Raw genomic sequence first — 56,581 nt, 5'->3', positions numbered from 1 at the left:
AATCCACCTTTCCAAGCAATACCTACGTTGTAATTAATTTCCTCTAGTTTATAGCCTTCAATATTTAATTGAACTGGAATATCATGTGTTGGACTCTCTTCTAACTGCATTAAAATTTTACGAATTAACTCCATGTCTCTTTTCATATTTCCAACCTAGTAATATTTATTGAATAGGAAATCCTGGAATTGCTGCATCAATTTTTTCCATTATTTCAATAGTTTCTTGGAGAGAAACAACAATCTTCTGGTAATGCAAAATATCTTCATCGCTGAGGGTACGTCCTTTGCGATCTTTGAGCCACTTTTGGCAGACTTGATAACCGCCGACGTGGAAGTTCCAGACGTTTTCGGGTACTCCTGTAAATTTGTCTCCTTTTTTATTAATTACTACTTCTCCCTGGCTAAACTTTGGATGTCCAGCATCAACTAGGCGATCGCCTCTACCTTCAACAAATTGGGTAATTAGGTTGTCTAATTTGGGAGATTTCATTAAGTGCAGTGCTACTAATTCTTCTCCGTATGTTGCTAACTGGCGGAAAAGGCGATCGCAACTTGTAAGAGGAACGCGCGGAAAGTCTATTTTGAGAAATTCAGCATAGCGGGTGCGATAGGTAGGTGAGTGAAATATGGCGTAGATGTAATAAAAAATTGCTTCTGGGGTAGGAATATAACCAAGCTTGTCTTTAATCGCATTGAGGAAATCTTCAGAGAAATTGGGGCGGCGTTGTTCTGCTGTTGTAGATTGGTGAAGATTATCTGTGTCAGGATAAAGATAGAGAGGAAATATAAATGCTCCTCCTCTTCTAAATAGATTAAGATCGCTCAAGCTATCCCCTACAAACATCACATCCCAAATAGGAGAACCTGATGCGGCTCCTGTTCTGCTAATAAGTAAACTTAAATTATTACGTTCGTGTATAAAATTCTTTGCAATTGGTAAACGGTGGTCTCCTCTCTCAATCATAAGAGGTTCGTAGAAGATGTAACGATAATCGAATGGGCGGTAATAGTAGCTGTAAACTCGACTTTTAATGTCGCTTCCTAATCTATTCTTTATTTTTGAGAAAGACCAACTCTCATTATCTTTTACTCCTTCTTGGTATGCTTCATCCAGTGTGCCATTAACTACTATTGACATACGTTGAGTTAAACTCTCTACTGTAAAGTCTGTTAGTAAATAATCTTTTCTAGTTGCAATACCCCATCCATTAGTAGACATTGCTTCTGTTATTTTTAAACCATCTTGGTATTCAGCCAGTAGATCATTATTTTGTGGAACAAACAGATAGAACGGCGACTGCGGCTGCAAAGTAGTCCACTGAGTTGTATTTATGTCGTTTTCTTTGAGCCAGTTATATTTGCACTCTTGGACACCCCAAAGGTTTGCATGATGAACAGTTGCATTTTCTTTTTTTCCATTAGGATGCTTAACAAATATGTTGATTGATACTCCTTGTTGAATATCGAAGACATTTTCATCCTTTGAACCATCAGGACAACGCTCTTTCTTTTTGCTATTACCGTGCAAATCCAGAACATAAATATCATCAAAAGTTTCCATCAAACTTTGACGCATCCCACGAAACGTAGGATTATCTAAATAACCGTGATTAGTGACAAACGCCAAGATACCGTAGCCTGTTTGTTCAATCCTCCACTGAGAAAAGCGGATAAATTTTACATAGTCGTCATTCAGCCATTTAGGATTCTTCTCACCAAGCGGTTTACCATCTACTTCAAAGTAACTACTCGTTTCTTGACTTGTAATTGTATCTTTGCCCTTGAGAAGATTACTAATCCAAGTTCCGTTATTAGCAGAGTGACCAGAATAAGGCGGATTTCCTAGCAAAACCATTACTGGCGCTTCTTGCTTGATTATATTGGCTGCATCTGCCTCATCTCTAATCCAATTGTCAAAACCATCAGCAGGGGGAATTTGAAAAGCCTCTTGCAAAGCGTTGGTCAAATAAACTCGTAATCTTTCATCCGTATCAAATTTGTAGCCTAATTCAGCTAGTTGCAAGCCCAATTTCATGTGAGCTACAGCGTAGGGAGCCATCAGCAATTCAAACCCAGACAATCGAGGTAGTAAGTGCTGAGACACATAATCTGACCAAGTTAATTGTTGGCTAGGCTTAAACGATTTATGAATATGGTCAATTACACTGTGTAAGAAAGTACCAGTGCCAATTGCTACATCGGTTATGAGAACCTTGTGAGTTTCCTTTGTATTTTTACCATCTTTAGTTTTTACCTGAACTTTAGTAGCATCAACAAGTCCATCTTCTAGCCCAAAATCAGCTTTAAGAATACTGTCAACCGATCGCACAATGTACGAAACTATCGGCTCTGGAGTGTAGTAAACTCCCCGAAGTTCTCGCATCTCTGGTTTGTATGCTTTTAAGAAGTCCTCATAGAAGCGAATTACAATATCTTCCTGATTCATCTTCTGCCGAAAGTCTGACAAAATCGCATCCATCTTAGTCTTGCGGAGAATAATAAATATATCTGCGATCGCCTCTATCAACTCCTTGCCCAATTCTTGGGACTTTTGCTCTGATATCTCGCGAAACAGCTTGCGAAGGAATGGATTAGTCTCTGGTAGCTGCTTCCAAGCATCCTGACGATTGAAATCAGTTTCTTTTGCTTTGCCTTCTCTTTCATCTTTTACATGATTAAATACTCTAGCGGTAAATAGTCCATAAGCGATTGTTTGAGCATAAATATCGGCAAAACTATAATCTTTCTCGTTATGTGGAGTCGCTTGTAAATTTGGTAATAAATCTCGCTGAAAATTCTTTAGCAGCTTATGCAGATATCCATCTTTCTTTTCAGCGTCATAAACAGTAGGAATAGCTTTCTCAATCTTCCGTGCCACCTCAGCAAGACTTCTCGCCAATTCTTTAGCAGTCTTAATCGGATCGTAGAAAACACCCTCCACCAAAGGAACCGAACACAAGGCTCTTGTCGCAATGGGTAGCACTCCTTGCTCCAAGCGCCTCAACCGCGCCAATAGTTCTGGCTCATTCCAATCAAATGTTTGGATTTGGCGCGATCGCAAACCTCCTTCATTTGGCAATACCAACGGTACTCGCCCAGCACCTTCTTTGGCTGGTAGCAGCAAATACATTACAGGCTGATCTTCCGAAACTCTGCTCGTGTAATGCTTATAAATTTCTGGTTGCGGCTCCCCAGCAGTCAAAAAACTTCTAATTTCCCCGTCTGTGGCATCATTTAGTTCAGAATAAAAGCCAACTGCGATCGGGCAAGTGTCCCTAGCTTCCGCTTCATCCTCACCAGGATGCAGATAATAGAACCTAGAACCGCCAGGATCTTTTTGTTGAACGGGATATTTTAAAATTTTGCGTAATTCTTCAACGCGCTCCTCATTTGTGCCAGTCATCAAAGCACGCGAAAGCTGCTTGGTGAAAGTCATAAACCACCAATTCCCTATATTTTTTGAGTTAAAAATTATTGTCAGTAGGCTATATACCTACCTTTTGCTTAGAGCTAATCAGCTAAATACTTAGCCAACAAATCTTTCTTACCCATCTGCTCTAGTAGCTGCTCGATCTTCTGTATAGCCAAAGGAGAAGGCTTCGATCTGCCTCGCTCCCAGCGGTTCATGGTAGAACACGTAACGCCCAGTTGACTAGCAAATTGTTCTTGTGTCAGCCCAGTCTCCAAACGAATTTCACGAATAAGTGCGCCAATTCGCGGCTGGCTTATTAATAAAAGCTTGTTGACTAACATCTGACATGAACTCCAGAGCTTGCTGTGTGATGCAGCATATGATGTGCTATGTGCTATATCGTATGCACTCTTTTCTCGAAAAAGCGCGGGGCAAATACCTAAATTGCAACCCTATTTGATACTTGTAAAAATATAAAATCTTTTGAGAATCAATTGTTTTAATAATACCTATGGCAGATGACGTTTCCCTTGTACTGCAAAGACATCAGCGTTTTCACTGACTTATTTGAAAGCAAGCGAATGACGTGAAACTACTAACAAGTAAATCCACGCAGACATCCATTATTTAGGACACGCGATCGCTGTTTTATTTGTTACGCGTACCACTCTACGTATTCACCAAATAGCCAAAATTAGCTATACGAGTTTCTAATTCTAAATAGAAATAGCAAACCACACGCGCGATCGCTCAACCAGGAAAATCTACTAATGATTCTGCGCCAGCAGACTTCGACTGTATAGATGCAAATTCTACTTGCTCCACAACTTCCGCCAAATATACAGGCAACGGAACAAACTCAAACAAGCGATCGCTACCTAAAGCGAGTACCAAATTCCTAATTGCCTCAGCTAATTCCTTATAAATTGCGATCCAAGCGCTAGTTAACCGCAAATCGAGCTTTTTACCCAAAATCTTCAGATATTTCTTAATTTCTGCTGTATTACTGCACCCAGAACGTCGCAACACCCAACTTTTTGCATCTTTGAGCCGAATCCTCTGTTTATCGCTGTAACGGGCGCGACGTTGAGGAGTACGAACGCGATCGCTTTGAGGCACAGATAACAAAACTTGAGCATTTAAATTGTCAGAAACTCGATCTGGGGCGATCGCCAAACCGCTATTCGCGCTAAAATCCATACATAAGCTCCGTATACATTAGCTTCGTGTACATTAAGTTGAGCTTTGCCGGAAGAAGTGAAGTTGGTTGCTTGTTCTTCCGGCTTTAACTATAATAAAATTATAACACAGCATGACGTTTACCTACAATGTCAAATCCTAATCCGAAATATAAATTAAAACAGATATACGATAAACCAGTAGCAGAATACCCAGTAGCGGTAAAGCTGCCAGTAGATTTGGATGCCTACGTGCGATCGCTACCTAACAAATCAGAGTGGCTCAGAGAAGCAGTAGCCGAAAAATACCAAAGAGAAGTTGGTAAGAACTAAACAAAACTTAAAAATTAATCCATAAGCAAAGGCGCAACCCAATGCGCCTTATTCTCTTGCGTGGTAGTGCGTCAAAAAGATGTGGGATTAGTAGAGTAGAGAAGCCTATGTCATTGGAAACTCATCTATGCAATGTCCTCTGTGCGGTCACCCCAAAGACCATAAACACGGCAAGATGCCCAACGGTCATCAACGTTATCTCTGCCCAGCTTGTCATCAAACGTTCTCAGAGAGCTTTGACAGCTTGTACTATCGCCGTTATGTCAGCCCAGAGCAAATCAAATTCGCGCCCGTGCTGCAAGCCCATAGCGAAGGCAGTAGCTTGCGCGGGATTAGCCGCATCACCGAACTTGCTTACAACACAGTTGTGAGTAATGTTCGAGCCGCCAGAGCGAAAGCACAACTTGTTCATAATGCAGAAGTACAAGCCGTGCAAACTGAAGAAGTGAGTAGGGATAAGATGTGGTGGCAACAATTGGGAAGAATAATTCTCCCCAATTTTGCCTTGTCATTTGTTTCAAAAAACAGAAACAGTGTTGTGACCAAGAACTAGAAGTGGGGGATCGTTGGATTGGGTTGAGCCTCGCTAATTCCAGTGGCTTAATTCTTGCCGCACGAGTGGGCGCAACGTTTCGGGAAGAAGCTTCTTCCCGAAAGCTTGCTTGCAAACACACTGATGCTTTGATTGAGCAATTAGTAAACAACACTGAAGGAAAAACTGACTGTAAGCAGTTCAACAGTGACGACTGGGGTGGCTATGAGCGTGTCCTCCCTCCCGAAATCAAACATCACATCGGTAAAGATAAAACCCAGCAATGTTCGTGCGTACCAACGGCATTTGGATGAGTTGGATGGGCAGATTACTTGCATTCGCTTTGCCCCAAATGCCCCTGCACAAAATTCTGTTGAAGATGTTTGGCTACACGCAAAGAGGTTCTTCCGAGAGTTCTATCATCTGTGTAAATCTTTGCTGTCAAGCGATTATTTGAGCTAGTAACTCATCAGCAAATTTTTAATTTCCCAAAAATATTCATGTATGGTTTATTTTCATAGATGATTCAGGATTGCTATAGTTGCAAGCATCCGGAAATGCCTTTAAAGTGGCATCTATCTTTACCACCTGAGTAGGAGTTGGTTGAATCTGACAAACTATTGTCAACACTTGCTGCATAAGTTGTATTATCTCACTATAATGACTTGCTGCGGCAAGCGTTTATTTATTGGTCGCAATTCCTGAGCGAAATCATAATTGATTTGTCGGACATGATATTAAGTATAAAAGCGGACGATTATAGTTAGAGTAGAGGTAGAGACTTAGTTAAGTATAGAAACGGTCAGAGATAGTTAGCGAAACTTAGGTTGATAAGCTAAGGCAGTTGCAAGTAAAGATACAGCGGCAATAGAAGTAAAACTGAAGGCGAAGAAGGTTTCAAATACCGACATAGTTTTTGCTCTCTTTAGTTTAGGTAATCCGCAAGCCTAAGTAGGCTTGCGGGGTAGATGAATCAGGAGGAGAAATCTTTTCTAACTGTGTTGATTCTAATCATTTACCTATGAAGAGATCGCCAGTGAAATTACTGTTTTTATCTATGAAGTTAATGGGGATATCAGCATTTTCTTGGTCGTTGAATTTGTACTACGCAGCAAGATTTTAGCTAGAAGTGCTTGTAAGTTCGGCGTTGCGGGTTAAATAGCCATCTTCCATATCGACAATGCGATCGGCAATATCTAAAATCCGGTTGTCGTGAGTTACTAGCAAAATCGTCGATCCTTGCTCTTTGGCGAGGCGTTGCATGATTTCTACAACATCGCGTCCCGATTTTTTGTCTAAAGCTGCTGTCGGTTCGTCAGCTAAAACTAATTTGGGATGGTTTACCAAAGCACGCGCGATCGCAATGCGTTGTTTTTGTCCGCCAGAAAGGTTATCAGGGTAGTAGTTGATGCGCTCTTTTAAGCCTACTGCTTCCAACATAGCTGCCGATTTTGCTTCGGCTTCTTTCTTCGATACCCCATCTTTGAGTTCGATAGACATTTGCACGTTTTGTCTGGCGGTGAGAAACCCCAGTAAATTGTGTGCTTGGAAAATATAACCAATTTGACGGCGCATTTGAATGAGTTTTTGTTCGCTAGCGCCGTTTAACTCTTGACCTAGCAGCCTCATACTTCCTTCTTGCACAGAACGCAAACAACCAATCAAACTGAGCAAAGTTGTCTTACCCGAACCTGATGGTCCGGTCATGATTACGATTTCCCCAGCATCAATATTCAAGTTGATGTCAAATAAAACCTGTTTGCGGAGATTTCCTTTGCCATAGTAATGATTGATATTTTCAATCGCAATTACTGGTTCTACTTGAGACATTGGCAACTCCTGAGATTAGAAAATGTCAGCAGGATCGGCAGAACGGAGTTTGCGTACGGCGATCGCTCCTGAAATGAAGCACATCAGTATAGTTAATATTATGACTGTTATTGCTCTTCTTGCCGTCATAGCGATCGGTAATAATGTCGCGTTCCTTGCCATCGTGTACTGAACCATCGCAAAGCCAAATCCAGGCATAAAGCCCAAAATTGCTAAAATCAAAGCTTCTTGAAAAACTACCAATAGCAAATAGGTTTGAGTATAACCCATTGCTTTTAAAGTTGCATATTCTGGCATATGGTCGGAAACTTCACTGTAAAGAATTTGGTAAACAATCACAGTTCCGACAATAAAACCCATGATTGTACCGAGCGTAAAGATAAAGCCAATTGCCGTACTACTTGCCCAATAATCTTTCTCAAAATCGACAAATTCTTGTTTTGTTAATACTTTAATATCTTTAGGCAAAAAGTTTTGAATTTGAGCTTTAGCTACTTCTACATCCGTACCAGGTTTTAAATTAATTACACCAATATCAATCAAGCCAAACTTTCTCTTGTCAGCAAATATGCGTAAAAAGTTTTGATCGCTAGTAATTATATTTCCATCTGCTCCAAAAGATGCGCCTAACTCGAATATTCCTCCTACTTTAACTTTCCTGCCATCTACTTCTGTATTGACAAATTTACCTTGCTCAATGTCAGCAGCAATTGGTCCAAACTCTGCTCTTGAACCTTTATCAAAAATTACAACATCAGGTAATTTAATTACGTCTAACTTCTCTGCAACTCCTGGCAATGCAAACAATTTATCTTCTGGATTAATACCAATAACTTGAATATTGCGAAGCTTGCGAGTTTGGGGGTTTTTCCACCCAGTAAAGTCTAAATATATAGGATGGACAGATGATACAGATTTTACTGCTAATGCTTGGTACAAGCGTCTTTGCGAAAACGATTGCATTGACAATAAAGCATCTGACTGGGGATTGATTAATACAATATCTCCCTCTAAACTTTTATGCAAAAGCACATTGGCATCAAACAAGGCTTCGCGAAAACCAAGTTGCATAAACATGAGAATATCAGCAAAAGCAATTCCAGCTAGCGCAATTACTAGGCGCGTTCTTTCCCTAGTTAGTTGCAGCCATGCTAGAGGGATTTTTTTAAACATTATTTTTGCTTGAGTTAAATAGTAATTGCCACAATGACTTTGGCATAAGTTAAGCCAGAAACCTTGCGGCTAGCTTGAGAATTTAGTCTAATTTTGACTTCCACAACTCTAGCATCTACATCAGCGGCGGGGTCGCTATCAATAACATTTTGTTTGCCGATTTGTCTGCCAACTTCGACTACAGTTCCCCTCAGTTCGCCTGCAAAAGCATTGTTATCGCTAGTAATAGTTGCTCTTTGTCCGAGACGAATTTTACTAATATCTTCTTCTAATACTTCGGCAATTACTAACATTTGGTCAGTTTTACCTAGTTCCGCAATACCATTAGTGCTAACAGTTTCGCCTGATTGGGTATGAACTTTCATAACTTCACCCGACTCTGGCGCTGTGACGTAAGTTAAAGCTAAATCGGCTTGCGCTTGCTTGACTCCTGCGATCGCATTATTTACTTCTGCTTGCGCTACTTGGACATCTTGGGGGCGAATTTCGGCAATTTTATTCAAAGTAGCCTTAGCTTCATTAATTTGCTGCCCTAAAGTTGCTACTGTGCGATCTTTGATTGCTCTTGCTTCAATTAGCTGCTGTTGTAGGGTTGATACTCTTTCTGTGCGCGTAGCTTCGCTTTCGTTGAGTTGTTCTGTTGTCGTTACCGCACTTAGTCGCCTGCGTTCCAATTCTTGGGCTGAAATCGCCCCACTTTTATATAAGTCTTGGTAGCGCTGCAAGTCGATTAAAGCGTTGCGCTGTTCGGCTTCAGTCCGCGCAACTGTGGCTTTTAAAGTATCAGTTTGTCCTTGCAACTCGGCTTGAATGCGGGCAATAGTAGCATCAGCTGCCTTAACTTCGCCACTTAGTTGTGCTTGCAAACGAGCGATCGCTGCTTTTTGGGCTTCGATTTCCCCAGTTTGCGCTCCAGCTTTGACTTTAGCTAAATTGGCGCGGGCAATTTCTACTTGTTGTTTGGCTTGTTCTAAAGCCGCCGCCGAGCGATCGCGATTATCGAGAATGGCGAGGATTTGTCCAGCTTGAACTAATTGCCCTTCCCTGACCATCATCTTATCAACTCGCGCCCCCATACCCTGAGTTGAACTAGGGGCAGAAATATTAATTACTTCTCCTTGCGGTTCTAGTCTTCCCAAGGCTGTCACAGCATCAGCAACGGGTGTAGGGCTAGTAACAGGTTCGGGTGTAGTAGTTGGCGATTGTTGCAATCGGTTGAAAGCAAAAGCTCCTAATGCGATCGCTGCGGCGATAGCTAAACCTATTTTCCAGCGATTTTTCGGTTTTAACTCTGATTCTACTTTTCGGATTGGCTGCTCGATCGTTTTTGACATGGCGATCGCTTCTTTCTCAATTAAAAACTTTACACCCTAAACTTCAAAGTACAACCTATGCTAAGTATCTGCAAGCGAAATAACTTATTACCGATAAATAGTGCATATTTATTCGCAGCAAGAGCATCTTGAAGGGTTTTAAATTAAAGATAGGACAAGCGATCGCTAACTAAGCAACTCTGGCACTCCCCAAATTTTAATTGCTCTATCAATGCTGTAACTAGCAACAAATTCCCGATGGGCGCTGTATGCCCCTGCAATACTTGTAGCTGGCTATTGGTCGCCAAATCCCAAATAATTATCTTGTATGGTTGGCTCCTTTCCTCAAAAATTCGCAACCGTAAGCCTCAATATGGCGGATCGAATCTAGACGCTTCATGCAAGGTAAAGAAAAACAGACTCTTTAATCGCATCTTGTCCTTGGATCTGTTCTTCAGCAAGTAGGCGATTTGCCTCTAAAACTAGCCCAATAGCTTCCTCTAGATTTATTCTAGCTTCTTCAATAGAATTTCCTTGCGTGTTAACTCCAGGCAATTCTTCGACAAAGCCAATATAGCCTTCTGGAACTTTCTGAAACACCTTTGTTAATGCAATTTGCACGAGTTTACCTTGTAAATCTTTAAAGCAATTGTATCAAAGATACTATTGGTACAATTTTATGCTTGTTCGGCTCTTTTTTCGCCGCTTTGGGGCGTGGATGCGATCGCACATCTTGGAAAGAAGCAAGAGGAATGACAACAGCGCAGGTGGAATTCGCCACCAGAGAACTAAAAATTGAGCTATTTAAAACCGCTACTTGGGGAGGAAAATTAGCGTCCTACCTCCTCACCCACAAGTCAAAACTAGATCAAGGCTCGCACGCATTCCGGTTTCTTGCTTCGTTGCTTGTCGCTACCTTACTAGAGGCGGCAAGCTTTGTACGCAATAACGTACTAGAATTGGGTAAAACAGAAGCAAAAAACTAATGGACGTACTTTCAGCCACAAAAGCAAGGGCAAACCTGTTTCGCCTGATTGACGAAACTGCTGATGCTCATAAGCAAGTTTTAATTACTGGGCAGCGAAACAATGCTGTATTAGTCTCTCAGGAAGATTGGAATGCTATTCAAGAAACACTGTATTTAATCTCTATCCCAGGAATGGCAGAGTCAATTATTGAGGGTGGTCAAACGACCGTAGAAGAATGTATTAATTTGGAGGAATTGAAACTTGGCTTGGCAGATAATACTGACGAAGCAAGCAGCTAAAGATGCCCAAAACTTAGTTAAAGCTGGACTTTGGACTAATGCCGAAAGATTGCTAGAAGTATTAGCAATAAATCCATTTCAAAACCCACCGCCCTACGAGAAATTAGTTGGTAATCTAGCTGGGTACTATTCGCGCCGCATTAATATTCAGCATCGTCTGGTTTATCAAGTTTTGAAAGATATTAATACGGTTAAAGTAGTCAGAATGTGGAGCCACTATGAACTATAGCTTGGTTGATGACTCAAAAATCCCATCAATTTTTCAAGTGACCCAAGTTGGAAATTAACTATCGCTCGTTGAACTTATCTGCCAAAAAAAGCTTTTAGGATTGATAGATAGCTTATCTACTACCACCCATCGCTAACATTCTGGCAAGTCAAACAACACCGTAGTCATATAATGTTCCGCCCACTCGTTACCGAATGCTTTTTCCAAAACTCGGCGGGTTTTGTCGTTTTGCTGCTGTTTGGTGCAGTAGTAACGTTGCGCCTCAATAATTTCTGTTTTTTCTTCTGCTGACACGGGTGAAGATGCGATCGCTTGTTTGCAGTGTATTTCCAAAAATGCTTCTACCCTGTGCAAAAATATTGCTTCTTCTGTAGGCGAACTTGGACGCACGAAGATACAAAATTCAGAAAAAATATCTCCCCAAGGTGGTAATTCTCGCACCGCACTAAAATCGTGCTGTTGTAAAGCTTGTAGTTGACTGCTGTATGCGCTAGTAGTAACCCGTTCGGCATTTAGCGGCGATAAATCGGCGATCGCAGCGCTAATTTGTCCTTTTCCGCCCACTAAGTCGCAGCCAAACATCGGTAAGGCATATTCGGGGCGGGGAAACATGACGCAGTGCAAAATGTCTAGCATTGTGCCTACTTTTGCCAGTTCCAGGTGCATTTTGCGAAACTGGGGTGTTTGGTAGCAGCGATTTTCAATAGTGAGTTTCTCACCTTCTAATCTGCCTTCTACATAGCCTAATTCTGCTGGCATGGGGTAAGGGGATAATTCCAGATATTTGTGCCAACTCCCCTCAATTGCGTCAGCTAGCTGGCAAATTAGGGGGTGTTGTTGCGATCGCAGTGATGGGGTAGAAGTTGGCGACATGAGTTGATTAAACCAAGTAGAAATATCTACAAGTTTAGAAGTTTGAGCAGTTACTTTTATTAATACGCACTCAAAATCTACGCTACCAGGATTTTATCTGTCGCGTAATGATATATTTTTCCGTTTCTGCCTAGATTGAGGCAAACGCGAAGTAAAGATATTCAACATTGATTGCCAATTAACTTCGATTATCTGTAACATAAAATACAGAAATCACAAGATGTTTGTGTAGTAGCGATCGCGCTAGTAAAGGAGCGGCAAGAATGCAAGTAAAGTATTACCAACCAAACTTTTGTATCTTACCTGTAGGGCAAAGGTTAGATTGGTCGCATCAGCCTAATAATTTAGAGTTTGAGGCAAATACTTGGGTACAATTGCACAAATTACCCAACGATTACAGTCACGATGAAGCATTGCTACTATGCGAACTTACAGCCGATGAATGGGTAGCTTGGATTCCAGGGTATGGAGAAACAGTTTTAAACGTGCGTGACTTCTTTGCTTAGGTTGCTTGCCAAAAATCGGTAACGCTGTAGCCTAGCTGTTCTAGCATTTGCCGCAGTAAAGGCAAGCTTAAACCAATTACATTTGTATGGCAGCCAGCAATTTTCTCTACAAATAGGCTGCCATAGCCTTCCAAAGCGAAACTACCAGCACATTTAAGCGGTTCGCCAGTAGCTACGTAAGTAGCGATCGCTTTGTCAGTTATCGGGGCAAAAAATACTTGGGTAACTTGACAGCGAATTACAGAAAGATTTTGACTTAAATCGATTAAAGCATGACCTGTATAGAGTTCGCCGACATTACCGCGCATTTTACGCCAACGAGCGATCGCTTGAGCAGAATCCTTAGGTTTGCCGTGAATCTCGCCATCTACCAGCAAAACAGAGTCGCAACCCATAATTAAACCAGAATCAAACTGCTGGGCGACGACTTGGGCTTTAGATTCAGCTAGAGTTTGGACAAGTTGCGCTGGATCGTTATTTTGCACTTGCGACTCATCAAAATCGCTGACTTTCACTACTGGATCGATACCAGCATTTTGCAACAAACGACGACGGGCAGGGGAAGCAGAGGCAAGAACAAAAGTAGGAACATTCATCTTAGCTATTAGCGGAGGTGCTATTAGCTATATAGCTTAATCTTTCACAAGCTCCGATCGCGCGGCTCATTTACCAAAACTGTTGAGATTATAGTCTTATATTTAGTTAAAATTCATGTCGTAGAAAGCAACCTACATTTTCATCTGCGTTTATCTGCGTGCATCTGCGTTCCATTACTCATTGTAGATTCTGCTCAGAAGTCCAATAATTCTCATACAGATTGGTAATTACTAATGAATGCGATCGCCACCCAAATAAAACCCCTGATCGGTACAGCAGAAATATGCGAGTGGGAAAACCTAGACGAACGCTGGCAAAAACAGATAAAAGCAGCAACTTCTGCGGAAACTGTTCCTAGCTGCATCGTCTATCCTCATACTCCCGCCGAACTAGCAGAGGTAATAACTTGCGCGTACCGCAACAAATGGCAAATGTTAGTCTGCGGTAATGGCAGCAAATTAAGCTGGGGGGGAATAGTTGCCAACGCCCAAATCGTAATTAGTACCCAACGGATGCAGCAATTAATCGAACACGCTGTAGGCGATTTGACTGTAACTGTAGAAGCAGGGATGCAATTCGCTTATTTGCAAGCACAATTAGCCAAATCCGGTCAATTTATGGCTTTAGATCCTGATTTCCCTCAATCTGCAACAATGGGAGGAATAGTTGCAACAGCTTCGACTGGTTCTTTGCGGCAAAGATATGGTAGCGTCCGCGATCAACTATTAGGAATTAATTTTGTCCGCGCCGATGGACAAGTTGCTTCGGCTGGGGGAAGAGTAGTGAAAAATGTTGCAGGTTATGACTTGATGAAACTGTTTACGGGGTCTTACGGCACTCTAGGCGCAATTTCCTCAGTCACCTTTAGAGTGTATCCCTTACCAGAAACATCAGCTACTACGGCGCTTACAGGTACAGCAGAAGAAGTCGCCAAAGCTTGCACCACCCTACGCGCTTCGGCTTTAACTCCTACCAATAGCGACATATTATCAACAGGCTTAGTAGCAAGTTTGGGTATAGGTAAGGGATTGGGGTTAATTACTCGCTTTAGAAGCCTCAAAGAAAGCGTACTAGAGCAATCAACCAGGCTATTAGAAGTCGGACAGCAGTTAGGTTTACAAGGCAAAATCTACTCAGGAGATGAGGAAGCAGAACTAGGGCAGAAATTACAAATGCAAATGCAATCTTCGTCGCCCCCAATTACTTGTAAAATCGGCGTATTACCAGCCCAAGCTGTAGCAACACTTTTAGAGCTAGATAGGATTGCTTCGCACAAAGTAATAGCTTGGATACATAACGGTAGCGGCTTAGGATCGTTGCAATTGGGAGCAGATGCAACCATAGAAATAATTGAGCAAATGCGATCGCTTTGTCAATCCTACAAAGGTTTCCTGACAGTTTTAACAGCACCACAAGCAATCAAGCAGAAGATAGATATATGGGGCTACAGCGGCAATGCTATAGACTTGATGCAACGCATTAAACAACAATTTGACTCAGAAAACCTATTAAGTCCTAACCGTTTTTTGTAGTTTTGAGTTAAAGATTGCCAAGAGGACTAATTTATTCTCTCTTGCTCTCCTGCTGCAAATAGCTAGCATAGTTGAAGATAAATCTTTTTAAATCATGCAAACTTCAGAAAGTTCTATAACAAATTCTGCGCTTACAGAAGAAGCAGCGTTAAATAACTTAAAAGGCTTTGACGAACATCACCCCCCCGATCCTAAGCTAATTGATGCTTGCGTTCATTGTGGATTTTGTCTTTCTACTTGTCCTAGCTATCGAGTATTGGGAAAAGAAATGGATTCACCTAGAGGGCGAATCTATTTAATGGATGCTATTAATGAAGGTCAAGCACCGCTCAACACTGCTACAGCACAACATTTTGATAGCTGCTTGGGATGTCTTGCTTGCGTAACTACTTGTCCCTCTGGCGTTCAGTATGACAAGCTAATTGCTGCTACTCGCCCGCAAGTCGAACGTAATTACCCGCGTACTTTACCAGATAAGCTATATCGACAACTAATTTTCTCTCTGTTCCCCTATCCCAATCGAGTGCGGGTGTTACTGACTGGGTTATTTGCATATCAAAAATTAGGCTTGCAGAAAATAGTTCGTTCTACGGGGTTACTCAAGTTAGTTTCACCTCGTTTAGCAGCAATGGAATCAGTATTGCCGCAAATATCCCTCAGTTCCTTTAGAGATGACATCCCCGCGACAATTCCCGCAGTAGGTGAAAAGCGTTATCGAGTAGGGATGATTTTGGGTTGCGTGCAACGATTATTTTTCTCTGATGTGAATACAGCAACAGTGCGCGTACTGACAGCAAATGGCTGCGAAGTAGTCGTTCCCAAAGTTCAAGGTTGTTGCGCTGCTTTGCCTCACCACCAAGGGCAAGAAGAACAAGCCAAAACCCTAGCTAAACAGATGATTGATGCTTTTTCCGGTACAGATGTAGATGCTGTAATTATCAACGCTGCTGGCTGCGGTCATACTTTAAAAGAATACGGACATCTGTTGCAAGACGACCCTGAATATAAGGAAAAAGCCCAAGAATTTGCGGCAAAAGTTAAAGACGTGCAAGAGTTTTTGGCTACTGCTGGGTTAACCGCCAAACTATCACCGTTGAGCGATCGCCCGTTAACTTTAGTCTATCAAGATGCTTGTCACCTATTACACGGGCAAAAAATTAGCGTCCAACCGCGCCAAGTATTGCGCCAAATTCCAGGAGTGCAGTTAAAAGAACCAATTGATGCCGCTTTATGTTGTGGCAGTGCTGGCGTATATAATATGCTGCAACCAGAAGTAGCTGATGAATTAGGTGCGGCAAAAGTTGATAATTTGCTTAATACTGGGGCAGATTTGATTGCTTCAGCAAATCCAGGTTGTAGTTTGCAAATCGGCAAGCATTTGAATTTACAAAATAAGAAAGTTCCTATCAAGCATCCCATTGAGTTGTTAGATTATTCAATTCGCGGTATCAAAATCGAGCAATAAGGTGATAAATATGCTGATTCAAGAGAAGAAACGCAACTGGAAGCCGATTATCAAGCAATTTGAGGCTGTGGTGGGCAAAAACGGTGTCGTGCATCACGGCGAAGAGTTGTTGACTTATGAATGCGACGGTTTGAGTAGCTATCGCCAACGCCCAGGAGTAGTAGTATTACCGCGAACTACAGAGCAAGTAGCAGCAGTAGTGAAGATATGCGATCGCAATTCTATCCCGTTTATTGCGCGTGGTGCGGGTACTGGTTTATCTGGGGGCGCATTACCATCAGAAGATTGCGTTTTGATTGTCACAGCCTTAATGCGGCAAATTCTCAGCATAGACTTAGAAAATCAGCAAGTTGTCGTTCAGCCAGGAGTAATTAACAACTGGGTAACGCAAACAGTTAGCGGTGCTGGTTTTTATTATGCTCCCGATCCTTCTAGCCAAATTATTTGCTCCATCGGTGGTAATGTAGCCGAAAACTCTGGCGGCGTACATTGCCTCAAGTATGGCGTTACTACTAACCACGTATTAGGATTAAAACTCGTGCTTCCTAATGGCGAGATTGTAGAGGTAGGCGGACAAATCCCTGAAATGCCTGGATACGATCTTACAGGCATATTTGTAGGTTCAGAAGGGACGCTAGGGATTGCCACAGAAGTTACCTTAAAAATCCTCAAAACTGCCGAATCCATCTGCGTTCTGCTTGCCGATTTTACCAATGTTGAGGCAGCAGGAGCAGCAGTTTCCGACATTATCAGCGCAGGAATTATCCCCGCCGGGATGGAAATGATGGACAACCTCAGCATCAATGCTGTAGAGGATGTAGTTGCCACAGGTTGTTATCCCAGAGATGCCGAAGCTATTTTATTGGTAGAAGTAGACGGATTAGAAGTAGAAGTAGCTGCATATAAGAAGCGAATTGCTGCTATTTGCAAACAGAATGGTGCTAGAAATATTACTACAGCTAACGACCCAGAAACGCGCCTGACTCTCTGGAAAGGACGTAAAGCAGCTTTCGCCGCCGCAGGTAGAATGAGTCCTGATTACTACGTCCAAGATGGAGTAATTCCGCGCACTCAATTACCTTATGTGTTGCAGGAAATTGAGAACCTCAGTCAGAAATACGGTTATCAAGTTGCCAACGTCTTCCATGCAGGCGACGGCAATCTTCACCCACTAATTTTATACGATAATTCCGTACCAGGAGCATTAGAGCAAGTAGAACACTTAGGCGGAGAAATCCTTAAACTGTGCGTAAAAGTGGGTGGTAGCATTTCAGGCGAACACGGTATTGGTGCAGACAAAAAGTGTTTTATGCCAGATATGTTTACCGACACCGATTTAGAAACTATGCAGTTGGTACGCGCAGCTTTTAACCCCAAAGGATTAGCCAATCCCGATAAAATCTTCCCCACACCCCGCACTTGTGGAGAAGCAGCAAGGGCTATAAGTAACAAGCAGTTTGAAAGTGTAGAACGGTTTTAACTAGCTGAGGAGTTTTAAATATAGATTATTTAACCCGCCAAACTGCGGGTTTTGTCTATGTATGTAAGTCAGCCCCTATAGCCGACGTAGTTTGTCAGAGGTGTAAATGCGGTTATCAAACAAAGCTGTGGTTGTAGTCGGAGGCAGTTCAGGAATTGGGTTGGCTGTTGCAAAGCAAGCGCATTCTGAAGGAGCAAACGTCGTCATTTTGGGACGTTCGTCAACCAAACTGGAGCAAGCGAAAAGTTTAATTGGAGAGAACGTCAAGGCGATCGCTACAGATGTAATGGATGAGTTAGCAATTAAGCAAGCATTTGTTGAGATTGGAACTTTTGACCATTTATTTATCTCCGCTCAAGACGCTTCTACTGCTCCACTGTTAGAAATTACAATGGAGCAGCTTCGTCCAACATTGGACAGCAAAATCTGGGGAGCGTTCCATGTCGTAAAACATAGCGTTTCTCAAATTCGCCCTAATGGTTCGATTGTTTTTATTTCAGGGTTAGCGGGTCGTCGTGGTTATTCTGGTTTGGCTGTTGCTGGAGCCGCTAATGCGGGAATTGAAGCTGTTGCTCGGAACTTAGCAGTAGAGTTAGCTCCAATCAGAGTAAATACAGTTTGTGCAGGTGTGATTGATACTGATATGCTCGATCGGGTGTTTGGCGATCGGCGTGGAGAGGTTGTTAAAGCAATTGCTGACAAGCTACCTGTAAAGCGAATTGGGAAACCAGAAGAAATTGCTGATGCGGTTTTATTTCTTATGGGTAACGGTTTTATGACAGGAGCAACCCTACTCGTAGACGGTGGAGATGCGTTAGTTTAATCTGCACAAGTAAACGGCTTATAACAATTACATATTCATAGGGTGTATCGATTTTGCCGACTGCCGAACAAGCTATCAGATGTGTAATCCTTTGCCAATCCTTGACTAACACGTTTACTCCTATTTTCGTTGTCCGCCTTGATGAACGAACAGGCAACGTGTTCCTCCTAGCTGGCGATAACATAGAAATAGAAATTTACCGCAACGGTTTCTGGAGGTTCTTGCGATGAAGTCTGATTTTAATGTTATGACCAAGGCAGAACTAAGGGCTTATGTCATTGCTCACCCTAGCGATCGCACTGCGTTTCATGCCTTTGTTGACCGTTTCACGGCTGAAGCACCTCCAGAGACTTTTGATATTCCAAAATCGAATGCTGAGGTTGAAGAAGTCGAAATGCTAATCCGACAGAAACTAGAGCAACTTAAAACAAGTTAGACTTTTTAGAGTTGTTGTGTTTGTGGCAGTTTAACAATATTAAATATAGCGGACGGACTAAGCTGCTAATGTTGCAGTTGAGGCTTCCTAGCATTGGTAAGGTGCATTGTAAGTCAACACACTACATAACTCTGTGTCAACGAGCAGAAATTAGCGTTTTTTATTACCAAATCTTTGCCATTTTCAGCGCAAACATTGGCATCTCAGGTTCGCAACTGACAGATTCGGGACGGTCTAAAATCTCTGGTTCTCGATCGCGACGATAGACATAAACTTGACAATTCTTCCTATCGATTAACAACCCCAACCGCACCCCATTAGCAATATACTCCTCCATCTTTTCCTTCAGACTCGCCAACGTATCGCTGCTAGAACGCAATTCCACTACAAAATCGGGAGCGATCGGTGCAAAGGATGCTTGTTGTTCTGGCGACAAAGCACTCCAGCGATCGCCCAATATCCATGCTGCATCTGGGGAGCGAGTTGCACCATTGGGTAAGGTAAAGCCCGAACTAGAATCAAATGCCTCTCCAGTCCCGTCCGCTTCAGACCAAATAAAAAGCTGTCCAGAAATTCTGCTATTGCGATTTCCAGTATCAGCAAATGCTGGAGGCATAACGATAATTTCTCCATTGGCATTACGCTCAATCCGCAAGTCTGGATTCGTACGACAAAAATCATAGAACTGCCGATCGCTCAACTTCGACATTGTGGTGAGCGCAGAAAGATCGATTGGCAATGGCATCTGTTCGGATTTGACCAACAGGTTAGTCATTGGCGACCTAACTCCATCCTGAAAAGTCTTTCCTTATTATAGTCAATAGCTTGTAGAGCAAGTTTTGGCAAGCAGCGCGATCGCGCTTTAGCAGGCGATCGGCTGCCAAAAATCGCTAAATTACAAAGTTTACCAACTTTCCAGGCACAACGATCGCTTTTTTAATCTCTTTACCTTCTATATGACGTTGAGCAACTTCTGATTCGCGGGCATACTTTTCCAGAGCTTGCTTGTCTGCTTGGGCGGGAACTTGGATTGTGCCTCTGGTTTTACCCATAATCTGAATTACCAAGGTGATTTCATCAGCAACTAAAGCATCAGGTTCGTATTTGAGCCAAGTTTGTTGATGCACTGAGTCAGAATTACCGTCTAAATGCCACAATTCCTCGGCAATATGCGGCGCAAAAGGTGCAAGTAGTTGAATTAGCGCCCTAATTCCTTCTGCATAAACAGGCGAAGCTTTACACTTAGCATCAGCAAGCGCATTACTTAGTTTCATCAATTCGGAAACGGCTGTATTGAATTGATATTCGCCTTCCAAGTCTTCAGTAATTTCCTTAATCGCAGTATGAATTGCCCGACGTAGTTCTTTTTCCGGCTGGCTGAGATTATTTGTTTGGGTAAATGATGCGCCTTTAGTACCAAACTCAGTTACTAAACGCCAAACGCGGTTGAGAAAGCGAAATTGCCCTTCAACGTCTGCTTGTTCCCATTCCAAGTCTTTTTCTGGCGGCGCTTTAAAGAGAATAAACATCCGCGCTGTATCTACACCGTAGTTCTCAATTACATCTTCAGGTGCTACGCCGTTGTATTTCGACTTAGACATTTTCTCAAAGAAAACTTCTAACGCCTCACCTGTTTCTGGATCTTTTGGTTCTGCCGCATTTACCTGCGCTGGAGAGATATATTTACCAGTAACAGGGTTTTTGTAAGTAGCTCCTTGAACCATTCCTTGAGTTAGCAGGCGTTGGAAAGGTTCGTCAAAATTGAGCAGATGGCGATCGCGCAATACTTTAGTAAAAAACCGCGAATACAATAAATGTAAGATCGCGTGTTCTATTCCACCTACATATTGGTCTACAGCCATCCAGTCATTAGTCTGACTAGAATCAAAAACCTCTGTTTCATTCCTCGCATCAGGAAAGCGCAAGAAATACCACGAAGAATCGATAAAAGTATCCATCGTATCGGTTTCGCGTCTAGCTGGCGTGCCACAACTAGGACATGGTACGTTTACCCAACTATCTAACTGTGCCAACGGAGAACCACCGCGCCCAGTAAATGCTACATCTTCAGGCAATTTAACAGGTAAATCTTTTTCTGGTACAGCTACGCTGCCGCAACTAGGACAGTGAATAATTGGAATTGGTGCGCCCCAGTAACGCTGTCTGGAAATCAACCAATCTCTAAGTCGGTATTGGATGCGGGCTTTACCATAGCCTTGTTGTTCGGCATATTGGACGATCGCTTGTTTTGCCTGCAATGAATCCATACCATTAAATGAATCAGAATTAATCAAAATTCCTGGTTCTGTATATGCCGCCTGTAGAGACGTTGCATGCAACGTCTCTACATCGTTGGGCGATACAATTACAACCTGAATTGGTAGATTTTTTTGTTTAGCAAACTGAAAATCACGCGTATCGTGGGCAGGAACGCCCATCACTGCCCCCGTACCGTATTCATACAATACATAGTCAGCAATCCAAATTGGTATTTCTTCCCCAGTAAACGGGTTAATTGCCTTACCACCTGTAGGAATCCCGCGCTTGGGTTTATCTTCCGCCGTACGTTCCAACTCGCTTTGGTTGGCAACTTCTTGAATAAATGCTTCTACTGCTTCTTTTTGCTCTGGTGTAGTAACGCTAGGAGTTAATGGGTGTTCTGGCGCTAAAACTACATAGGTAACGCCGTACACAGTATCGGGGCGAGTTGTAAACACGCCAATTTTCTCATCTAGCCCCACAATTGGAAACTCTAAGTAAGCACCGACAGATTTACCGATCCAATTTGCTTGCATCAGCTTAACGCGATCGGGCCATCCCGTCAGCTTATCTAAATCGCTTAATAGTTGTTCGGCATAGTCAGTAATTTTCAAAAACCACTGCCGCAATAGTTTACGCTCCACTATAGCGCCACTACGCCACGATCGCCCTTCGCTATCTACTTGCTCGTTAGCTAGTACAGTTTGGTCTATTGGGTCCCAATTTACCGCAGCTTCTTTTTGATAGGCAAGTCCAGCTTGAAAAAATTGCAAAAATAGCCACTGCGTCCACTTATAATAATCGGGCGAACAAGTAGCAATTTCTTTTTCCCAGTCTATTGATAAACCCAAGCGCTGTAATTGACTCCGCATTTGGGCAATATTTTGATAAGTCCACTTAGCAGGCGCTATTCCTCGCTCAATTGCCGCATTTTCGGCAGGTAAGCCAAACGCATCCCACCCCATCGGGTGCAATACCCGATAGCCTTGCATCCGCTTGAGTCTAGCAATTACATCAGTAATTACATAGTTGCGGACGTGACCCATGTGCAGGCTGCCCGATGGATAGGGGAACATAGATAGAGCGTAGAATTTCGGCTTACTCTTGTCTTCTGAAGTACGGTCTAAGCCTTGTTCTGCCCAACTTTTTTGCCACTTTTCCTCGATTGCTGCGGGGGTATAACGGGACTCCACAAAAAACTCCTAATCCATTTAGCAATAACACTTGTGCGATCGCTATTGTGACACACTCTGTTGATGGCTTGAATTTGTGCGATCGCATAGGTCTTTAGATTCTGCTATAACGTTTTTCATGTCTTTTTACTGTTTGTAGTTATCTTGGTTGATGAATATACTTAATTTTCGAGGTTTTATTAGAGATGTTGTTTACGCACCAGTTTTGATTCCTAATTTAACAACTTACGATTTCAATAACTTTAATATCAATCAGTCAAAACCATTCGGCATAATTAGCTTAGATTCCCTGCAAAACAATCTTGCTTTTTCTCAATGGAAATCTCCCAAACGCACAAGAACATATCCTTTTGCTAGAATTTATAATACTTATCATTTGAACTCTAAAAAAGTTACAATCATTCCCATAATCAAAGATGAAGGGGCGGACGGCGATAACGATAGGCTAAATTTTATTACAATGTCTTGGATGAATTTACTAAATGTATATATTATCCTTGCTTGGTACGAACGCGCCGATAGAGTAACAGACAGCAATATAAACAAAATTAAAAATCAAAAGTTTAGCAACGAGTATATCAACCAAAAATTATTAGAAATTAGTCACTATCAGCTAACGGCTTTACATTGGAACACTACTCATTTTGAGAAAGATTTTGAGACAGTATATTTAAACGCTGTTAACAGCTACAAAAATATATCGTCTACCCAGAATGTAAAACTACATCCATATTCAAAACATATTGAGGTACTTAATAGTTTTAAAAGAGATGGTAAGTTTAGCATTCAAAGTTTTAAGGAATCAACTTTAGATAGATCGCTAGCTGCTGCACGTAGAGAGTCAACCACTAAACATAAGCTAGAATATTTATCTGATGGCTACAAAGGAGTATTCTCCATATCTAATTACTTAGGAGGAATGTATCATTTAACATCTGACGAAGTTTATCAACAAGGCACAATATTTATTATTCAAGAATCAAAGAACTCTAGTTCAAGGCAAATGCCTTCCGAAGATGATATTAAAGATGGATTATTTAAATTAATACTTTTTAGTAACTTAGAATATTTATATTTGGACGATAATCCAGTAGAGTTTACTACCCGCTTAAAACTTACCGGAAAAGTAAATGGTTCTCTTCATTTTCCTAATGAAACTACTGCAATAGAAGAATTTTGTCATATTAATAGCTTTAAAAAGAATCAAATAAAAATAGTCCAGTCTTTAAATTTAGAGACAAAGCAAAATTCTAAGCTAAACGTTCTCATAACTTCTAATGTCTAAACATATTAAAAGTCCTTTGAGATATCCAGGAGGAAAATCAAAGGTTATAAATTATTTATTGCCATATATTCCTACAAATATATCTGAGTTTAGAGAGCCATTTGTAGGTGGAGGTTCAGTTTTCCTTGCTGTTAAAAGTGTTTTCCAGAATAGAATAAATAAATATTGGATTAACGATCTAAACAGTGACTTATACTGCTTTTGGAAATATGTTAGAGACGATCTAGATAGTTTAGTAAGTCATGTAACTATTCTCAAAGAAAGTTACCAAAATGGCAAAAAGCTATATAACTATCTAAATCAGAGCGATCGCATATTTTCTGAATTTGATAGAGCAGTTCGCTTTTTTATTATGAATCGGATTACTTTTTCAGGAATTATGGATTCAGGAGGTTATTCTCAGCAAGCTTTTGAAAAAAGATTTACTGAATCATCTATTGAGAGATTAAAAAATTTATCTGCTTATTTAGATACAGTTTGTATTACTTGTAGCGATTACGATAAACTCTTGCACCAAGATGGAGAAGATGTGTTTTTATTTCTCGATCCGCCTTATTACCAACCAACAAAATCCAAGCTGTACGGGGTGAAAGGAAATTTACATACAAGTTTTGACCATGAGAGATTTGCTGCTAATGTAAGGAAATGCCAGCACAGATGGTTACTTACTTATGATGATTGCCAGGAAGTTAGAAAGTTATTTGATTTTGCGGAAATAGCAGAGTTGGAAGTTCAATATGGCATGAATAATTACAAACAAAAAACTGCAGCAAAAGGTAAAGAATTATTAATTTCTAACTACTCTCTGAAACAATTAAACCAGCAAGTAAAACAACTAAGTATAGATTTAGTAAGTAGGTCTGAAGCAGAAAATATTTTTGTTGAGGATTCTTTGTGTTAAAAGTCTTTGTTTATGGCACGCTGAAACCAGGAGAGATCAATTATCAACGTTACTGCGACCAGGTAGCAGAGGTGCAAGAAGCGATCGCCTATGGTAAGTTATTTGCGCTACCTTTTGGCTATCCGGCAGCAATTTTCCCAGAAAATTACTTGGTACGCGGTTATGTACTTTCATTTTTAGATTCTACAGTTTTAACCGCGCTTGATGAATTGGAAGATTATCATCCCGATAGATTAGCTAGCCAAAATGATTACCAGCGGCATCGAGTTGAAGTTTATCACTCAAATCTCGAACCGCTGGCAAAGGTTTGGACTTATTCAATGAGCCGACAAAAAATTGCGGCTTATGGTGGCGTGTTTATTAAAAATGGTTGGTGGGACTTTAAATTAGACTATATTTTTTAGTTATTCTGCTGGTGTAGCTTTGCTGGCTGTGCTGGTGCGCTTTTGTGAGCGGGTGCAAGCACAGTGTCAGGAATCTCAACTACAGGCGTATTCAAAGCAACGTACAATGGTTCGCTAGCTGCTGAATTGTTGACATTTGCCATTTGCCAGACTTGACGACCTGGAACTACACTTGATAGTGCTGCTACAACCATAGCGGCGATCGCTGCACCTCCCCACGCTACTGAGCGGTGTCTGCGACGCTTGTCTATCTTGCCAAACACCTGCCCAATTGTTTGCTCTACTGGTTGGGCTGACGGTACGGGTAGCGACTGAAAATTGCTGCGTAAATTCAATAGCCTAGAATATAGCCGCTGAGTCTCAACATCTTTGTCGAGCCATTCTTCTACTTGTCGCCTTTCAGTGGCAGTAACTTCACCGTCTAGGTAGGCACTTAGTAACTCGAAGCGATCGCGCTTCTGTGTGTTCATAATACTTATTAATTGATGGGTATGACCAGGGTTCGGCGCTGACAAGTTATTTGGCAGTTGAGTGTTTTCGTGTTTGCGATCCTCAAATTCAAAAGTCATTTTAACACTACTGCCAAGAGATACAAGGGGTACAATTACGGACAATTTGTGCCAAATTACTAACCATCTAAGTAGTTTTGTAGTTGAGATTGCAGTCTAGCTCTAGCTCTGGCGATGCGCGATTTTACAGTTCCTAGAGAGACTTTAGTAATTTCGGCAATGTCCTCGTAAGGCATCCCTTCAATTTCTCTTAGGACTATAGTAGTGCGAAACACTTCTGGCAAATCGGCGATCGCCTCTTGTAATTGTTCATAAAATTCACGGGTCGTCAACTCCTCCTCTGGAGAGGGATTGTCACCAGCAATTTCCCAATCCATTTCACCATCTTCCATCGAACGCGGCGCGTCTAATGATAAGGGACTAGCAACGCGCTTGCGCTTGCGTAATTCATCGTAAAACAAGTTTGTCGCAATTCGACTCAGCCACCCGCGGAACTTGACAGGTTCTTGCAGGCGCTTGATGTTGCGATAAACGCGAATCCACACTTCTTGCGCTAAATCCGAACGATCTTGCCAATCAGGTGCTAGGTGATACAAAACTCGATCGACATGAGATTGATAGCGTCGCAACAATTCGGCAAAGGCGGTGCGGTCTGGACGCAGCCCTGCTTGACAACGCAAAATTAAATCGTAATTAGACAATTTATCTACTTGCACTGGCGCTTGAGGAACCTTTGCCTCAGCAGTTGACCAGGATATAGGAATTACTTGACTCATACACGCCAATGACTTGAAAACGTCCCTGGTTAATAGACATCGCTATCGGGGGGAAGTTCCCGCGCTTGGCGGTAATTTGCCATTTAGTATGTTTGACTAGATTCCGTGTGATGGCGACTTATATTGCTGCCAATCAGGGCGACTTGCTAGCCATTTTCCTATTAGGGACGAATGTTCGGCTATATGAGTTATAGCGGTGGTATTCGTACTGTTTGGCAGTTTAGCTCCCAAAAACAGGTTTAGGCACAACGTAATGATGAAGGCTAATAATAGTTTTTCAAGCATCGTTCCTCCTCCCACACCTACAAATTGTTTTTGTAGTGTCGCAGATCGGGATTTAAAGTTTGAGCCGATCGCTCTTTAGATCGCCAACTGCAACAATTCTCCTCTTTCATTTAGTTTGCCCACTTTTTGCTAAATATGCAGGCGATCGCTAATAAAGCTTTGTTAAGAAGTCGGAGGCGCGATATTTGAACTTAAACTTATATTTCAACCTGCATCTAGGAGTTTCTGCCTACGTCTGATTCTTGCTCGAAATTAGGCGCGTAAACTTGCAGCAATGTACTGACTTGTTTTAACACCTCATTACCAGTATTTTTGCCCAAAGCTTGCCGTTCTGGAAAAAAGTCAGGACGATCTAAGTTTCGAGAAATTGCTTCGTTGACTTGTTGGGCAATTAAGTCTTGCAGTTCTTCTCTGGCGCGTTGCCGTTGGTAATTACCACCTTCCTCGGTGGTAGCATACAAAGGTGGCAGGCGATTGAGAGCATAAGCGGCAATATCGCCTACATCTAAGTGCTGTTCGCTAGTAACTTCTATTTCTGCGACTCTAGCTAAAGCTTCTGTAAGTACCAACTCTTCCATGACGTTGATAAACTGTTTGCGCTGTACTGCCACCACTTCACCAGTTAACAGCGAACCCATTAATTTATCTAACGCCATATATTCAGCGACAGAAAGCTCCGAGGCAGCATCACAGATAGAGCCTACCTCGGCTTCCATTGCTGGTGTAAGATAGCCTGTTTGAAGGGCTTGTTCAACTATTTTTTCAATACCCATAACGCCTCTAACTCTACTGCACTTTGTTGGTGACAGGATTACTCACTAATTTTGCCCTACTCTTATCGGAAAATTGCAAAATCTCCCTAATTAAATTTTCGCTCGCGCCAAGGTACGGGATCTACTGCTTCGCCTTGAACGTACAATCCCCAATGTAAATGCGGTCCTGTAACTGCTCCTGTTCCTCCTACTGCGCCTATAACTTGACCTGCTTTCACAAAATCGCCTTCTTTGACATTGATGCGGCTGAGGTGCAGGTAGGTAGTAATTACGCCTTGTCCGTGATCGATACCGATAATATTGCCGTGAACTCGAAACCCTTGCGATACTCTACCTACTAGAGCGATGCGTCCGTCAGCAGGAGCCATAACTGGCGAACCAACTGCGCCTGCATAATCTACGCCGCGATGGTAGTAGTCTTGGGCAAATTTGCCATTGTAGTAGCGGCGCACGCCATAAATTGTCGTGATTCTCCCTTTATTGGGTTTGAGGAAAGTACCGTTCCAGTATTTTTGCGGTGTTTTTAAGTTCTTGAGGGCGGCGACACGGCTAAGTTCGAGTTGCGTTGCTTTAAGTCCCGATTTACCTGGTGGTAAAGTAATGCGTTGGACGGGAAATTTGCGATCGCCTACATATACAGCTATTTTGCTAGCTTCATCACCAGACTTGACCTGCAAAACTCTGTTTCCTGGTTTTTCTAGCGGCGTTGTGGGTAAAAGGGCGCGAAACTTGTTAGGGGCGATCGCAAATGTAGGATAAGTCTTTTGATTGACTGTGATTGACGGAGCGCGATTGTTTGCAGGATTATCTGGAGTGACTACGACTGATAAAGTATCCCCTAGTTTGGGCTTAGAGGGTATAACTTGGACTTCTAAGGCTTTGACTGACGCAGCAAAGCCTATAGGTAGGGCGATCGCTATTACCATTACTAGACTATTCTTAATTTTGGTTGCGCCAGTTTGTTTATCGATAAACATTGATTGCAGTACCTTTTGACTTGGCAAATGCTAAAGCAAGCGGAATTAACCATCAGCTTGAAACAAGCAAATTTTATTATTGAACAAGACTAGCTTAATTGGTTGCGATTTTGAGCAGTAGGGTCTTCCGGTTCCAAAAAAACTTTTGTATTCTAGATTAGGTAACAAAAAAAACTATAAACATTTGTCCTACGGGATTATACGTAGATATGCAGCAGTTTTCGACCTTTAGCACAGTATTAATTTTACTCGCAGGAATGCTGACAATTGTTGGAACTGGTTGCAGTAGCAATAATCCCGCAGATAGTCAAAGTAATATCGATAACACGCCATTAGTAGCCCTGAAAAATCATCCAACTACACCAAAAGCAAGCGTACAGCCGCAAAAAATAGAGCCAAATCAATTTGATGTAGCGTTAGACAAAGCTTATGGCGCTTTAACTATCAGCCAATCGGCACAATCGCCGGAAGACTGGAATTTGGTAATAAGTCAGTGGAACGAAGCGATCGCTTTAATGAAATCTATCCCTGCTAATAGCCCCGATAAAGCACTGGCGCAAAAGAAGCTAATTCAATACCAGCAAAACCTCAAATATGCCAAACAACAGGCAAACCGCCCCTTGCAAACGCGTCCAGAAATAGCTGCAATTCCTCAAATTCCGCCTACAACTCCCAGCGTTGCGGTTGCAGTACCGCCCAATCAAAAGGTATTTCAAGCGTTAATCAAAAGTCGTACTGGGGGAACGCCCGTAGTTGATGTAAATTTTAACGGTGTAAGGCAATTTGACATGATTGTAGACACAGGCGCTAGCGGGACTGTAATTACGCAGCAAATGGCATCTGCATTAGGAGTAGTACCAGTAGGCAAAGCGAAGGCAAACACAGCTAGCGATCGCAATGTAGAATTTGAGATTGGCTACATCGATTCAATTGAAGTAGGCGGCGCAGTAATCAAGCACGTACCTGTTGCGATCGCTCCTTCAGCAGATTTAGATATAGGACTACTAGGACAAGATTTTTTCAGCAATTACGATGTCACAATCAAGCGCGACATAGTTGAGTTTCGATCCCCCTAGTCCCCCTTGTCCCGCTTCTAATGCGCTAATTATGAATTACGAATTATTAAAGTTTCTATTTCAAAAACTCTACCAACTGCTCTAGCTTTGCCCATGCTGCACCCGATTGGAGAATATCTTTGGCGATGCTGATGCCTTGGGTGTAATCTCCTGGATTTGTAAGCGTACCTACTTGCAGGGCTAAGGCAGCGTTTAAGGCTACTACGTCTTGCTGTGCGGCTGTTCCTTTACCTTGGAGTACCGCTTGGAGGATTTGGGCGTTTTCGGCGATGTCGCCGCCGCGTAAAGCCTCTGTGGGGGCAGTAGTTAAACCCAATTGTTGGGGATCGATTGTCGTTACTTCTACCTTGCCGTTTGTTAGTACCGCAATATCTGTAAGATCGGCAAGTCCTGCTTCGTCTAGCTTTTCTCTACCGTGAAGGGCGATCGCATTTTGCGTCCCTAATTGCTGTAAGGCTTGAGCCATAGTTTCTAGCAATGTTGAGCTAGGAACGCCGATTACTTGCCCTGTCGGGCGTAAGGGATTTACTAATGGTCCTAGCAAGTTAAATACTGTACGTACTTTCAAGGTGCGCCGCAAGGGTGCAACAACTTTAAGGGCGGGATGCCACCCAGGGGCAAATAGAAATGTAATACCTACTTCTTGCAACGAGGCTTTAACTTGCTCCGAATTAGCATTTAAGTTAACTCCTAGTGCTTCTAATACATCAGCCGAACCTACACGACTAGAAGCAGATCGGTTGCCATGTTTAGCTACTTTTATGCCCGCAGCAGCAGCTACAAAAGCAACTGCTGTAGAAATATTAAATGTTGCAGCGCCATCGCCACCTGTGCCACAAGTATCTATCAAAGGAGTTGAGGCTAAAGATATAGGAGCCGAAGCTAGAGATAGAGATTGTAAGACTTGCGCCATACCTGCTAGTTCTGCACTGGTTACGCCTTTAGCTTGGATTGCGACTAATATTGCTCCTGATAAAGCTGGGTTTATTTGCTCGTTTAGCCATGCTTGCATCAGTTGGACTGCTTGTTGGCTAGATAGCGATCGCCCATCTAATAATTGTTGCAGTAAATCGCTAGCCCAATGCGGCGATATCTCGGTGATAGTTTGTTCTACAGGTACGGAGGGATTAATCATGAGTTTTATTTGGCATGGCGATCGCGCTATCAAATTATACTTTTGCAGGGAAGGTTTTTAACTACTCAACTTGCTTAATTAAATATTGATGCGCTCTGCTTGATAGTCGATCCGAGAACGACCAACGGGCATCAAAACTTTTTTACCGAAAATCCAGGAGCCTAAGTCAACGACAAAATACCGAAAATTACCTTCTTCATCTACTAAAGCATCACTGATTTTGCCAATTTTCTCATCTCCTTTATTTAGATAGACACTCATGCCCTTAATGTCTCTTCCAGCAAAGTTGTCACGTAGTTTGGAGCGAATTCTTCAAGTTTTACAAGAGCCATCAGATTTTTCTCTTAATTCTTTTGGCAATTCATTTTTACCTAGCTCTAACTTAAAGAGACTAATTAATCTCATTTATTCTACTAAAGAAAGAGTTAAGTTGTATTAAATATAACGCTCCAACTTTAGGCTTTCTTTATTGTTTTCGTACTAAAGAGAGAGTTAGTGTTGTATTGAACATGAAAGTTTTTGCTGTTCTATAAAAAAGTTTTTTTAACTCTTCATAGCCCAGGCGTACTATCCTTATAGGGACGGGGAGTTACAATTTTCCACTTAAATTTCTTACTCCTCGTCCCACGACTTCATCTGCTGAATTCAGCAGAACTAATTGTCAGCCGAGAGGCGACTACATCCCTGGAATACCACCGCCCAAACGACCAATCAAATCTTGCAGGTTAATGCCAAACTTCTGTAGTAACTGCTGATGCTGTGGGTTGTCTGTATCCACCTGCTGGGGTAGCTGCTGTTCAGCTTGGTCAGCTTGACCTCGATCGCCTGACTGAAGCTTTGACTTAAGCATATTCACGATCTGCTGCTTGTCGATCTGCATTATTTTTCTCCTGAATTATTGCCTTTGTTTGATGATAAAAAAAGAAAGTGGAGATTTTGTGGAGAAATTATTAGATAATATAAAAAAGCTTAATAACCTTCCTGAAATTAGAATTTTGAACCAATAGATACAGCTAGCAGTAACATAATAATTATTTTAAACATAGAGTTTTAAAATAATTAAATGCAACAAGTAACTGCCTATGAAAATTCTATTAGTAGAAGACGATCGGGGTACGGCTGAAATGTTGAAAAATACTCTCGTTGAGCAACATTACTTAGTCGATTTGGCGATAGATGGTCAGGCTGGGCTGGAAATGGCAAAGGCGTTTACTTACGATCTAATTTTGATGGATGTCATGTTGCCCAAGCTGAATCGACTGAATGTATGCAGGCAGCTACGCGATCGCCAAGACCGCACTCCGGTTCTGTTTTTGACAGCCTTGGACAGCAATACTATCAAAATCATGGGGTTAGAAGCTGGATCTAACGATTTTATTGTCGAGCCTTTCGATCCCCGTGAGTTATTAGCTCGGATTCGGGCTTCGATCCGTCGAGGTAGTTCGGCTCCTTCCTCCGTAGTTGAGGTGGGAAAGATCGGGATTGACTCTAGTAGCTGTAGGGTAACTTGCGAGGGGCAATTTTTACACTTGACTGCTAAGGAATATGCTCTACTAGATTTGTTTTTACGTAACGCTCATCAGATATTTAGCCAACAAGCCCTGCTCGATCGTCTCTGGTCATTTGCAGAAATCCCTTCAGAAAATACTGTCAGAACGCATATTAAAGCCTTACGACGAAAACTCAAACAAGCTGGGGCAGACGGATTGATTGAGACGGTTTACGGGTTGGGGTATCGGCTCAAATTGGCGGAAGATGAAGTCAAGAGTAACTTGGAAAAACCCTGCGTTACTATTGGAGCTAAAAACCATTATCCTCAGAGCTACCGAACCACCCTATAACGTTCTAAATCCCAGTAGAGATGTAAAGTTATGCAAGCTAAACTTCAAGAGCAACTTGCCCCTGCTGATGGAGAGATGATTTTAGAACGTTTACCTGAGCGAATTCGTACTACCCTGATTGCGCGTGCTGCGGAAATCGAATATCCAATCGAAGCAGTTGTTGAGATGGCGATCGCTAGTTTTCTGGATACAGAGGCATTGGGTTTTGCAGATTGTCAGCCAGGGCGCGGACAGTAAAGGGGACACAGAGCAAGTAGATAAAAGTGCGATCGCACTTTTATGCAAGTACAATAATTACACAATCAATGCGATCGCATTCCTACTCAAGTAGGTCAGTTTTACATAAAATGTTAATGTTCTAATATGAAGCATATACCTTCAATAATTGTTGGCTTTTCACTCTTGTTTTTGACTCCAAATGCCTATGCTTGCAGTTGCGCGAGTAGCGATCGCTCATTCGTTCAGTTAGCTAAGCGATCGCAATTAGCAATTAGGGGAAAAGTTATTGAGTACCATTGGTCTAAAGATGACAAAGAGCGAAAGAGAACGCCAGTGGCAATGACGGTTGAAGTCAAAGAGGTATATAAAGGCGCAACAAAATTGGGCAAGGTTATTGTGTGGGGAGATAATGGCATACAATGCCGACCCTACGTGACCCAGTTTCCCATTGGAACAGAATGGGTTTTGGCGCTCTCCAAGGATTTTTGGACGAAGAAAGCAGAGGTAGCAATTTCATCATGTGGAGAGTATTGGTTGCAGGTAAAGGGTAGTAATGTTGTAGGAAAAATGACAGATGGGAGTTTCCAGGCTAAACCGAAAGTTATTAGCTTACCCAATCTCCGTAAGCTTATAAAAGCCGCAACCTGACAAATATTTGCAGCAGATTGTTTTAACACAATGCTTTAATTAAGACTCTATTTATTATTCAATAAAGAACCATCTCTTTGAGCATTGGTTAAAATTGTAAAAAATTTCAATATTTACTGCTGTCGAAATATGACTGAACTGCTTCAACAAGCGATCGCCGAAATCCAAAAACTCTCGCCCTTGGATTGGTTCGCATGATGAGTATGATGAATTGCTAAAACGGATGCAGTTTAATAACTCCAACCATCACCGTAAGCGTTAGGCTTACCTAAAATTTTGAGTTGCAATTTTTCTAAGTAAGTTAAACCACTACAAATCTGACTTGGCGTTCCCCTAAGTTCAATGTCAAACTTTCCCCAGTCGCGATCTGGTAGCAGCACCGCTTCAGTAATATTGACGATTAATGCATATTCAGAGGTCAAACGTGAAATTATAGGTTCTTGCTGATAGCGCTGAGGTATGTATATTCGCAACCGAATTTGAGTAACGTTGCTTTTGTTAAAAACAGATGATAGCCCTAGTTTAGATTCCACTGCATGACGATTATTTTGCACTGTCATGAAAACCACCTGTTGTTATGCTTTGTTGTCTAACTCACGAATAAAAATTAGGCTTTGGTAGTTGTTCGTTGAGTACCCAATTGCCAATGTCTTGTACTTTATAATCTATTGGATCGTGCAAGGTGAAGGTACGCAAGTTGCGCCAGTAACGGTCGAAACCATATTTACCAGTTGTAGCGCGTGCGCCCATAACTTCAAATATCCGGTTGGTAATTTCCAAGCCAACTTTTGTTGCTGCAACTTTTGCCGTTGCGATCGCAATTGCACATTCTCCTCGTTGCTCTTCACTTAGCGCCCATTCTTGCTCCCAAGCTGCTTGTAATAATTCTCCAGCAACATCTGTCAAACAAGTTGCAGCTTGCAAATCTACCCACATATTGCCGTAGTGTTGAAGAATATAAGGGTCAACTGTTGCGCTTTCTACGCCTGAAGTGAGCCAAGGCTTTGTATTAGTGCGAGTATATTGTTTAGCTGCGGCTAACGCTCCTTGAGCAATTCCTAAGTAGATGTTGGCAAGATTTAGCTGTGTTAGACAGGCGCGGATAGTATTAAAAGGTGTTGATGGGCGATCGCGTTCTCTTAAAATCTCATCTGCATACACTGCTACATTATCAAATACAATACTACCGCTATCAGTTTGGCGCTGTCCCATATTGTCCCAATCATCCTGAATTTGGATGCCTTGTCTTGGGGTAGGAATTGCTATTACTATCAACTCATTAGTTTCTACGTTAGTAGCAGTAATTGGTAAAATATCTGAATCTTTTGAACCAGAGCAAAAACTTTTCACTCCATTAAGCCGAAAATTATTACCATCAAGAGTTAAAGTAGTTCGGCGATCTAAAGGGTTTAAAGCATTGCACCAAAACCAGTTATTTTGTACAGTTTCTCGATAATATCGCTCTTTTTGAGCTATAGAGCCGAAGATGTGCGGAATAACTACACCCAAATGATGGTAGGAAAAAACATGAGCAATAGAACTATCAACTTTAGCGAGTTCGCGGCTAATTTTAAAAGTAGTAATCCAATTTTCTCCTATACCACCATACTCTTTAGGTATGATGAGTTTTAACAAACCAGTGTGGCGGAGGCGATCGCGTTCTTGTTTGGGCGTACCACCTTGAGCATCTCGTTCTACAGCAGTAGTAGCAAATTCTTCAGCTAAAGCAGATGCTAAAGCAATATAATCAAGGGACGTTTTAGATTCTAATAGCTGCATTTCGATCCTCAACTGGCTTATCTTCCGAAAGGTCTAGGGCATTTAGGAGTTGTTCTTTCCAACGTTGAAAATTGAGATCGGTACGCTTGCGAGGACGAGGAAGATCGATTGTATGTTCTTGATAAATATGTCCTGGATTACCGCGCATGACGATAATGCGATCGCTCAACACAACTGCTTCTTCAATATCATGAGTAACTAATAACATTGTCGGGCGATCGTATGCCCAAATTTGTAACAGATGCTCTTGTAACTTAATGCGCGTAACGGCATCTAAGGCGCTAAAAGGCTCATCTAAGAGCAAAATAGCAGGATTTGTAACCAAAGCACGAGCGATCGCAACGCGCTGCGCCATTCCTCCAGATAACTGACGTGGTAATGCTCTTGCAAATTGAGCTAACCCAACTCGCTCTAACGTTGTAGCCGAAAGCCTAGTTTTTTCTGTTGGCGATAGATGTTCTAATCCAAATTCAACGTTCTGTTTTACAGTTAGCCAAGGCATCAAACGAGGTTCTTGAAAGATAATGCCTGCAGCCGAATGAGGAGAATTAATAGTTTTGTTGGCAATAGCTACGCGCCCTGTTGTTGGTACATCTAACCCTGCAACCAGCCGCAATAAGCTACTTTTACCGCGACCGCTAGTTCCTACTAGGCTAACAATTTCCCCAGTATCGATCTGTATGTTCGCATCTTCTAGGGCAATAAATCCATTTTTAAATTGCTTGGTGACATTCTCAATTTGCAGCATAATTTCCTTACAATGAGCCATAAGCATCTTGCCAATGGAGAAGACGTTTACCTAGAGATGCGATCGCAGTATCGGTAAGCTTGCCCAAAATTGCAAATAGTAAAATGCTAGCAATTACAATCTCAGGGCGACCTGTAGTTTGTCCATCTACTAATAAAAATCCCAATCCCGCACTTGCGCCCATAATTTCCGCCGCCACCACAAACATCCATCCCAAACCTAATCCACTACGCAATCCCACAATATAAGCAGGCATTGTTGCAGGTAAAAAAACACGCCGAATTAGTTGCATTGAATTGAGGCGATACACTTTGCCTACTTCAACCAACTTGCGATCTACTCCTTGCAAACCGCTCATCAGATTTAAATAAACTGGGAAGAACACGCCTACAGCAATTAAGGCAACTTTGGAAGTTTCGTAAATACCCATCCACAGAATAAATAATGGAACCCAAGCAAGAGATGGAATGCTCCGCAGCGATTGCAGTAAAGGATCTAATAGCTCGTATAGCAAACGCGAATACCCAGTTAGAGCGCCTAAAACTGTAGCAATACCTGTACCGATCGCAAAACCCAAAGCAACGCGGTAAAGAGTAATACTAATATGATTGAATAACTCTCCAGAAACGAGCAATTCCCAAATAGTGCTAATTACAGCCGTAGGAGCAGGTAGGAGATTAGAAGGGAGAAAGCCAATTTGAGAGAGTATTTCCCAAATAATTAATAGCAAAAATGGGATAATTAGCCCTTTTAGCCAATTTAACTTGAATTTAAGAGTCAGCGATCGCCTAGCTTTTACGGGCAAACTTCTTTGTCTGTTTGAGGAGGTTTTAGTTGTTGGTAAAAGTCTGCTCATATTACTTGCTAGCAATTTTGCTAATAAACTGCGGATCGACTAATTCCCCAACTACTTGAGCAACATCAATAGATTCCTTAATTACGCCGCTTTTTTTCAACACATCTCCAGCCGCGTTAATTACCTGCTTTTGCACCTCGCCAATTGTGGAGCTAGATAAATCTGTTCGTTCCAGTTGTTTTGCTGCAACTGCATCAGTTAGTTTTGCTTCTTTGACTAATACTTGCTTTAGTTCTTCTGGATGTTGCAAAGACCATTGCCGTCCTTTTTCATAGATACTCAAAACTCTTTCTACATAGTTGGGGTAATCTTTAGCAAAATCTGCTCGGACGTTTAAGACTCCATAGCTATTAAAGTTTGGTTCGCGGAAGAACAAACGCGAACCTTTTTCTACTTCGGTTTTAGCCATGTGCGGATCTAATCCAGCCCAAGCATCTACATCGCCTTTTTCTAAAGCTACTCTGCCATCAGGATGTTGCAGTTGAATCAATTCAACATCTTTTGGACTCAGACCAAATTTGTCTAATGCTCTTAACAGAAAGATATGGGGATCGGTTCCTCGCGTTACAGCAATTCGTTTACCTTTTAAGTCTGCTACTTTTTGAATGCTCGATTTAGCACCCGTTACTAAAGCCGTCCATTCTGGTTTGGAGTAGACGTAGACAGATTTAATTGGATTGCCATTTGCTTTACCAATCAAAGCCGCCGCCCCAGCAGTAGAACCAAAATCAATACTACGGCTGTTAAGTAGTTCTAGGGCTTTATTACTGCCCAAACTTTGCACCCACTCAACTTTTATTTTGTCTTTGGCTAGATTTTGTTCCAACCAGCCTTTTTCTTTGAGAACTAAACTTACTGGGTTATAGTAAGCGTAATCTAGGCGGATTGTATCTGGAGTTGCGGCTTTTGTAGTATTAGTGCAACTAGAAAATGCGATCGCAACTACGCAACTAACAATTGCCAACCATAAACTGAATCTTTTTCTTCTCATCTTGCTCGCCTAAATTTCGTAATGCCAGTATGGATCTCGATCTTGCATCACCACAAATTGCCGCTCTTGACGCTGAATAACGCCTAGTCTTTTAAACTCATTCAGCAGCCGCGTAACTGTAACGCGAGTTAAGCCAATTATGTCAGCAATGTCTTGATGGGTTAAACGCAAGTCAATCCGTTTTCCTTGTTCGACTTCTTGACCAAATCTTTTTGCCAACCAACCAAACAAGCGCAGCAGGCTAGATTCAGCTTGCTTGTAGTGCAAAATTTCAATAAATTCTTCAGAGCGTTGCATATGTAAAAGCATCGCTTGGGTAACTTCAGACCAGTTTTGCTCTGGAATTAAAGTTGCTTCTACTGGTGTGAGACATTCAATTTGATAAGGGTTGGCTTGCGATAAAACTCTGCCAACAATATCCCCCTCGCCCCACAGCCCCAACGTGACAGCGGTTCCATCTTCTAGTACAGTTAGAGTCCGAACTACTCCAGTCTTTATCAGCCATAAAGCATCGCGTCTTAAAGGTAGATAAGAGCGACGTGTAAAATTAGTAATTGGAGCAAAAGCGCGATCGCGAGCCAGTAACGAGATATTCATAATTTTTCAAGTAAAAGGGCTGATAATGCTGAACAATCCCGCTTTATATCCCTGCCCCATCTAGGAAATTCTCAATTAACAGGTTGTCTTTAGCTTGAGTATGGGTATTCATTGCAGGAACTAAACCCCTGCGCTCTTTAAGACGGTTAACTTCTGCTTCTAAAACTTGTATTTTGTCAAACAAGGCGCGAATTACTTCTGCTTCTGGATCTGGCAAATTGTCATTACATCGATAGTCAATCAACTTCCCTTGATGGCGGACAATTCGCCCTGGAATACCTACAACTGTGCAATCAGCAGGAATATTTCTTAGCACTACAGAACCAGCACCAAGACGAACGTTATCGCCAATCTCAATATTGCCTAAAACTTTGGCTCCTGCGCCTACAACTACATTTTGTCCTACTGTAGGGTGACGTTTGCCGTATTCTTTGCCCGTACCGCCCAGTGTCACCCCTTGATAGATGGTGGCGTAGTCTCCCACAATCGCAGTTTCGCCGATGACTACCCCCATACCATGATCGATGAATGCACCCTTACCAATTTTTGCTCCAGGGTGAATTTCAATTCCAGTTACAAAGCGAACCAAGTAGGAAATCCCGCGCGGAATAAAAGGTACTTTGCGGTTATAAAGCCAGTGCGCTATTCGATGCCAGAAAAGTGCTTGCAAGCCAGGGTAGCAAAATAATACTTCCAACCAACTGCGGGCGGCAGGATCGCGCTCAAAAATAATCTGAAAATCAGCACTCAAATTGTTTAGCAAGGTTAGCCTAGACCTTTAATTCGTGCGGTTTACAGGGAAAAGCAAATAAACACCACTAATCCGGTAGGAATACCGTAATTAATTATGATTAATGAGTATTGCACAGCCTGAGTGTAACTACAAGTAATTAAAGTACATAAATCCGATTGATTAACCGTAGTATAGAGGTATAGCAATTTCTAATTGCAGTTGGGATTGCTTTGTGTCTGCGTATATTGGGGCATCCAACCGCCTACTGTGGTGAAGTAGCGTACAGCTTTGATATGCAGCGAAGCTGTAAGACAAAACCAATGCTCAGTACCAGACGGGATATTAATATATTCTTCTGCTTGTACTATCAGTTCTACTTGGCTGCCATCAGAACGTACAAACCCAAAAATACCCTCTCCAGCTAGAACATAAAGAGCTTCGTCATCTACCTGAGTATGAGAGCGATCGAGATGAGAGATTAAGGCATACAGATACGTAGCTCCTGGATGTAGCACCATCAAATCGCGCCATTGATATCCATAACGTTTAACTTGCTCGAAGTGGTTGCTAACTCCTTGTAGCACTTGCTCTTTTTGAGCAGGACTAAGAATATATTGCGCTAACAATCCAGGAAGATCGAGATTTTTGCCAACCGGACAGCGTTCGAGCCTAATATTCAATGGCGCAAGTTCGCGAGTAATGTCACTAAGTTGCGTGTAAGTCTTTCCATCTTCAATTCGCAGGATAGCCATAGGTGATTTTTGGATAGTTGAGCGCTAATAGGATTTAAGACTGGTAAGGAGTTAAAAAATAAACCTATATTCTACTAAAATCCTAAATTCCGATAGGATAAGTGTAGATTAAAATTGATTCTACCTGATAGCAATATGCCAAATTGCAGAATTTTGAGATTTTTGTATCTGAGGTACAAGTTTTGTTTGACTTATAAGAGTAAAATACGGTAAGTCTATCGATGAACCGGAGATTATAGAAGCCTCCTATTTAGTAGTCGATCGCAAGACATAATTACACAGAGAATTTATGACTGGCATTTCAATTGAGAATATTTCCCGAAAATTTGGTTCATTTCAGGCAGTTGACAAAATTAGTTTAGAAATCGAAAGTGGTTCTCTGATTGCATTGCTAGGACCTTCTGGATCGGGTAAATCTACGTTACTGCGACTGATAGCTGGGTTAGAAACACCAGACAGCGGTAGGATTGCGATCGCAGGTAGGGATGTAACGCATAGAAGCGTGCGCTCGCGCGGCATTGGTTTTGTGTTTCAGCACTACGCGCTATTCAAACACATGACTATTCGCCAGAATATTGCTTTTGGACTTGAGTTGCAAAAAGCTCCCAAAGCAAAAGTTAGAACTAAAGTTGAAGCGCTTTTAGAGTTAGTGCAGTTGCAGGGATTAGGCGATCGCTACCCGTCACAGTTATCTGGCGGACAACGCCAACGAGTAGCTTTAGCGAGAACCTTAGCTGTAGAACCGCAAGTATTGCTGTTAGACGAACCATTTGGGGCGCTAGATGCCAAAGTGCGTAAAGAACTAAGGGCTTCGCTACGACACTTGCACCAACAAGTCAACGTGACGACAATTTTTGTTACCCACGACCAAGAAGAAGCAATGGAACTTGCCGATCGCATTGTGGTAATTAACAAAGGCAAGGTAGAACAAGTAGGTACGCCAGCCGAGATTTATGACAATCCAGCCACGCCATTTGTGATGAGTTTTGTTGGACCTGTAAATGTCCTGCCTAGTACCTCTGGAATTTTTCAGCGCCAAAGTTTTAAACCTTCAAGTTCTCAAGTCTTTCTGCGTCCCCATGACGTATTAATTCAAACCAAACCAGAAGAAGCATCTGCCCCAGCTAAAATCAATCGCATCGTGCATTTAGGTTGGGAAGTTGAAGTTGAATTAAGCCTCAAAGACGGTCAAGAAGTAACAGCATATATTACTAGGGAAGACCTCGATCGCTTGCAACTGCAACCAACGCAGAAAGTGTATATCAAACCTCGAAAAGCTAAGGCTTTTGCTAGTGTTGCTTGATTTGGAATTGACACTGCAAGCCAGCTTATTATTAGGTTGCGGAGGCTTCTTTGTTGGCTGCTTGGCAGGTCTGTCAGGAATTGGCGGCGGTTTGTTCCTCGTACCGATGATGATAGGTGTCGGTTTATCACCTATTCAAGCTGTTGGTACGAGTAACTTTGCCAAATTGATGATTTCCACCTCTGGAAGTTGGCAACGTTGGCGTACAGGTAACTTAGATTTGCAAAAGGTGGCGGTTTTAGGATTGCCTGCATTACTAAGCGCCCAAATAGGAGCTTATTTAGCCGATAAGCTGCCTATATATTTACTTTTAAGTGCTTTTGCGCTGCTTATTTCGCTCAATGTCTATTTCATCAGTTGGCGACGCAAAATAGAGCAGCGCGAACTAACTGTAGCATCAGCGCAACCGTCAATTTTGGGGCGATCGCTTGCTGGTAGTGCTGCTGGGTTATTAGCAGGTTTATTTGGAGTTGGTGGCGGAATTGTTTTGATTCCCCTGCAAATACTGATGCTAGGAGAAACAGTTGAATCAGCTATTAGCACAAGCTTAGGAGTTGTTTTTCTCTCCTCAATGTCAGCCTGTATTAGTCATGGTCTTAGTGGTAACGTGCTGTTTTTGGAAGGTTCTCTATTAGGCATTACTGGAGCATTTGGGACTGTGTTAGGTACTCGTTGGTTGCAACTTATTCAGGTACAAACAAACTTGCTGGGTTCAAAGAGGCAGTAAAAACAAAGTAGATAACTCCACTTCCCAATAAAATAACTGCAATGCTAAATAAAATTACCCAGCGATCGCCTGGTTCGTAAACATCCTCATCTATAGCATGACGGATGGCGAAGTAGTGCCAAGTCGAGAGTAGCACTGTAATTAATCCTACGCCAGAGAAGATTAAGCCCAACTTCCAGCCTACACCTGGATGATTTATTCTAGGTGCTTGAAAGTGGCGCAAGCGCACAATTACAACTCCAAAACCCATCAGTGCGATCGCTGTTCGCATCCATGCTAAGTAGGTGCGTTCGTTGGCGAGATGATCCCGCACCCGCGACGAGTTTTCCCGCGCTTTTGTTTGTGTACTGCTCACTCTATACGGATGATTTTTGCAAGAACTTCAATTAAAATACTATATTCCGATAGATAAACTGTAGTTTTAATATCCTTGGAGAATAGATTGGGCAAACTTAGCTTAGTTTCTTATTTAGCTCCAAATATGTTTTGGTTTTACTCGGCGGTGGGAGCATACTTAAGCCGCGCGTTGGCAATAGAAGTAGAAACCGTACAGGGTTTAGATAATCCTTTAAAAGATCCGTTATTAGGAGAAGATTGGCTAGATATTGCTTTTATTTGCGGTTTACCATTCATTCGCCATTATCAAGTTGCACCCAACCAGCTAAAGGCGATAGTTGCACCAGTAATGCAAGCCCAACGCTACCAAAATTGTCCGGTTTACTTCTCTGATGTTATTGTTGCAAGTAATAGTAGCTTCAAGACATTCGATGACTTAGCAGGAAAAACTTGGTGCTACAACGATCCAGGCTCAAATAGCGGCTACAATTTATTGCTGCATCGACTAATTTCAACAGGGAAAAATAGTAATTTTTTGGGTAAGGCGATCCAGTCAGGTTCTCACCAACGTTCTATGCAATTGGTTGCTGAGGGAGAAGTTGATTATGCGGCAATTGATAGCACTGTATTGGAGCAAGAATTACGCAACTTTCCCCTACTAGCACATAGTTTACAGATAATTGAGTCAATTGGACCTTGCCCGATGCCACCTATAGTTGCAGCACAGCATTTAGGAGCAACATTAATTGAGTCAGTGCAACTTGCGCTTTTAAATCCCGATGTACAATTGCGAAGTTTTATGGACAAAGCGCAGATGCAGAGATATGTTGCTGTTGAATCGGAAGACTATCAAGCGATCGCCGATATCTACGATAGCAGTAGACTTTTTGACGTTGCGGAATGATGCCATGAATTATTGAGGAATCGGGATATCCCAGAATTTGAGATAATGAAGCAATAAGTAGGTGGCTACAATAAAATGTAAGATAACAGAGTTAGATTCTGTTTAGGGTCAATTTGCCTAATGCCTGCGCCAATCGGGATAGTTTTAACAGAATAAGACCGCACATTATTAGAATTGTGGGTAGTTAACAGTGTATCTCAGCGGACAAAAAATCGCGCCCGTATATTGTGACTGAATGCGTAAGGATGGACAGTGCCAGCAATTGCAGGTATTTTTGAGTGTCATACAGTAAGAGCGACGATTAGACGCTGGCAAGCAGAGGGGTTAGGCGGCTTGTGGCAAGCCCCAGGGCGGGGCGCAAAGGCTAAATGGGCAGAGGCAGATCTGCAATATCTGGAAAAGTGTCTAGAGCTTGATGGGCGCACCTATAATACTCACCAACTAGCCATAAAGTTATCTCAATAGATTTTGGAGACAACTTTGGTAGAATTGAGGTAGCATTTTTGGGATAGGTCTTGGTAAGAATTCTTGACCTATCTTTTTCTACAAGCTGGCTTGAATTGATTGTAGTAGACTTAGAGCTACTTTCCAAACTTTGCCAACAAGTTAAAATATTGCCTACATAGTCAAGGTAACTTAGAAATAAACTAGCTTAATTGAGAGCGCATAACCTCACAGGAGAATAAATATGTTTGGTTTAGGATGGCTGGAGGTAGGTGTAATTGCCTTGGTCGGAATATTGATTTTTGGTCCGAAGAAAATTCCTGAAATTGGTAGCTCTTTGGGTAAAACTCTACGCGGCTTTAAGGAAGAACTCAAAGGTGAAGGTGAAGACGCAGATAACTCCGAGCAAGATAAAAACTAAGCTTTCAAAGGTTGAGCCTGGGAGTTAAACCCCAGGCTAATAGCTGCTGCTATCCAACTGTATTGACTACAGAAGAGTTGAGAACGCTTTGAGTTTCAGCAACTCCATTTGATATTTCTTGTTGTCCTTCACTAGCGATCGCCCGACGCGCTTCTATAAGACTAATAGCGCGGCTGACACTTTCTGGTAATATAACCACTAAGCCGCCGTCAGGAGCTTCATCTAATGCTTTATTAATCGCTGCTTCTTCACTCAAGATGACTTCATAATTGCAGTCTGGCTTTACCTGATTAATGCCTTTAGAGATTAGTTCTGCCGCCGATCCCCGCTCTCTTCCGCGCGTATCGTCATCTTCTTTGATCGTAATGCGATCGAAGATTTGCGCCGATAACTTACCTAAGGTGATAAAATCCTCATCGCGGCGATCGCCAGGTCCGCCAATTACACCGATGCGATCGCCCGTCCAATTGCGGATAAACCCGCCCAAAGCCTCGTAACTGTGCGGATTGTGGGCGTAATCTATCAAGGCGTGATACCTGCCTAAGTCAATCAAATTCATCCTTCCTGGTGTTTGACTAACTGAAGCGCGGAAGCTATTTAACCCTGCCCTAATTTGCTCGATAGTTACTCCTTGGGCAAAAGCAGCGACACTTGCAGCTAAAGCGTTGGCAATCATAAACGGTGCTTTGCCATCCATTGTTATCGGTACGTTGACAGCTTGCTCGATCCGCAGCGTCCAATCGCCTTTCAAAATCGACAAGTAGCCATTTTCGTACACCGCAGCCAAACCGCCTTGCTGGATGTGCTTTTGCACTAGCGGATTGTCTAGTTGCATAGAAAAGTAAGCAATTTGGGAATTGACGCGCGATCGCATTTCGGCAACTAATTCATCGTCAGCATTTAGCACCGCATAACCTTTAGGCAATACTGCTTCAGCAACTACACTTTTGAGATGTGCCATTTGGGCGATCGTGTCAATATCTCCCAATCCCAAATGATCGGCAGCAACGTTTAAAACTACACCTACATCTGCCGCATCAAAAGCCAATCCTGAACGCAGAATACCGCCACGCGCCGATTCTAATACTGCTACTTCTACAGTTGGATCTTGCAATATCAATTGAGCGCTTTGAGGACCTGTATTATCTCCTGGTTCTACCAGATAATTGCCAATATAAGTACCGTCAGTAGTTGTATAACCTACTGTGCGCCCTGTTTGCTTCATAATGTGCGCCAGTAAGCGCGTTGTTGTTGTTTTGCCATTAGTCCCCGTGACTGCCAAAATTGGCACGCGGCTGGGTTTTTCGGGCGGAAATAGCATATCTAATACTGCCCCAGCGACGTTGCGAGGAATGCCTCTACTGGGGCAAACGTGCATTCTAAAGCCTGGTGCAGCATTTACTTCGACGATTACGCCATCTACTTCCCGCAAGGGGCGGCTGATGTCTGGAGTCACAATATCGATCCCAGCAATATCTAAACCGATGATTTTTGCGACTCGTTGCGCTAACCAAACATTTTCAGGATGAATATCGTCTGTACGATCTACAGCAATTCCACCTGTACTAAGGTTTGCTGTTGCTCTTAGATAGCAGATTTCGCCTTTGGGTAATACAGAATCAAGCGTATAACCTTGCCTTTCTAACAAAGCTACGCTGGTGCGATCTACTTCAATCCGCGTTAATACGTTATCATGTCCTACACCGCGATGGGGATCTTGATTGACAATTTCAATTAATCTATCGATAGTATTTTCACCATCGCCGACTACGTGGGCGGGAACTCGTTCGGCTACTGCTACTACTTTACTATCTACTACTAATACCCGATGATCGCGCCCGACATAATAGCGTTCGACAATTACAGACCTAGATACTTCTCTGGCTGCATCATAAGCGGCTCCTGCTTCTTCCCAAGAGCGAATATCAATTGTAATTCCTCTACCATGATTGCCATCTAAGGGTTTAATTACAATCGGATAGCCGCCGACATCTTCAATTGCTTGGGCTAAATCGTCAAAGTAGCTAATTACCGTTCCTCTGGGTACAGGTACTCCCGCATTAGCTAAGATCCGCTTTGTACCTTCTTTGTCGCAAGCAAGTTCTACACCTAATATACCCGTGCGATCGCTCATTGTTGCCTGCAATCGCTTCTGGTGAACGCCGTACCCTACTTGAATCAAAAACCGCGTACCCAAAGACATCCAAGGAATGCCTTTAGCTTCAGCTTCTTTGACTATCGATTCTGTACTCGGACCTAGCGATGCATCCCGATGCAACTCTGCCAAATCTTGTAAATCTTGCTGTAATTCTTGCTTGGAATAACTTCCTTGCGCCACAATACTCTGACACAAACGTACTGCTGCCCTAGCTGCATAGCGCCCTGCTTGTTCGTCTAGATACTCAATTACTACCTGATAAACTCCTGGTGTTGATGTCTCGCGGGTACGACCAAAGCCGACTTGCATTCCCGCCAATTCTTGCAGTTCTAAGGCTACGTGTTCGATTATATGCCCCATCATCGTGCCTTCGCGGACGCGGCTAAAAAAGCCACCGCGACAGCCTGGCGAACAAAAATGTTCTTCTAAACTTGGCAAAGCCTCAACCAATCCCTCATAAAAGCCAGGAATTTCATTAGAGGGTTTTTCGGCAAGTTCTTCCAAATCGAGCCGCATGACGATGAGTTTGTGGCGTCGAATGCTCCAGTAGTTGGGACCGCGTAGTGTTTGAATTTTTTGTATTCTCATGTCAATATGCGTTTATTTATTCGCCACCAATTTCCTAGTTTCTACCTGTGCTTGACTAATAAACTGTTACTAACGAACAGTTTGCAGGTAACATTTATACCTTTAGTTGTCAATCGACTACTTAAATAAACTTAATTATCAGTTGCAGGTATTATCGCTCAATTTCCGAGCATTAGCTAGGAAGTTGATGTACTGGGGCTAAAACATTCCTTTGATGGAGGTGATAGCGATCGCCATGACTCAAAATATGCAAGCGTAAATTGTGCAAGCTAATCGGATCGTTAGCGCCAATATCTGATTGATTGGTATAACAAGCGTCTCCCGGATCGACAATTGTCACCGTACCTTTGCCCATCACTTGCAGCCAGCCATCGCCTTCTACCATTGCACAGGTATCTTCATCAATGCCAATCCCCAATCTATCGGGATGAGCAGCGATCGCGCTAATTAATCTTGCCATGCGGTTGCGGTTTTGAAAGTGCTGGTCTACGATCACTTTGGGTAAAATTCCTAAGCCTGTAGCCATATCTACGAGCGATCGATTGGGAGATTCGCCACTACCGCCACCAGCAATCATGTGATGTCCCATTACTGCTGCTCCCGCGCTCGTACCTGCCAAAGTCAACTGCCCTTTTTGTACCCTTTGACGAATAATCTCCATCACAGAAGTATCAGCTAATACCCCGCACAGCCGCAGTTGATCCCCACCTGTCAAAAACACGCCCGTACAATTTTCCAGACAAGCCCGAATCGCTGGATCTTCGCACTGTTCGCGCTCTCTAATATCCAACGTCTCAATTTTCTGCGCCCCCATCTCCCCAAAAATGCTCGTGTATCTTGCGCCAATGATCCCAGGTTCGCGGGAAGCAGAGGGAATAATCGCAATATGAGCATCTACAGCCCCAGAGCGAGAAAAAAAAGTGTGCAGAATTTCTCGTCCGTGAACTTTATCTTCCGCTCCACCAATAACCATTACAGCAGTTTTCGTTGCTTGGGGTATCCTCATTTCCAGTGATTGAGCTTCTAGTTGCAGCATTGTGTTCCTTCTCCCATTAGCCTCAGCAAAATTTAACGCTCCACAATCTTCAAATTGGGTTAATCTACTTGTCTTGTTAGGGCAATTTCTTAAGTTGACTCATTTGTAAGCTATACGCATTAAAAAAACTGTTCAAAAAAGCAAATTTGCTGAGGCTTGCGCGATATCACTTAAATTCCTTAACCTTGGAGCGTAAATATTTAGCAAGTTGTCACAATATTTAATCATAATTTAATCAATTAAAAAAACTTTTGGGAAGAGGAGGAATATGGTAGAGACTTAAAGCCTATGTTCTCTCATTTCCTAAATAAGCAGTGCGATTCGATATTGTTACCTTGTTTCCCGACTTTTTTTCCTCTACCCTGAGTTCAGGGTTGCTAGGTAAGGCATTAGAAAAACAGATAGCCCAAGTGCATTTAGTCAACCCGCGCGACTTTACCACTGATAAGCACCATAAAGTAGATGATGAGCCTTACGGTGGTGGTGTGGGAATGCTCCTCAAACCAGAGCCAATTTTTGCTGCTGTAGAGTCATTACCTGCTTTACCTCGGCGAGAAGTTATTTTGATGACTCCTCAAGGGGAAACGCTCAATCAACCATTATTAAAGGAATTTAGCACCAACTACGACCAGTTAGTAATTATTTGCGGTCATTATGAAGGCGTAGACGAACGAGTATTGCATTTAGTCACTCGTGAAGTGTCGTTAGGCGATTTTGTGTTAACGGCTGGGGAAATACCTGCTCTAGCGCTAATTAATGGTGTAGTGCGGTTGTTACCAGGAACGGTTGGTAAAGTTGAGTCTTTAAAAGCTGAGAGTTTTGAGACGGGGTTATTAGATTATCCTCAATATACTCGCCCTGCTGATTTTCGCGGCTGGAAAGTGCCAGAAGTATTGCTGTCAGGGAATCATGGAGCGATCGCCCAGTGGCGCTACGAGCAACAGTTGCAAAGAACGCGCGATCGCCGCCCCGACTTGCTGGAAAATAGAGATGACCGCATAGAAAGCTAGTTATGTTTAATATTCGCATTGGTAATGGCTACGACATCCATCAACTAAGCGTCAATCGCCGTTTAATCTTAGGCGGGGTAGAAATTCCTCACGAACTAGGATTGTTAGGACATAGCGATGCTGATGTTCTTACTCATGCCATTATGGATGCAATGCTAGGCGCTTTATCATTAGGAGATATTGGCTTGTATTTTCCGCCTAGCGATCCGCAATGGGCGGGAGCAGATAGTTTAGTATTACTTAGTAAGGTAAATCAACTAATAAGCGATCGCGGTTGGCTTCTTGGCAATATAGATTCAGTAGTAGTAGCAGAACGTCCGAAGTTAAAGCCGCATATTTCTGCAATGCGCGATCGTCTAGCTAATGTACTACAAATACCTGCCGATTGTATTGGGATCAAAGCTACTACAAATGAAAAATTAGGACCAGTTGGGCGTGAAGAAGGAATCGCCGCTCATGCTGTAGCTTTATTAGTAGCTAAGTAAATACCTATGAATAATCCATTACGTCGGCTTAAATATCTACCTTGGCGATCGCTAGCTATTATTGCTGCAATGACTTTTGCGATCGTTACAGCTATAGAATTGTTGCTACTACTGACTTTGGCTTTTTTAGACACAAACGTACAATCTACAATTGTTCAGTTAGTACGTTCAATATTAGTATCGGGTGCGATCGGCGTAGGTATTGGCGCTTTAGCTGTATTTCTATTAGAAAGAATAGATAAAAGAGTCTCTATCAATGCATCTGTACTTTGGTCTTTACTTGTATGTTTGTTAGTTGCCTTGATAATCAGAGATTTTATTCCTATTCCAGCATTATTAGTTAGCACAAGTGAAATTCAGTTAGTTGGCATGATTTTAGGAGTGTTTTGGCAAGGCAAACGTTACTGGAGGTAAAAATATTTCATGGAAAGTACAAAAATTGAGCAAAAAGAGCGTGTAGCGGCTGATGTTATTGCCTTTAGTAAAAATGGCGAACCTGTTTTATTAGTTGAAGTCAAAAGCAGTGAGCCAAACTCTAAAAATGATTTATACATTCATCAAGCTATTAATAAAATAATTTCCTATTTAAGAGGAGCAGATGAATTGATTCCTTTTGCAATGTTAGTTACTCTTAAAAATATCCAAATTTATCAATGGGACGGCATAAAATTGTCTGAACCTATTGCTTGTTTGCAAACTGGTGACGTACTTAGCTATTATGAAACAGAATTTAAGAATAAAAAAATATTTCATCTATACCTTACTACTTTAGTGGAAGCATGGTTGCGCGATTTAGCCTACCACTGGAAATTCCCAAATCCACCAGCTAAAAAAGAATTAGAAACGATTGGTTTAGTAAAGAGGTTAGTAAATGGAACAACGCAAGCTGAAGTAATAATTAGTAATGATACTCTACGTTGAAACTAACTTTTTGATGAGCATTGCTAAAGGAAGAGATTTGCAAGCACAGGAAATACTATTAAATATACCTAATTCAATTCATTTAGTAGTCCCAAGTATTTGTTATGTAGAAGCTCTTTTAACATTAGAAAAAGAGGAGCAATACAGTCAACGTTTTATCCAAGATATAGATACTAAAATTAGTGAAGCAATACGAGATGAAACTTCTGCATACGCTGAATCTCTCCGAACTTCTTTGGAACAGACACGAATTAAGTTTATTCAGCAACTAAATAGCGTCCAAGAGCGTTTCTACGAAGCTTTTGAGCAACTTTACAATAAAGCAGAAATAATAAATATAGATAAAAGTATTCTTGACGATACCTTGGAGAAAAATGTTTTAGAAAAAGATTTAATAGATAGGTTAATTTTAAACTACATAGTTCATCATGCTCGTTTTCATAATGATGAAATGAAAGTATTTTTAAGTGCTAACTATAAAGAGTTTAACAAAGGAGAAGTGAAGGAAATCTTACAAATTTATAATACACGGTATTTTAGTAATACTCAAAACTTCCTTGGTTGGCTAAATTCTCAATTAAGTTAATATATATTAAGGAATTATGACATTTCACAATCGAGGACGTAAGTGGATAGCATTTATATTAACGTTTTTAGTTGCGATCGCCTTTTCCGCCTGCAATCCCAATAACTTTAAATCCCAAGCAGCGCAAACTTCTCAATTAGTAGTTAGCGTTGTCAGCGATCCGCAAACGTTTAACTATGCTCTAAGTCAACAATTGCCGAATGTTTTTGGTTTGACATTTAAAGGACTGACAACGATAAACGGTAAGGGTGAAATTGAACCAGAATTAGCCGAATCTTGGACAATATCAGCCGATAAAAAACGCATTGAATTTACGCTTAGACCAGGTTTAAAATGGTCAGACGGTAAACCGCTTACAGCAGATGATGTTGTTTTTACCTATAACGATATCGCCTTTAATAAGGAAATTTCTACAGATATTAGAGATTACCTAAAAATTGGGGTTAGTGGTGCTTTACCGCAAGTACAAAAAATGAGCGATCGCCAAGTTGCATTTATCTTGCCAGAACCATTTTCACCTTTTTTCAGTACCACTACTGGAGACTCTACTAGCGCGATCGCAATTTTACCAAAACACGCCCTAGAAGCATCGGTAAAAGCTAAAGATGCAGACGGAAATCCCCGCTTTATGTCTACTTGGGGAACAGATACAGATCCCAAGAAAATTATCACCAATGGACCTTATACCATAGAAAGTTATAGTCCTAGTCAGCGCTTAGTCTTTCGCCGCAATCCCTATTATTGGAGAAAAGATAAGCAAGGAAATTCACAGCCGTATATTGAGAAATTTATTTGGCAAATTGTTGAATCTACAGATACATCTTTGCTTCAGTTTCGTTCGGGAGGCTTGGATATAGTTGGTGCTTCTCCTACTAACTTTTCCTTGCTTAAAAAGGAAGAAAAAAGAGGTAAATTCACGCTCTATAATGGTGGTCCTGCTTACGGACAATCTTTTATTACCTTCAACCTGAATAAAGGTAGAAGGAATGGTAAGCCTTTAGTAGATCCAATCAAATCGCGCTGGTTTAATACTGTAGAGTTTAGACAAGCAGTATCCTACGCTATTGACCGTCAGACTATAATTAATAACATCTTTCGCGGCTTAGGCGAACCTCAAAATTCACCTATTGACGTGCAGAGTAAATATTATCTTGCTCCTGAAGATGGGTTAAAAGTCTACGATTACAACCCAGAAAAAGCCAAACAATTGCTCTTAAAAGCAGGATTTAAGTACAACGCCAAAAATCAATTGCTAGATGCAGATAACAACCGCGTCCGTTTTACATTGCTAACTAATTCAGGCGGAAGAACTGGCGAAGTCATGGGCGCTCAAATTAAGCAAAACTTAGCTAAAATTGGCATTCAAGTAGACTTAAATGCGATCGCATTTACCGTACTAGGCGAAAAACTACATAACACCCTTGACTGGGAATGTTATTTTGGCGGGTTGATTGGTTCGGGAGTCGATCCCAACGATGGCGCAAACGTTTGGCTAACAGAAGGCGGATTGCATAGCTTCAATCAAGGCGCACAACCAGGACAAGCACCAATAGAAGGGCGTGTAGTATCAGATTGGGAACAAGAAATTGCGAACCTATATATCAAAGGCGCACAGGAATTTGACGAAGCCAAACGCAAAGCTATCTACGATGAGACGCAGCGCATAACTCAAGAGTATTTGCCTTATATATATCTAGTTAATCCATTATCAATGGCAGCAATACGCGATCGCATCCACAATGTCAAATTCTCAGCATTAGGCGCATTTTGGAATATCTACGAACTTAAAGTAGACCAATAACATGACGAAAAAACTTGTAGACTAGGATGCACACAGAGTTAATAACTTTGCCTTCATGTTCTCAATTCCCTCAATTAAGCTGCGACGGTGGTTGGTTGGATTGTTAACGGTTGCAATTGCGATCGCGTTTAGTGGCTGTAATCCTACTGATTTTAAATCTCAAGCTGCCCAAGTAACCCAAATAGTTGCTCGTACTCCAGGCGATCCGCAGACATTTAACTATGCCTTAAATCAATCATCGCCTAATGTTTTTGGGTTCATTTATGAGGGAATGACTACAGAAAACGGCAAAACTGGAGAAATAGAACCAGGTATCGCCCAATCTTGGGAAGTTGCGCCAGATGGTAAACAAATAGTCTTTACCCTTCGAGAAGGATTAAAGTGGTCGGATGGAGAACCCTTAACAGTTGATGATGTCATCTTTACTTACAATGACATCTACTTGAACGATCGCATTCCGACTGATTTTCGGGATGTGCTGCGGGTTGGGGAAAGTGGCGCTTTGCCAAAAGTCCGCAAAATAGATAACCGTCGAGTAGAATTTACCGTTCCAGAACCATTTGCACCATTTTTAAGAACAGTTGGTGGAGTGGCAATTTTGCCTAAACACTCATTGCAAAAATCTGTAAGTACCAACAATAGCGAAGGTAAACCTCAATTTTTATCTACTTGGAGTACAGACACAAACCCCAAAACAGTTATCGGAAATGGACCTTACAAACTAGAAAGTTACAGTACGACTCAACGAGTAGTATTTCGCCGCAATCCTTATTACTGGCGCAAAGACGCACAAGGAAATGCTTTACCCTATATCGAACGCTTGATTTGGCAAATTGTCGAATCGCCAGATACAGGCTTGATTCAGTTTCGTTCCGGTGGATTAGATATTTTAGAAATTGGTCCAGCTACTTTCCAGTTACTCAAAAAAGAAGAAAATCGCGGCAAGTTTACAATTTACAACGGCGGTCCTGACTTTGGTACTACTTTTATCACCTTCAATCTCAATAAAGGTAGAAGAAAAGGTAAACCATTAGTAGATCCAATCAGATCGCGCTGGTTCAACACGGTAGCTTTTAGACAAGCAGTAGCTTACGGTATTGACCGTCAGACTATGCTCAATAATGTATTTCGAGGAATTGGTGAACTTCAAAATTCACCTATTTCTGTGCAAAGCCCTTACTATTTCTCACCAAAAGAAGGGTTGAAGGTGTACGACTACAATCCAGACAAGTCAAAGGAACTACTCAAACAAGCAGGATTTAAGTACAACAATAAAAATCAATTGCTAGATGCAGATGGTAATAGGGTACGCTTTACTATGCTCAGTCAAGCAGGAAACAGAACAGTCGATCAGATTGGTTCTCAGTTTAAGCGAGATATGAGCAAAATTGGCATTCAAGTAGATTTTAATCCCATAGACTTTGCTGTACTTGTAGACAAAATTACTAATTCTTTGGAATGGGAATGTTATTTTGGGCTAATTACTGGCGGTATTGAGCCAAACAGCGGCGCAAATATATGGCTACCAAGTGGCGGATTTCACCCATTCAATCAACAACCCCAACCAGGACAACCGCCGCTAGAAGGGAGAGAAATCGCAGACTGGGAAGCAGAAATTGGTCGCTTGTATATTCAGGGTGCAAAGGAAGTAGATGAAGCCAAGCGAAAAGCTATTTATGCAGAGACGCAAAAGTTGGCGCAAGAGTATTTACCTTTTATTCACTTGATTAATCCTTTAGCTTTAGCAGCAATGCGCGATCGCCTCCAGAATACCGAATTTTCTGCTTTAGGGGGAACTCTGTGGAATATTCATGAGATGAAAGTCGCCGAAGATTAGTTATTACACGAGTAAATCCGAAAATGGCTGCACTTTCCCGCTTTTGGCTTTCAGTTTTCTTTGCATTAACCCTACTTTTAACTAGCTGCAATCCGACGCAGTTAAGAACAGAAGCGGCGCAAGTATCGCAGTGGGTTACTAGCACAATTGGCGATCCAAAAACTTTTAACTACGCCTTCAATCAAGAGTTTCCCCATGTGTTTTTATTTACTACAGAAGGACTAACTACTCTAAATGGTATTACCGCCGAAATTGAGCCAGCTTTAGCCGAATCTTGGCAAATTTCTCAAGATAACAAGCGAATTACATTTACTTTGCGACCTGGCTTGCAATGGTCAGATGGCGCACCATTAACAGCAGATGATGTAATTTTTACTTATCGAGATGTAATTTTTAATCCTGCTATTCCCACAGATTGGAAGGACTTTCTTAAAGTAGGTACAAGTGGGACTTTTCCAGAAGTCAGGAAAATAAGCGATCGCCAAATCGAATTTATCTTACCTGAACCTTTTGCGCCTTTCCTTAGCACAACAACAGGACCATCTACAAATTCTGTTGGTATTTTACCAAAACACGCATTAGCAAAATATATTACGACCAAAGATGTTAAAGGTAAACCTGTATTTCTTTCTACTTGGGGAACAGATACAGACCCGAAAAAAGTAGTTGTAAATGGTCCGTATAAAATAGAAAGTTTCACTCCTAGCCAAAGAGTTATATTTCGCCGTAACCCTTACTACTGGCGCAAAGATGCCCAAGGAAATAGGCAACCTTATATCGAGCGAATTATCTGGCAAATCATTGAATCTACTGATACTAGCGTTTTACAATTTCGCTCTAAAGGGTTAGATTCAGTGGAAGTATCTCCAGAAAACTTTTCACTATTAAAGCGCGAAGAAAAACGCGGTAATTTTACTATTTATAATGGTGGACCTAGATTTCAGAAAGTTTTCATCTCTCTTAACTTAAATAAAGGTAAAAGAAATAATATTCCTTTAATAAGTCCAATCAAATCGCGCTGGTTTAATACCCTAGAATTTCGACAAGCGATCGCTCATGCCATAGATAGACAAACAATGCTCAATAATGTATTTAGAGGATTGGGTAATTTGCAAGATTCACCAATTGATATTCAAAGCCCTTTTTATCTTTCTCCAGCCCAAGGCTTAAGAGTTTACGAATACAACTTGACAAAAGCTAGAGAACTACTAGCCAAAGCAGGATTTAAATACAACTCCAAAAAGCAACTATTAGATGCAGATGGTAATCGAGTCCGCTTTTCGTTAATTACCAATGCTGAAAATAAAACTCGCGTAGCAATGGGAGCGCAGATCAAACAAGATTTAAGTAAAATAGGCATTCAAGTTGATTACAACCCCATCGCCTTCAATACGCTGACAGACAAACTCTCCAACACTTTAGATTGGGAATGCCATCTCCTAGGCTTTACAGGCGGAATAGAACCCCACGATGGCGCAAATGTATGGTTGCCTGACGGTGGCTTGCACAGCTTCAACCAAAAGCCACTAGCAGGACAAGAACCGCTTACTGGAAGAGAAGTTGCCGACTGGGAGACAGAAATCGGCAACTTGTATATTAAAGGTTCCCAAGAGTTAGACCAAGCAAAGCGCAAAGAAATCTACGCCGAAACCCAACGTCTATCACAAGAGTATTTGCCATTTATTCACCTAGTTAGTCCGCTATCATTAGGGGCAGTGCGCGATCGCATCCAAGGAGTAGAATACTCTGCCTTGGGCGCACAAGGCGGAACGCTATGGAATAAATACAAGCTGCGAGTGGCAAATTAGAGACTACTTTTAGATAATAAGGCGCAGGAACAAGGGTAAGATAATTAACAAACTCCTGTGTAAGATAGGATTTCTAGTCATGTCAATGCTTTTAGCGGACCTGGCAAAGCTTGTAGCCAAAAAGAGAAATTCCGTTTAAGACTCTTAATCGGAATGTTATACGGAAAAAATCTGGATAACACCAAGGGATATACAGAAAACTTCTATATCATCCTACCGTGAAGGGTAGTTATACGGAAAAATTCAGCATACTATCCGAATAGGAATATAAAAAAGAAGTTTGCCATATATTTCAGGCAGAGTTCGCTGTAGTGCTTGATATATTAGGAGCGAGAAAAAGATTATACGGAAAGTTTCCGTATAATAAATAGTTAACGTCAGTTCGGGATAAGGAAAGAGCCAAAAAAGGGGCAAAACAGGTAGTCTGAAAGTAGCAACTAATCAATCTACCTGGCTGCCTTATGCTTAGTTTAGAAGAACTATTCTGCTCCGTCGATG

61 protein-coding genes and 2 pseudogenes (1 of these 63 cut by a window edge) are annotated in these 56,581 nt (G+C 41.9%); 32 read left to right on the top strand and 31 right to left on the bottom strand.

All coding sequences use genetic code 11. The annotated features are described in order from the left end of the window. The 4 genes from UH38_RS19665 to UH38_RS19650 form a co-directional block, all read right to left on the bottom strand. A protein-coding gene (locus UH38_RS19665) for a DUF2513 domain-containing protein (RefSeq protein WP_052672472.1) crosses the window boundary here: on the bottom strand, positions 1-134 show its beginning. Its footprint begins 229 nt before the window's first position; 134 of the gene's 363 nt are visible here — the first part of the coding sequence; its start codon is at positions 132-134; its stop codon lies beyond the left edge, outside the window. Positions 135-165: 31 nt separating this feature from the next. Then, a complete protein-coding gene (locus tag UH38_RS19660; RefSeq protein ID WP_045056389.1) occupies positions 166-3,438 on the bottom strand; it encodes a type ISP restriction/modification enzyme in 3,273 nt (1,090 codons plus the stop codon). 74 nt (positions 3,439-3,512) lie between these two features. After that, positions 3,513-3,755 carry a helix-turn-helix domain-containing protein gene (locus tag UH38_RS19655; RefSeq protein WP_045056388.1) on the bottom strand — a complete coding sequence of 81 codons (243 nt, stop codon included), beginning with the start codon at positions 3,753-3,755 and terminating at the stop codon, positions 3,513-3,515. A gap of 409 nt (positions 3,756-4,164) precedes the next feature. After that, positions 4,165-4,614 carry a hypothetical protein gene (locus UH38_RS19650; protein ID WP_045056387.1) on the bottom strand — a complete coding sequence of 150 codons (450 nt, stop codon included), beginning with the start codon at positions 4,612-4,614 and terminating at the stop codon, positions 4,165-4,167. A 128-nt stretch (positions 4,615-4,742) separates the two neighbouring features. Here UH38_RS19650 and UH38_RS19645 point away from each other — a divergent pair, with 128 nt between their 5' ends. After that, positions 4,743-4,925, top strand: a complete 183-nt coding sequence (locus UH38_RS19645) for a hypothetical protein (RefSeq protein ID WP_045056386.1) — start codon at positions 4,743-4,745, stop codon at positions 4,923-4,925. A 127-nt stretch (positions 4,926-5,052) separates the two neighbouring features. Further along, a pseudogene (locus UH38_RS27735) lies at positions 5,053-5,785 on the top strand (IS1/IS1595 family N-terminal zinc-binding domain-containing protein); the annotation flags it as partial. 791 nt (positions 5,786-6,576) lie between these two features. On the opposite strand, the gene UH38_RS19630 reads toward UH38_RS27735, so the two are convergent. The 4 genes from UH38_RS19630 to UH38_RS19615 form a co-directional block, all read right to left on the bottom strand. Continuing rightward, the gene (locus UH38_RS19630) at positions 6,577-7,287 is read right to left on the bottom strand and encodes a DevA family ABC transporter ATP-binding protein (RefSeq protein WP_045056384.1); all 711 of its coding nucleotides are present in this window, start codon (positions 7,285-7,287) and stop codon (positions 6,577-6,579) included. 15 nt (positions 7,288-7,302) lie between these two features. Next, positions 7,303-8,460: an ABC transporter permease DevC gene (devC, locus tag UH38_RS19625; RefSeq protein ID WP_045056383.1), complete on the bottom strand. Its 1,158-nt coding sequence runs from the start codon at positions 8,458-8,460 to the stop codon at positions 7,303-7,305. 14 nt (positions 8,461-8,474) lie between these two features. Beyond that, a complete protein-coding gene (locus tag UH38_RS19620; protein WP_045056382.1) occupies positions 8,475-9,794 on the bottom strand; it encodes an ABC exporter membrane fusion protein in 1,320 nt (439 codons plus the stop codon). Between the two features lie 375 nt (positions 9,795-10,169). After that, the gene (locus tag UH38_RS19615; protein ID WP_045056381.1) at positions 10,170-10,394 is read right to left on the bottom strand and encodes a type II toxin-antitoxin system HicB family antitoxin; all 225 of its coding nucleotides are present in this window, start codon (positions 10,392-10,394) and stop codon (positions 10,170-10,172) included. 62 nt (positions 10,395-10,456) lie between these two features. Between UH38_RS19615 and UH38_RS27405 the strand changes: the two genes are divergently transcribed. Genes UH38_RS27405 through UH38_RS19600 form a run of 3 tightly spaced genes read left to right on the top strand, consistent with a single transcriptional unit; the run spans position 10,457 to position 11,269 of the window. Continuing rightward, complete coding sequence (locus UH38_RS27405) at positions 10,457-10,759, top strand: hypothetical protein (protein ID WP_200892522.1); 303 nt, start codon at positions 10,457-10,459, stop codon at positions 10,757-10,759. Further along, positions 10,759-11,040 carry a type II toxin-antitoxin system Phd/YefM family antitoxin gene (locus UH38_RS19605; protein WP_045056379.1) on the top strand — a complete coding sequence of 94 codons (282 nt, stop codon included), beginning with the start codon at positions 10,759-10,761 and terminating at the stop codon, positions 11,038-11,040. The genes UH38_RS27405 and UH38_RS19605 overlap by 1 nt, the downstream gene beginning before the upstream one ends. Continuing rightward, the gene (locus UH38_RS19600; RefSeq protein WP_045056378.1) at positions 11,003-11,269 is read left to right on the top strand and encodes a Txe/YoeB family addiction module toxin; all 267 of its coding nucleotides are present in this window, start codon (positions 11,003-11,005) and stop codon (positions 11,267-11,269) included. Before UH38_RS19605 ends, UH38_RS19600 begins: the two co-directional genes overlap by 38 nt. 132 nt (positions 11,270-11,401) lie before the next feature. Here UH38_RS19600 and UH38_RS19595 read toward each other — a convergent pair whose 3' ends face one another. Further along, the gene (locus UH38_RS19595; RefSeq protein WP_045056377.1) at positions 11,402-12,142 is read right to left on the bottom strand and encodes a phycocyanobilin:ferredoxin oxidoreductase; all 741 of its coding nucleotides are present in this window, start codon (positions 12,140-12,142) and stop codon (positions 11,402-11,404) included. 263 nt (positions 12,143-12,405) lie between these two features. Between UH38_RS19595 and UH38_RS19590 the strand changes: the two genes are divergently transcribed. Then, complete coding sequence (locus UH38_RS19590) at positions 12,406-12,648, top strand: hypothetical protein (protein ID WP_045056376.1); 243 nt, start codon at positions 12,406-12,408, stop codon at positions 12,646-12,648. Here UH38_RS19590 and UH38_RS19585 read toward each other — a convergent pair. After that, on the bottom strand, positions 12,645-13,244 hold the full coding sequence (locus UH38_RS19585) for a Maf family protein (RefSeq protein ID WP_045056375.1): 600 nt from the start codon (positions 13,242-13,244) through the stop codon (positions 12,645-12,647). The genes UH38_RS19590 and UH38_RS19585 overlap by 4 nt on opposite strands. Before the next feature lie 234 nt (positions 13,245-13,478). Between UH38_RS19585 and UH38_RS19580 the strand changes: the two genes are divergently transcribed. From UH38_RS19580 to UH38_RS19560, 6 genes are all read left to right on the top strand, one after another. Beyond that, positions 13,479-14,777, top strand: coding sequence for an FAD-binding oxidoreductase (locus tag UH38_RS19580; protein ID WP_045056374.1), 1,299 nt, complete (start codon positions 13,479-13,481; stop codon positions 14,775-14,777). A 94-nt stretch (positions 14,778-14,871) separates the two neighbouring features. Beyond that, positions 14,872-16,242, top strand: a complete 1,371-nt coding sequence (locus tag UH38_RS19575; protein WP_045056373.1) for a (Fe-S)-binding protein — start codon at positions 14,872-14,874, stop codon at positions 16,240-16,242. Between the two features lie 10 nt (positions 16,243-16,252). Then, positions 16,253-17,722: a glycolate oxidase subunit GlcD gene (gene glcD / locus UH38_RS19570; RefSeq protein WP_045056372.1), complete on the top strand. Its 1,470-nt coding sequence runs from the start codon at positions 16,253-16,255 to the stop codon at positions 17,720-17,722. A gap of 106 nt (positions 17,723-17,828) precedes the next feature. After that, positions 17,829-18,545 carry an SDR family oxidoreductase gene (locus UH38_RS19565; protein ID WP_045056371.1) on the top strand — a complete coding sequence of 239 codons (717 nt, stop codon included), beginning with the start codon at positions 17,829-17,831 and terminating at the stop codon, positions 18,543-18,545. 53 nt (positions 18,546-18,598) lie between these two features. After that, entirely contained in the window at positions 18,599-18,775 is a 177-nt protein-coding gene (locus tag UH38_RS28315; RefSeq protein WP_407640463.1) for a DUF6888 family protein, read from the top strand. Continuing rightward, entirely contained in the window at positions 18,772-18,981 is a 210-nt protein-coding gene (locus UH38_RS19560; RefSeq protein ID WP_045056370.1) for a DUF6887 family protein, read from the top strand. The genes UH38_RS28315 and UH38_RS19560 overlap by 4 nt, the downstream gene beginning before the upstream one ends. Before the next feature lie 163 nt (positions 18,982-19,144). Here the strand turns inward: UH38_RS19560 and UH38_RS19555 are convergent, their stop codons facing one another. Then, a complete protein-coding gene (locus UH38_RS19555; RefSeq protein ID WP_045056369.1) occupies positions 19,145-19,756 on the bottom strand; it encodes a Uma2 family endonuclease in 612 nt (203 codons plus the stop codon). 115 nt (positions 19,757-19,871) lie between these two features. After that, positions 19,872-22,433: a leucine--tRNA ligase gene (gene leuS / locus UH38_RS19550; RefSeq protein ID WP_045056368.1), complete on the bottom strand. Its 2,562-nt coding sequence runs from the start codon at positions 22,431-22,433 to the stop codon at positions 19,872-19,874. Positions 22,434-22,584: 151 nt separating this feature from the next. Here leuS and UH38_RS19545 point away from each other — a divergent pair, with 151 nt between their 5' ends. The 3 genes from UH38_RS19545 to UH38_RS19535 are packed head-to-tail and all read left to right on the top strand — an operon-like array spanning position 22,585 to position 25,023. Further along, positions 22,585-23,718: a hypothetical protein gene (locus UH38_RS19545; protein ID WP_045056367.1), complete on the top strand. Its 1,134-nt coding sequence runs from the start codon at positions 22,585-22,587 to the stop codon at positions 23,716-23,718. Continuing rightward, a complete protein-coding gene (locus tag UH38_RS19540; RefSeq protein WP_045056366.1) occupies positions 23,711-24,619 on the top strand; it encodes a DNA adenine methylase in 909 nt (302 codons plus the stop codon). The genes UH38_RS19545 and UH38_RS19540 overlap by 8 nt, the downstream gene beginning before the upstream one ends. Continuing rightward, entirely contained in the window at positions 24,613-25,023 is a 411-nt protein-coding gene (locus UH38_RS19535) for a gamma-glutamylcyclotransferase family protein (protein WP_045056365.1), read from the top strand. The genes UH38_RS19540 and UH38_RS19535 overlap by 7 nt, the downstream gene beginning before the upstream one ends. Here the strand turns inward: UH38_RS19535 and UH38_RS19530 are convergent. The 5 genes from UH38_RS19530 to UH38_RS19515 all read right to left on the bottom strand — a co-directional run bounded on the left by UH38_RS19530 (position 25,020) and on the right by UH38_RS19515 (position 28,343). Beyond that, positions 25,020-25,592, bottom strand: coding sequence for an anti-sigma factor family protein (locus UH38_RS19530; RefSeq protein WP_045056364.1), 573 nt, complete (start codon positions 25,590-25,592; stop codon positions 25,020-25,022). The two genes, UH38_RS19535 and UH38_RS19530, sit on opposite strands and share 4 nt — an antisense overlap. A gap of 59 nt (positions 25,593-25,651) precedes the next feature. Next, the gene (locus UH38_RS19525; RefSeq protein ID WP_045056363.1) at positions 25,652-26,308 is read right to left on the bottom strand and encodes a sigma-70 family RNA polymerase sigma factor; all 657 of its coding nucleotides are present in this window, start codon (positions 26,306-26,308) and stop codon (positions 25,652-25,654) included. A 96-nt stretch (positions 26,309-26,404) separates the two neighbouring features. Then, a complete protein-coding gene (locus UH38_RS26375; protein ID WP_144405719.1) occupies positions 26,405-26,593 on the bottom strand; it encodes a hypothetical protein in 189 nt (62 codons plus the stop codon). A 215-nt stretch (positions 26,594-26,808) separates the two neighbouring features. Next, positions 26,809-27,366 carry a late competence development ComFB family protein gene (locus tag UH38_RS19520; RefSeq protein ID WP_045056362.1) on the bottom strand — a complete coding sequence of 186 codons (558 nt, stop codon included), beginning with the start codon at positions 27,364-27,366 and terminating at the stop codon, positions 26,809-26,811. Positions 27,367-27,452: 86 nt separating this feature from the next. Next, complete coding sequence (locus UH38_RS19515) at positions 27,453-28,343, bottom strand: M23 family metallopeptidase (protein ID WP_045056361.1); 891 nt, start codon at positions 28,341-28,343, stop codon at positions 27,453-27,455. A 209-nt stretch (positions 28,344-28,552) separates the two neighbouring features. On the opposite strand from UH38_RS19515, the gene UH38_RS19510 reads away from it, so the two are divergent. Then, positions 28,553-29,419 (top strand): retropepsin-like aspartic protease family protein, encoded by an 867-nt coding sequence (locus UH38_RS19510; RefSeq protein ID WP_045056360.1) that lies wholly within the window; start codon positions 28,553-28,555, stop codon positions 29,417-29,419. A gap of 55 nt (positions 29,420-29,474) precedes the next feature. Here the strand turns inward: UH38_RS19510 and trpD are convergent, their stop codons facing one another. From trpD to UH38_RS19495, 3 genes and pseudogenes are all read right to left on the bottom strand, one after another. Beyond that, positions 29,475-30,554: an anthranilate phosphoribosyltransferase gene (trpD, locus tag UH38_RS19505; RefSeq protein WP_045056359.1), complete on the bottom strand. Its 1,080-nt coding sequence runs from the start codon at positions 30,552-30,554 to the stop codon at positions 29,475-29,477. A gap of 87 nt (positions 30,555-30,641) precedes the next feature. Further along, positions 30,642-30,886 (bottom strand): annotated as a pseudogene (locus tag UH38_RS19500) (PRC-barrel domain-containing protein); the annotation flags it as partial. A gap of 344 nt (positions 30,887-31,230) precedes the next feature. Next, entirely contained in the window at positions 31,231-31,434 is a 204-nt protein-coding gene (locus tag UH38_RS19495; protein WP_045056357.1) for a hypothetical protein, read from the bottom strand. 202 nt (positions 31,435-31,636) lie between these two features. Between UH38_RS19495 and UH38_RS19490 the strand changes: the two genes are divergently transcribed. The 3 genes from UH38_RS19490 (at position 31,637) to UH38_RS19480 (ending at position 33,262) form a co-directional block, all read left to right on the top strand. After that, a complete protein-coding gene (locus UH38_RS19490) occupies positions 31,637-32,395 on the top strand; it encodes a response regulator transcription factor (RefSeq protein ID WP_063124295.1) in 759 nt (252 codons plus the stop codon). A 30-nt stretch (positions 32,396-32,425) separates the two neighbouring features. Beyond that, complete coding sequence (locus UH38_RS19485; RefSeq protein WP_045056356.1) at positions 32,426-32,632, top strand: hypothetical protein; 207 nt, start codon at positions 32,426-32,428, stop codon at positions 32,630-32,632. 126 nt (positions 32,633-32,758) lie between these two features. Beyond that, positions 32,759-33,262 (top strand): hypothetical protein, encoded by a 504-nt coding sequence (locus UH38_RS19480; protein WP_045056355.1) that lies wholly within the window; start codon positions 32,759-32,761, stop codon positions 33,260-33,262. A 230-nt stretch (positions 33,263-33,492) separates the two neighbouring features. Here the strand turns inward: UH38_RS19480 and UH38_RS19475 are convergent, their stop codons facing one another. The 8 genes from UH38_RS19475 to UH38_RS19440 form a co-directional block, all read right to left on the bottom strand. Continuing rightward, on the bottom strand, positions 33,493-33,822 hold the full coding sequence (locus UH38_RS19475; RefSeq protein WP_082065449.1) for an NIL domain-containing protein: 330 nt from the start codon (positions 33,820-33,822) through the stop codon (positions 33,493-33,495). 34 nt (positions 33,823-33,856) lie between these two features. After that, positions 33,857-35,041, bottom strand: a complete 1,185-nt coding sequence (locus UH38_RS19470) for an acyl-CoA dehydrogenase family protein (RefSeq protein WP_045056354.1) — start codon at positions 35,039-35,041, stop codon at positions 33,857-33,859. Beyond that, positions 35,022-35,789, bottom strand: a complete 768-nt coding sequence (locus UH38_RS19465) for an ABC transporter ATP-binding protein (RefSeq protein WP_045056406.1) — start codon at positions 35,787-35,789, stop codon at positions 35,022-35,024. The genes UH38_RS19470 and UH38_RS19465 overlap by 20 nt, the downstream gene beginning before the upstream one ends. A 7-nt stretch (positions 35,790-35,796) precedes the next feature. Beyond that, entirely contained in the window at positions 35,797-36,645 is an 849-nt protein-coding gene (locus tag UH38_RS19460; RefSeq protein ID WP_082065448.1) for an ABC transporter permease, read from the bottom strand. A 1-nt stretch (position 36,646) separates the two neighbouring features. Continuing rightward, complete coding sequence (locus tag UH38_RS19455; protein WP_045056353.1) at positions 36,647-37,636, bottom strand: aliphatic sulfonate ABC transporter substrate-binding protein; 990 nt, start codon at positions 37,634-37,636, stop codon at positions 36,647-36,649. A gap of 9 nt (positions 37,637-37,645) precedes the next feature. Beyond that, complete coding sequence (locus UH38_RS19450; RefSeq protein ID WP_045056352.1) at positions 37,646-38,233, bottom strand: Crp/Fnr family transcriptional regulator; 588 nt, start codon at positions 38,231-38,233, stop codon at positions 37,646-37,648. A gap of 43 nt (positions 38,234-38,276) precedes the next feature. After that, positions 38,277-38,996, bottom strand: coding sequence for a serine O-acetyltransferase (gene cysE / locus UH38_RS19445; RefSeq protein WP_045056351.1), 720 nt, complete (start codon positions 38,994-38,996; stop codon positions 38,277-38,279). Between the two features lie 179 nt (positions 38,997-39,175). Further along, positions 39,176-39,718: an acireductone dioxygenase gene (locus UH38_RS19440; protein ID WP_045056350.1), complete on the bottom strand. Its 543-nt coding sequence runs from the start codon at positions 39,716-39,718 to the stop codon at positions 39,176-39,178. Positions 39,719-40,007: 289 nt separating this feature from the next. On the opposite strand from UH38_RS19440, the gene UH38_RS19435 reads away from it, so the two are divergent. After that, complete coding sequence (locus UH38_RS19435) at positions 40,008-41,021, top strand: sulfate/molybdate ABC transporter ATP-binding protein (RefSeq protein ID WP_045056349.1); 1,014 nt, start codon at positions 40,008-40,010, stop codon at positions 41,019-41,021. Beyond that, complete coding sequence (locus tag UH38_RS19430; protein ID WP_052672470.1) at positions 41,011-41,748, top strand: sulfite exporter TauE/SafE family protein; 738 nt, start codon at positions 41,011-41,013, stop codon at positions 41,746-41,748. The genes UH38_RS19435 and UH38_RS19430 overlap by 11 nt, the downstream gene beginning before the upstream one ends. Here UH38_RS19430 and UH38_RS19425 read toward each other — a convergent pair. After that, positions 41,705-42,103 (bottom strand): YidH family protein, encoded by a 399-nt coding sequence (locus tag UH38_RS19425; protein ID WP_045056348.1) that lies wholly within the window; start codon positions 42,101-42,103, stop codon positions 41,705-41,707. The two genes, UH38_RS19430 and UH38_RS19425, sit on opposite strands and share 44 nt — an antisense overlap. A 126-nt stretch (positions 42,104-42,229) precedes the next feature. Here UH38_RS19425 and UH38_RS19420 point away from each other — a divergent pair, with 126 nt between their 5' ends. The 3 genes from UH38_RS19420 (at position 42,230) to tatA (ending at position 43,853) form a co-directional block, all read left to right on the top strand. Beyond that, on the top strand, positions 42,230-42,988 hold the full coding sequence (locus UH38_RS19420) for a phosphate/phosphite/phosphonate ABC transporter substrate-binding protein (protein ID WP_045056403.1): 759 nt from the start codon (positions 42,230-42,232) through the stop codon (positions 42,986-42,988). Positions 42,989-43,240: 252 nt separating this feature from the next. Continuing rightward, positions 43,241-43,453, top strand: coding sequence for a helix-turn-helix domain-containing protein (locus UH38_RS19415; protein ID WP_082065445.1), 213 nt, complete (start codon positions 43,241-43,243; stop codon positions 43,451-43,453). 223 nt (positions 43,454-43,676) lie between these two features. Further along, a complete protein-coding gene (gene tatA / locus UH38_RS19410; RefSeq protein ID WP_045056347.1) occupies positions 43,677-43,853 on the top strand; it encodes a twin-arginine translocase TatA/TatE family subunit in 177 nt (58 codons plus the stop codon). 49 nt (positions 43,854-43,902) lie between these two features. Here tatA and cphA read toward each other — a convergent pair whose 3' ends face one another. Then, a complete protein-coding gene (gene cphA / locus UH38_RS19405; RefSeq protein WP_045056346.1) occupies positions 43,903-46,599 on the bottom strand; it encodes a cyanophycin synthetase in 2,697 nt (898 codons plus the stop codon). A gap of 172 nt (positions 46,600-46,771) precedes the next feature. After that, a complete protein-coding gene (locus tag UH38_RS19400) occupies positions 46,772-47,635 on the bottom strand; it encodes a cyanophycinase (protein WP_045056345.1) in 864 nt (287 codons plus the stop codon). 314 nt (positions 47,636-47,949) lie between these two features. Here UH38_RS19400 and trmD point away from each other — a divergent pair, with 314 nt between their 5' ends. The 8 genes from trmD to UH38_RS19360 are packed head-to-tail and all read left to right on the top strand — an operon-like array spanning position 47,950 to position 56,083. Then, positions 47,950-48,645: a tRNA (guanosine(37)-N1)-methyltransferase TrmD gene (gene trmD / locus UH38_RS19395; protein WP_045056344.1), complete on the top strand. Its 696-nt coding sequence runs from the start codon at positions 47,950-47,952 to the stop codon at positions 48,643-48,645. Between the two features lie 2 nt (positions 48,646-48,647). After that, entirely contained in the window at positions 48,648-49,130 is a 483-nt protein-coding gene (gene ispF, locus UH38_RS19390) for a 2-C-methyl-D-erythritol 2,4-cyclodiphosphate synthase (protein WP_045056343.1), read from the top strand. A gap of 6 nt (positions 49,131-49,136) precedes the next feature. Further along, complete coding sequence (locus UH38_RS19385; protein ID WP_045056342.1) at positions 49,137-49,544, top strand: hypothetical protein; 408 nt, start codon at positions 49,137-49,139, stop codon at positions 49,542-49,544. 9 nt (positions 49,545-49,553) lie between these two features. Beyond that, positions 49,554-50,051, top strand: a complete 498-nt coding sequence (locus UH38_RS19380; RefSeq protein WP_045056341.1) for a hypothetical protein — start codon at positions 49,554-49,556, stop codon at positions 50,049-50,051. Positions 50,052-50,064: 13 nt separating this feature from the next. Continuing rightward, the gene (locus UH38_RS19375; RefSeq protein WP_045056402.1) at positions 50,065-50,637 is read left to right on the top strand and encodes a PIN domain-containing protein; all 573 of its coding nucleotides are present in this window, start codon (positions 50,065-50,067) and stop codon (positions 50,635-50,637) included. A 16-nt stretch (positions 50,638-50,653) separates the two neighbouring features. Then, complete coding sequence (locus UH38_RS19370) at positions 50,654-52,438, top strand: ABC transporter substrate-binding protein (protein WP_045056340.1); 1,785 nt, start codon at positions 50,654-50,656, stop codon at positions 52,436-52,438. A gap of 55 nt (positions 52,439-52,493) precedes the next feature. Then, a complete protein-coding gene (locus UH38_RS19365) occupies positions 52,494-54,275 on the top strand; it encodes an ABC transporter substrate-binding protein (protein WP_045056339.1) in 1,782 nt (593 codons plus the stop codon). A gap of 23 nt (positions 54,276-54,298) precedes the next feature. Further along, entirely contained in the window at positions 54,299-56,083 is a 1,785-nt protein-coding gene (locus UH38_RS19360) for an ABC transporter substrate-binding protein (RefSeq protein ID WP_045056338.1), read from the top strand. The last annotated feature ends 498 nt before the right edge of the window (positions 56,084-56,581 follow it).

It is taken from the genome of Aliterella atlantica CENA595 (assembly GCF_000952155.1).
In the GTDB taxonomy this organism is placed as follows: Bacteria; Cyanobacteriota; Cyanobacteriia; order Cyanobacteriales; family Chroococcidiopsidaceae; genus Aliterella; species Aliterella atlantica.
This window is presented reverse-complemented; position numbering and strand designations above follow the sequence as displayed.

Bases quoted from the DNA above. Each gene is read 5' to 3' on its own strand.
- UH38_RS19455 (WP_045056353.1), bottom strand. From the start codon at position 37,636: ATGAGAAGAAAAAGATTCAGTTTATGGTTGGCAATTGTTAGTTGCGTA.
- UH38_RS19520 (WP_045056362.1), bottom strand. From the start codon at position 27,366: ATGGGTATTGAAAAAATAGTTGAACAAGCCCTTCAAACAGGCTATCTT.
- UH38_RS19655 (WP_045056388.1), bottom strand. From the start codon at position 3,755: ATGTTAGTCAACAAGCTTTTATTAATAAGCCAGCCGCGAATTGGCGCA.
- UH38_RS19620 (WP_045056382.1), bottom strand. From the start codon at position 9,794: ATGTCAAAAACGATCGAGCAGCCAATCCGAAAAGTAGAATCAGAGTTA.
- UH38_RS19380 (WP_045056341.1), top strand. From the start codon at position 49,554: ATGGAAAGTACAAAAATTGAGCAAAAAGAGCGTGTAGCGGCTGATGTT.
- UH38_RS19440 (WP_045056350.1), bottom strand. From the start codon at position 39,718: ATGGCTATCCTGCGAATTGAAGATGGAAAGACTTACACGCAACTTAGT.
- UH38_RS19485 (WP_045056356.1), top strand. From the start codon at position 32,426: ATGCAAGCTAAACTTCAAGAGCAACTTGCCCCTGCTGATGGAGAGATG.
- UH38_RS19475 (WP_082065449.1), bottom strand. From the start codon at position 33,822: ATGACAGTGCAAAATAATCGTCATGCAGTGGAATCTAAACTAGGGCTA.
- devC (WP_045056383.1), bottom strand. From the start codon at position 8,460: ATGTTTAAAAAAATCCCTCTAGCATGGCTGCAACTAACTAGGGAAAGA.
- UH38_RS19530 (WP_045056364.1), bottom strand. From the start codon at position 25,592: ATGACTTTTGAATTTGAGGATCGCAAACACGAAAACACTCAACTGCCA.
- tatA (WP_045056347.1), top strand. From the start codon at position 43,677: ATGTTTGGTTTAGGATGGCTGGAGGTAGGTGTAATTGCCTTGGTCGGA.
- cphA (WP_045056346.1), bottom strand. From the start codon at position 46,599: ATGAGAATACAAAAAATTCAAACACTACGCGGTCCCAACTACTGGAGC.
- UH38_RS19540 (WP_045056366.1), top strand. From the start codon at position 23,711: ATGTCTAAACATATTAAAAGTCCTTTGAGATATCCAGGAGGAAAATCA.
- UH38_RS19435 (WP_045056349.1), top strand. From the start codon at position 40,008: ATGACTGGCATTTCAATTGAGAATATTTCCCGAAAATTTGGTTCATTT.
- glcD (WP_045056372.1), top strand. From the start codon at position 16,253: ATGCTGATTCAAGAGAAGAAACGCAACTGGAAGCCGATTATCAAGCAA.
- UH38_RS19370 (WP_045056340.1), top strand. From the start codon at position 50,654: ATGACATTTCACAATCGAGGACGTAAGTGGATAGCATTTATATTAACG.
- UH38_RS19365 (WP_045056339.1), top strand. From the start codon at position 52,494: ATGTTCTCAATTCCCTCAATTAAGCTGCGACGGTGGTTGGTTGGATTG.
- UH38_RS19495 (WP_045056357.1), bottom strand. From the start codon at position 31,434: ATGCAGATCGACAAGCAGCAGATCGTGAATATGCTTAAGTCAAAGCTT.
- UH38_RS19460 (WP_082065448.1), bottom strand. From the start codon at position 36,645: ATGAGCAGACTTTTACCAACAACTAAAACCTCCTCAAACAGACAAAGA.
- UH38_RS19450 (WP_045056352.1), bottom strand. From the start codon at position 38,233: ATGAATATCTCGTTACTGGCTCGCGATCGCGCTTTTGCTCCAATTACT.
- UH38_RS19480 (WP_045056355.1), top strand. From the start codon at position 32,759: ATGAAGCATATACCTTCAATAATTGTTGGCTTTTCACTCTTGTTTTTG.
- UH38_RS19560 (WP_045056370.1), top strand. From the start codon at position 18,772: ATGAAGTCTGATTTTAATGTTATGACCAAGGCAGAACTAAGGGCTTAT.
- UH38_RS19630 (WP_045056384.1), bottom strand. From the start codon at position 7,287: ATGTCTCAAGTAGAACCAGTAATTGCGATTGAAAATATCAATCATTAC.
- UH38_RS19580 (WP_045056374.1), top strand. From the start codon at position 13,479: ATGAATGCGATCGCCACCCAAATAAAACCCCTGATCGGTACAGCAGAA.
- UH38_RS19420 (WP_045056403.1), top strand. From the start codon at position 42,230: ATGTTTTGGTTTTACTCGGCGGTGGGAGCATACTTAAGCCGCGCGTTG.
- UH38_RS19585 (WP_045056375.1), bottom strand. From the start codon at position 13,244: ATGAATGTTCCTACTTTTGTTCTTGCCTCTGCTTCCCCTGCCCGTCGT.
- UH38_RS19595 (WP_045056377.1), bottom strand. From the start codon at position 12,142: ATGTCGCCAACTTCTACCCCATCACTGCGATCGCAACAACACCCCCTA.
- UH38_RS19400 (WP_045056345.1), bottom strand. From the start codon at position 47,635: ATGCTGCAACTAGAAGCTCAATCACTGGAAATGAGGATACCCCAAGCA.
- trpD (WP_045056359.1), bottom strand. From the start codon at position 30,554: ATGATTAATCCCTCCGTACCTGTAGAACAAACTATCACCGAGATATCG.
- UH38_RS19515 (WP_045056361.1), bottom strand. From the start codon at position 28,343: ATGTTTATCGATAAACAAACTGGCGCAACCAAAATTAAGAATAGTCTA.
- UH38_RS19650 (WP_045056387.1), bottom strand. From the start codon at position 4,614: ATGGATTTTAGCGCGAATAGCGGTTTGGCGATCGCCCCAGATCGAGTT.
- UH38_RS19465 (WP_045056406.1), bottom strand. From the start codon at position 35,789: ATGCTGCAAATTGAGAATGTCACCAAGCAATTTAAAAATGGATTTATT.
- ispF (WP_045056343.1), top strand. From the start codon at position 48,648: ATGTTTAATATTCGCATTGGTAATGGCTACGACATCCATCAACTAAGC.
- UH38_RS19525 (WP_045056363.1), bottom strand. From the start codon at position 26,308: ATGAGTCAAGTAATTCCTATATCCTGGTCAACTGCTGAGGCAAAGGTT.
- UH38_RS19565 (WP_045056371.1), top strand. From the start codon at position 17,829: ATGCGGTTATCAAACAAAGCTGTGGTTGTAGTCGGAGGCAGTTCAGGA.
- UH38_RS19545 (WP_045056367.1), top strand. From the start codon at position 22,585: ATGAATATACTTAATTTTCGAGGTTTTATTAGAGATGTTGTTTACGCA.
- UH38_RS19575 (WP_045056373.1), top strand. From the start codon at position 14,872: ATGCAAACTTCAGAAAGTTCTATAACAAATTCTGCGCTTACAGAAGAA.
- UH38_RS19660 (WP_045056389.1), bottom strand. From the start codon at position 3,438: ATGACTTTCACCAAGCAGCTTTCGCGTGCTTTGATGACTGGCACAAAT.
- UH38_RS19605 (WP_045056379.1), top strand. From the start codon at position 10,759: ATGGACGTACTTTCAGCCACAAAAGCAAGGGCAAACCTGTTTCGCCTG.
- UH38_RS19385 (WP_045056342.1), top strand. From the start codon at position 49,137: ATGAATAATCCATTACGTCGGCTTAAATATCTACCTTGGCGATCGCTA.
- UH38_RS19360 (WP_045056338.1), top strand. From the start codon at position 54,299: ATGGCTGCACTTTCCCGCTTTTGGCTTTCAGTTTTCTTTGCATTAACC.
- UH38_RS26375 (WP_144405719.1), bottom strand. From the start codon at position 26,593: ATGCTTGAAAAACTATTATTAGCCTTCATCATTACGTTGTGCCTAAAC.
- UH38_RS19590 (WP_045056376.1), top strand. From the start codon at position 12,406: ATGCAAGTAAAGTATTACCAACCAAACTTTTGTATCTTACCTGTAGGG.
- UH38_RS19555 (WP_045056369.1), bottom strand. From the start codon at position 19,756: ATGACTAACCTGTTGGTCAAATCCGAACAGATGCCATTGCCAATCGAT.
- UH38_RS19490 (WP_063124295.1), top strand. From the start codon at position 31,637: ATGAAAATTCTATTAGTAGAAGACGATCGGGGTACGGCTGAAATGTTG.
- UH38_RS19645 (WP_045056386.1), top strand. From the start codon at position 4,743: ATGTCAAATCCTAATCCGAAATATAAATTAAAACAGATATACGATAAA.
- UH38_RS19470 (WP_045056354.1), bottom strand. From the start codon at position 35,041: ATGCAGCTATTAGAATCTAAAACGTCCCTTGATTATATTGCTTTAGCA.
- UH38_RS19510 (WP_045056360.1), top strand. From the start codon at position 28,553: ATGCAGCAGTTTTCGACCTTTAGCACAGTATTAATTTTACTCGCAGGA.
- UH38_RS19375 (WP_045056402.1), top strand. From the start codon at position 50,065: ATGAGCATTGCTAAAGGAAGAGATTTGCAAGCACAGGAAATACTATTA.